This is a genomic window from Mycolicibacterium pyrenivorans, from assembly GCF_025821625.1.
GTDB lineage: Bacteria > Actinomycetota > Actinomycetes > Mycobacteriales > Mycobacteriaceae > Mycobacterium > Mycobacterium pyrenivorans.
Genome location: NZ_JACKSH010000050.1, coordinates 60,183 through 115,795 on the forward strand (window position 1 = coordinate 60,183; position 55,613 = coordinate 115,795).

Consider the following 55,613-nt stretch of genomic DNA (forward strand, 5'->3'; position numbering starts at 1 on the left):
GTTGCATCAGCTACGCGAACGCACCGACGGTCGGATCCGCATCGACTATCAGGAGCGCGGCCCGGAAGCCTGGCGGCTGCGCTTGACCAAACTCTAAGGGCGGCAGTGCGAATGGCCACGGCACCTCGGCCAAGGGACCAATGCCCCTACCCACAGTGCGCACCGGCGGGTTCGCTTGATCGTGTGAGCACGACAGGACCGCCAACTCGCGCACTCGGCCCGCAAGGCGGGTCCGGCACGGTCGTTGGTCTCGCCGCGGGGGTTTTCGCAGTGATCCTCGCCGTGGTGCTGGCTGTTTCGGGACACCAGGTCACTGTCGAGCACGCGGCTTCCGGCGAGACGCGCACGGTCGATATCGCGTTGGACGGGATGCGGGTGCGACCCGGCACGCTGGAGGTGCCCGCCGGCACCCGACTGGTGTTGCGGGTGACGAATCTCGAGGCGGTCCCGCATGATCTACGCCTGGACAGTGGTGAGCGGACGCCGAGCCTCGGCCGGGGCGAGACCGCGCTGATCGATGTCGGACCGGTGGACTCGGATCGTCGTGCCTGGTGCACGGTGGCGGGGCACCGCGCCGCCGGTATGACGATGACGATCCGCGTCACGGGCGCGCCCTCGCATGGCATCTCCGCTCCGGACCCGGTGCACGATGAAGCCGCCGCCGCCTCGGAACTCGATCCGGGCGCCGCGCCGTCGCCGGGATGGGTTCCTCGTGACGCCGCGCTGCCGCCGGCGTCCGGGACCGTCCACCACCTCGAATTACGTGCCGTTGAACAGGAATTGGAGATCGCTCCGGGGCGACGGGAACGCCGATGGACCTTCGCCGGCACCGCGCCCGGGCCCACACTGCGCGGGCAGGTGGGCGATCGGTTCGAGATCACCTTGATCAACGACGCGCCGATGGGCCACAGCATCGACTTCCACGCCGGTGCACTGGCACCCGACGAGCCGATGCGCACCATCGAACCGGGGGAGCGCCTCGTGTACCGGTTCACTGCGCACCGCGCGGGGGCCTGGCTCTACCACTGCAGCACCATGCCGATGTCACAACACATCGCCAACGGCATGTACGGCGCGGTGATCATCGACCCACCCGATCTTCCGCCTGTGGACCGGGAGTACTTCCTGGTCAGTGCACAGCTCTACCTCGGCGCGGCGAGCAGCGACGCACAGGTCGACAAGATCCGCACGGACCGCCCAGATGGCTGGATGTTCAACGGGATGGCCGCCCAGTACGACCACGCGCTATTGACCGCGCGCGTCGGCGAGCGGGTCAGGATCTGGGTGATCAACGCAGGCCCCGGTGGCGCCACCGCGTTTCATGTCGTCGGCGGCCAGTTCGACACCGTCTACCGCGAAGGCGCCTGGGTGTTGCGCCCGGACGACCGTGGGGGCGGCGCGCAGGTGCTGGACCTGGCACCTGCCCAGGGCGGATTCGTCGAACTGAGTTTCCCCGAACCCGGGCGGTACCCCTTCGTCGACCACGACATGGTTCACGCCGAGAACGGCGCACACGGCGTGTTCGAGGTGGGAGAGCCGCGGTGATCGACATCTGGACGGCCGTGCGCTTCCTGCACGTGCTGGGAGCCATCATCTGGGTGGGTGGCCAATTGACCGTCACGGTGGTGGTGCTGCCGATGGCACAGCGGCAACTCGTCGCGTCCGATCGCGCCAACGTCATGCGCGCTGTGGGCAAGCGGTTCGCGCTCATCACGGCCGCGGTGTTCCTTCCGGTTCAAATCGCCACCGGTGTCCTGCTGGCCGTCCACCGCGACGTCACGTGGGCGATGCTGCTGGAACCCGGCTACGGCCGGGTGCTGATGGCCAAGGTGCTGCTGTTCGCCGCGGTGATGGCTGCCTCGGTGGTGCACGGTATGGCGCAGGCCCGTCGCCGGCCCCGCGCGGCCAGGGCCGCATCGATCGCCTCGCTGGTCGGGTCGCTGGGCATCGTGCTGCTCGCCACCGCACTGGTGGGCTGAGCGGGAGTCGGCGCGACCTGGCGACGTCGAGCGACGGCGTCCACATCTCACCGAAGCGTCACAGTGACGTAATGGCGGTGATCGTCGGGGATGGGCTCCGGTGGCGAAAGTGCCGTTGTGTCAGGCTATTTGGATGTTCCCGCGTGGCCGATGGGGGCTGAACTCGCGTCCGCGTTCGTTGGGCCGCCCGACGCGCGTCCATCCATAAGGATTTGCACAATATCTCGTGTGGCGTCGCAATGAGTTTTGCCCTCCGGTGCAGTCTGATCTGCATGGGCAAACTCATCTATGGCTTCAACGTGTCGGTGGACGGGTACATCGCCGACGCACAAGGCAGCATCGACTGGTCCGATCCGAGCGAAGAGAAGAACTGCACCAGTACTGGAACGACTTCGAGCGGGAGACCGCGCTGTCGTTCTACGGGCGGCGGCTCTACGAACTGATGTCGGCGTACTGGCCGACTGCCGACAAAGCCCCGGACGCCACCCCTTTGATCGTCGACTTCGCGCACATCTGGCGCGACATGCCCCAAGGTCGTGTTCTCGCACACCCTGGAGTCCGTCGACTGGAACTCCCGCCTGGAACGCGGCGACCCGGTCGAGGTGGTGAGGAAGCTGAAAGCCGAAACCGACGGCAGGCTGGAGGTGGCCGGCGCGACGCTGGCCGCACCGATCGTGCAGGCCGGACTGGTGGATGAGTACCGGATCGTGGTCGCGCCCACCGCCGTGGGCGGTGGCACACCGTTCTTCCCGACACTGCCGTCATGGATCTCGCTGCGACTGTTGGAGAACCGCACCTTCCCGGGGGGTGCGGTCCTGCTGCGCTACGAGGCGACACACGACTGATCGACATGCACAGCCAGGTGACGTGCGGATGCACCAGCAGTTCGGCGAACTGCTACCCGGGAAACTCGACGACCCACTTTCTGAACCGGAAAGCCCTGCGCAGGAGAGTAATTCGGCTAGCCGGCGTCGTTTACGCCCATCAGTCCCACGCCACCATTTCGTCACCGTGACGTTAATCCGGCCACGTGGGCACCAGTCGGAGCGGTAGGCGGCACTCAATCGGGATCGCATATCCGGCACTGGCCAGGCGGTCACGGAACAGCCTTGGCAGGCGCTGTCAGGTCGGTCGACGGCACCGGCTGGGTGCGGGAGCCGCGCGCCGGCGAGCGGCTGACCGAAGTCGGCCAGGTCTTCCGGATGGCGATGTACCACGAGAACTACGGGGGCATGCACTACGAGGTGGCCAACCGGGTCGAGGTCTTCCAGCCGCCGCACGCGATTGCGTGGCTGCCGGGCGAAGGCGCTGATGACGCCAACCTCGACTTCGGCGGCTGGATCTGGCGCTACGACCTCGAGCCGGTCGGCGACGACCGGACGGAGGTCACGCTGACGTATGACTGGTCGGCGGTGCCGCAGGCCATTCGCGAACACATCGGGTTCCCGCCGTTCGACCCGCAGCACCTCGACAACTCGCTCAAGCACCTCGCCGGGCTGGCACAATCTCGACCGTAGGAGCCGCCGCGTAATCCGTCACTAAAGGCTTTGTAGCACAATGCAACTCGCTACCTTTGACTGGTAACGGTGCGTGCTCGACAGGTGCGAGTTGCGGGACGGGTACTCGACAATCAGTACGGCGACCGCCGACGGTCACCATCAGGTCGACAGCGGTTAGGGCCGGTAGACGTCAGCGCGGTGGTCCACTCGGACGATGAAGACGATGCGAGCAGCGTCGTCGATTCGATAGAGCACGCGGTAAGGCCCACGACGGGCACTGAACAGACCCGCCAGGTCGTCTCGGAGCGGCTTGCCGACCCGGCGTGGCTCACGGGCTAGATCGCCGAAGGCGAACTCGACAACGGCCGACAACACGCGAGGCGGAAGCGTGTTGAGCCCGCGTCGCGCTGTGGCGGTGAAACGAACCTCGAAGGCGGCGGACGGCCCTCCGAGATCGGTCACGACCGGTGCTGTTGCGGAACGCCGAACTCAGATCGGATCTCGCCTTCGCCATACGTTTTACCTGCGGCGATGTCGGCATCCGCCTCAGCGATCGCGTCGCGAATGCCGGGCTGCGACAGCCAGTACAGGGTTTCTTGCAACGATTCCCATTCTTCGAAACCGATCAGCACTGCAGCCGGCGAACCGTTTTTGGTGATCGTCACCTGGTCTTTCGTCAGCGTGACGGCATCGACGAACTCGTTGAGTTTGTCCTTGAGCTTCGAGATGGGCAAGATCTGCATGAGACCAGTGTAGGCCGTAATTTCAGCCGATGCTAGGCCTAAATTTAGGCCTAGTTAACTGGTAACGGTGCGTGTTCAAGAGGTGCGACTTCCTTCGTAGCCCGCCTTGAGGGGGAGTGGTTCTGCTCAGGTTTAGATTTGCCAACAACGGCACCCGCCCTCGTCAACCTGGAGCTACTTGCAGGGTGCCACCGCCACTGCGTGTTAGGAGAGCAGTTCTTCCAGCAGTTCAACGGATTGGAGCTGTTGGCAGACTTCGGTCGCCCGTTGGGTGCCGGCCAGGCCGATGTGCAGTGGCTGCCACTTCGAGGCCATGTCCGCGGTCGATGTCGCCGCGGCCCATGAGTAGACCGCGAATAGCCGGTATTGCTGCCAGGCGTCGTCTTCGGTGAGTGTGACGCCGGCCTCGCAGAGGAGTCTGCAGTAACGGCGCAGCCACTCGCGTTCGTTGGCTGTTCGCACCTGGAGGGACGCGGTGGGAGCTTCGGGTGACGTCCGAGGCGTAGACTCTTCGACGGCGCGGATCCGCATGGCGACGATCCTCGCCCGCTGCCCGATGGCACGGCCGGGTACGGAAAACGAGATCTGATAGTCGAAAACAACTGTGTCGCAGCAATTTCCATGATCCGCCTACCTGGCGGCAAATCGTCACTGTGACGTATTGAGGGGAATCCGACGGGAAGCGGGACCGAGGTTACACGCGGCCGAGGTGCGAGTCTTTTCATCCGATGCAACTCGCCGTAGTTAAAATACCGATAAGCCACATTATGTCAACTAGAGTGCGCGCTATTGCACTGTTGCCCAACGGCTTTCATCTCTGGCATCCATCCAGCTTGAGGCCATCGACGGCCGCTGATCAGTGGTCCGGGTGCGTTACCGCACGTAGGTCCAGCTGGGGTATCCCGGAGAAGTCACCTGGGTTGCACGTGTACAACGGCACACCGTGCGCGACGGCACTGGCCGCAATGAGCGCGTCGTAGGCCCGTGCGGCCGGTTTGCGGCCCGAAGTACGCAAGGCGGCAGCGACACCCCCAAACGCCCGCGCACTCTCGGCGCCGAACGGAAGGACCTCGAAATCTGCCTCGGCCTGTTGCAGGTGTTGCTGACGCGCGCTACGTTCCGCATCCGTTCGGGCGACATTCGGCCCCACAGACAACTCAGCCAGGGTTATCGCGCTTATCACGGACTCGTTCGGCAGTTCGTCCGGATCCAACAGGCGGCCGAGCAGAATCACTGTAGACGTGTCGAGCATGCCTCTTGACTGGTCGACCGATGCGGTCACAGTGATGGGTCCATCACGCTGTCCACATCCGAACGCAACGTCTCCACATCCACGCGCGGCAGGTTTCGGCGACGGCGAATGAGTTCAGTCGGACTGACACTGCGACGTGGCAGCGGGTTCAGTTCTGCCACCGCCGCGCCATCGCGCGTCACCACAATCCGCTCGCCCCGCTCCACTCTGCGCAGCACTTCCCCACCGTGGTTGCGGAGGTCGCGGACGGTCACTACCTCGGTCATGCATAAATCGTATCACCGGTGAGACACACCCCGCACGGGCTAACAGCAAACTTCTTCGAGGCGTTGTCGTCCACATGCAACCACCGACCCGATACCGAATAGCTCGCAACTACCCAGATGGCGCAGCGCCGCCACGGTGGGGCTGACCCTGAATTACTCCTCAGGAATACGGCAGGATCGAATATGGCGGGCTACCTGTAGAGTACGGCGTATTCGTCACTCGCCCAAGCGATTTCACACTACGCAGTGGTCGTACTTGCATGTCAGTCGAGGTCGAACGCGTGCCGAATCGCCGTTGTCAGCATTTCCTCTTGATCGGGGAGGAAGAACCCGATCTGGCGCCCCAGTGCCGCAACCGGGATTGTGACGATGTTGTCGACGCTGACGACGGAATCTTTCTCGAGTCCGTTACGTACACCTACGGGAACTTCAGTCGACAGGCCGCGAACTGTTCCGGTTATCGGCGCGACGGTGACTCTGGTTAGGTGGGGCCGCACAAGTTCCCGGGTCAGGATTAGAACCGGACGCCCCTTATCAAGTTGGGCGGCGTGAATTGGTCTCAATCGATATCCAGTTCGAAGGCAGCGGCTTGAGCAGCGAGCGCGTCAAAGTCATGATCTGCTGTGGTCCGCTCGGCGAGAATCGCCGCATCGCGGGCAGCGATCAGCCGGCGTCGCTCACGTTCGAGTGCTTTGAGGACAAACGATGCGCGGCTCTCGACGTGCCGTTGGTCCACTTCCCCGTCAATGAAATCGACCACCTCGTCCGGTAGCCGAACGGCAATCTGCTTGCTCATGACGTCATGGTACCGATGTGGGATGCGAAGTGCTACCGCAACGTGCCGACGGTGTCGATGACTAAGCGAACAAACTTCAGACGGATCGTCGCGAAGACGCGTCATCCAATGACGCGGAAGCGACCCCTTCAATCACGCCTCCCTTTGCCGCATCTCGACTGATGCACTGTCACGAAATCCGGAGGAATACGACCGGATCGAATATGGCGGGTTACCAGTAGGCCATTGCGTATTGCTCTGTGGCGCAGCATATTCGAAGAGTTGCTGCTGCCCCGCCCTGCTCAGATAGTGCCCCGTTCCAGAACCCATTGGTGCCGGAACGGCAGTACCTCTGCAGCGATCTCAAAGTCGGCGTCATAGTGGATCAGCGTCACGTCATGGGCATCGGCAATGGCGGCGATCAGGAGGTCGGCCATACCGACAGCACGGTGGCGGCCGGTGCTGGCCAACTGCCGTTGGGCGCCGAGTGCCGTCTGCCAATGTTCGTCATCGGTTGGCAGGTATTCGTAGGCCAAACGGCGGTCTGACCAGAGTTGTTCATAGTCCGCAGGATTGCGGGCGCTGTATAGCGCCTCGGCGTCGAGTTGAGCTGTGGTGGCGACCAATCCGGCCTCAACTAGTGGTGAGAGCCTGGCGGCAACCTCAGGGTGCGTCATCCGTGCTGCTGCACTGGTATCGATAAGGTGCCGAGCGATCAGCGCCACACTTCACCACGTTGATCGGGATCCGCCATCTCCCCTAGACCGCCGGCCTGTAACCAGGCGACCTGGCGTGCGCGAGCAGATGATGCTGCCGCTTGCTGCAATGCGATCCGTACCGTGTCCGACACGCCGGATGTCTTGAGTTCTTTCTGTGCGGCAGCCAGCAGGTCGTCGTCGAGATCGATCAAGCGCTTAGTCATTTCACCTGGCCTCCAACTGTATATACCAAATGCCGACTCAGTATATACCCCCGTTTGGGTGGGTGCGGGACGCATGTGAACCCCGGAGCGGAATATGCATAAATCGAATACGAAGGGTCACCAGTAAACCACTGCTTAGTCCTCTGCCGCCCCAACGGCTCTCGCCCTGTTCAAGCTGGCGGTTTCCACGACGCGACCCGAGCTTGTCGATCGCGCATCGAGTTTTGCGACAACTACACGCGACGAAGTCTTAGTCTCTCCCGACGAAGACGACACGGTGGGCCGCGACAGCACACACGGGAACGGGCGCGTGCCAGGCGGTCATCGCACACCAGGACACGCATCCGACGCTATGGAGAAAGAGGTGCCGGAAATGAGCCCCACCGCCGAATTCGACTTCGTCATCGTGGGAGCAGGCAGTGCGGGCTGCCTGCTCGCAAATCGGCTCAGCGCCAACCCTGATCACCGTGTGCTCTTGATTGAGGCAGGCGGCAAAGACAACTATTTCTGGATCAAGGTGCCGGTGGGCTATTTGTACACAATTGCCAACCCACGCACCGACTGGTGCTTCACGACCGAGGCTGACCCAGGTCTGGCCGGCCGCAGCATCCACTACGCGCGCGGCCGCGTAATCGGCGGCAGCTCGTCAATCAACGCGATGATCCATATGCGCGGACAGGCCAGCGATTACGAGCTGTGGGCGCAAGCCACCGGTGACGATCGCTGGCTTTGGGGCGGCCCGGACGGCGCCGGTGAGACTCTGTCAATCTACAAAGAGTTGGAAGACTATTTCGGCGGAGCCGACGAGTGGCACGGCGCCGGTGGCGAAATCACTGTCGAGCGACCGCGGGTTCGCTGGAAGATCTTGGACGCCTGGCAGGCCGCCGCCGCCCAGGTGGGCATCTCCCCGATCGACGAATTCAACCGCGGCGACAACGCCGGCAGTGCGTACTTTCATGTCAACCAACGGCGCGGCCGTCGCTGGTCGATGGCCGATGCTTTTTTGCATCCCGTCGCCCACCGACCAAATCTCACCATCTACACCCACACCCAGGCCTTGAAGCTGCTGATGGACGACCAGGTCCACAAAGATCAACGTCGTGGTGCCTGGACCTCGGCTCAGCACCGCGCCACCGGCGTGCGGCTGCTCAAAGACGGCCACATCATCGACGTCCAGGCCCTCCGGGAGGTGATCCTGAGCGCCGGAGCGATTGGGTCGCCGCAACTCATGCAGGCCTCGGGTCTGGGCCCGGCCGGGCTGCTCACCCAGCATCACGTGCCGGTGGCCGTCGATCTGCCGGGCGTTGGCGAGAACCTCCAGGACCACCTGCAGCTGCGAACGGTCTACCGGGTGCGGGGCGCCCGGACCGTCAACACGCTGTACCGCAACTGGATCACCCGTGCAGGCATGGGACTTCAGTACCTGGTGATGCGCTCAGGCCCCATGACCATGCCGCCCTCCACGCTGGGCGCGTTCGCCAAGAGCAGCCCCACGCTGGCCAGTCCCGATCTGGAGTGGCATGTGCAGCCCTTGTCGTTGGCCAAGTTCGGCGAACCACTGCACCGCTTCGGAGCGATCACCCCCTCGGTCTGCAATCTGCGACCCAGCTCGCGGGGTCACGTGCGCATCGCCGGCGCAGATCCGTTGGCCTACCCGAAGATCGCGTGCAATTACCTGTCCACTGACGCCGATCGTCAAGCCGCCGTGCGCGGCCTCCGGATGACCCGGCAGATCATGGCGGCGCCGGCCCTGGTCCGCTACTGCCCAGAAGAATTGCTTCCCGGCCCGCAACTGGTGAGCGACGAAGACCTGCAGCAGGCGGCCCGTGAACTCGGTACAACCATCTTTCATCCGGTGGGTACCTGCGCGATGGGAGCCTTCGACACCCGCGGTCTTCCGCGGTCGGCCGCCACGGTGCTAGACACCAACTGTCGCGTATACCGCGTCGCCGGCCTCCGAGTGGCTGACGCTTCGGCGATGCCCACCATTACTTCCGGGAACACCAACGCGCCAGTCATGCTCATCGCAGAGCGTGCAGCGCGGGCGATCCTGGGAATGAGTCGGTCAATTCCGAGACGTGCCGGTTCGGAATAAACTCCGCGCCCGGTGAACTTGGCTCAGGAGTCTTCCCTTCCCCGACTCAGGAGCATCCATGACCCGTCCCGTCCGCGTCGCCGTGCAGATCCAGCCCGGCGGCACGCCCGATTACCGCACATGGCGCGAAGCGGTCCTGGCCGCCGACGACCTCGGCGTCGACGTGATCTTCGGCTACGACCACTTCCACCGCCCCGCGATGAAGGGCATCGTCGACGGCAAGCCCGTCATGTTCGACGAGCAGCCCGACGTCGCCAACTTCGAGGGGTGGACCGCGCTCGCGTCGTGGGGCGAGATCACCTCACACGCCGAGATCGGGCTCCTCGTCACCGGCGTCGGCTACCGCAACGCGGACCTGCTCGCCGACATGGCGCGCACCGTCGACCACATCAGCGGCGGCCGGCTCATCCTCGGCCTCGGCGCGGGCTGGTACGAAAAGGACTACACCACCTACGGTTACGACTTCGGGACCTTCGGCTCCCGCTTCGACCTGTTCGACGACAGCCTGATCCGCATCGAGAACCGGCTCGCTGCACTTATCCCCCCGCCCGTGCGGAAGCTACCGATCCTCATCGGCGGCACGGGGCCCAAGCGCTCGCTGCCCGCCGTTGCCCGGCACGCCGACATCTGGCACGCGTTCCAGGATCTCGACGCGTTCCGCAGGTCCAGCGACCGCGTCGATGAGTTGGCAGCGACGTTCGGCCGCAACGGCGCTGAAATCGAACGCTCGACGCTGTGGGAGAACGCCGACAGTGCCGATGCCTTCCGCGAGGCGGGGGTCACGTTGTTCCAGACCGAACTCACCGCCGACAACGGTTACGACCTCACGTCTGTCAAGCAGGTGCTCACCTGGCGGGACAACGGGTGACCACGATCAAGCCGGTGGAGCGAGAGACCGCCACCGCCCCGGCCGCTGGTTCTGGAGCTCGCACGGGACCGTTTATGCAGTAATCGAATATGCAGGGTTACCAGCAAAGCGCGCGGTTTGCGCTGCTGTCCAATGGTTTTCAGCTACCGGGCAAGGCCAAGGAATGCCATCATTGCCCTCTCGACCTCGACGACTTGCTCAGCTGTCAGCCTTCCAACCCGGGCGCGGACGTTCGACCTTCTGACGGTTGTGAGCTTGTCGATCATCACGTCACTGTCGTGGTCGAGTCCTGAAAGCCGGTCGTTTCCGCCGGTTATGCGAATTCGCATCAGCGGAGCATCCAACAGCGCGCTGGTCATCGGAGCAACAGTCACTGAATTGGTGGCATCAAAGAGGTCATCTTGAACGATCACTGCCGGACGCGGCTTCGCCGCGTAGCCGCCCCCAGCTACGGTCCAGATCTCCCCTCGGTTCACTCCTCGTCCCACGGTGTCGAGATCGCCTCAACGAAGTCTTGGTCGTCGCCGCTCTCGTCCGCTCGTGCGACCAACGAAGCCTGGCGATGCGCCTCGGCCGCAAAAGTCTCGGTTCGCACGTCAGGCACCCAGACCTGTAGCGGCCGGAGGCCCCGCTCCCGCATCCGCCGTCGGTACTCGCCGACCCTTTCTCTCACTGCCATGCAACAATGTTACATGTAACGCCTGTTCTGAGGTGCTGGATGATTAGAGCTGGCGAGCCAGCAAACAGGCGCCTCACCTGTGGCTTTCGCTCGACGGATCCGCCTGACCTTCCTGACCATCACGATCAGCCCCGATTCGCGGCACTGCCGCCAGTTGATCCCGCCACCCGAAAGGACTCCAGATGGCCGAGTTGCCACCGCCTCTGCCGACCACCCGTCCGTGAACCATCGCCCGCTATCTCCTTGCAGCGGCAATGATTTTCGCCGGATTCAGTCACCTCTTCTGGGCCCGCGAGGAGTTTCAGGCCCAGGTACCGCAGTGGGTGCCGATGGACGCCGACGGCGTGGTGATGGCCTCCGGCGGAGTCGAGATCACCCTGGGTATCGGGTTGGCGCTGCTGGCGACGCGACCGGGTCCTCGTCGGCTGCCTCCTTGGCGGTGTTCTTCGTGCTGATCTTCCCGGGGCAATCTGGCGCAATACGTCAACCACGTCGACGCCTTCAACCTGAACAGCGATACCAGCCGGTTTGTGCGTCTACTGTTTCAGCCGATGCTGATCGCGTGGGCCCTGTGGTCGACCGCAATCCCGAAGAACAAGCGCTGACACTGGTGCCGGTCAGGCCGAAGTCGCTGACGCAAGTCGCGCGAGCGTATCGATCAGCTGTTCCTTGGTCACCAGCGGAAACTTCACCTTCTCGAGCAGCTTCTTGTCGGTGACCTTCGACCAGTCATAGGTGTGGCGCACCAACGTCTCATCGGGCCCTTGAGATTCCAACTCCCACAGCCACTCCCAGCCGGGAGGCTCAGTGCCCGCAGGCGCTGTCCTCCAGGCCAGCAGCTTGTCTTTGGCGTAACCCGAGACGTGGTTATCGGTCTTGTACTCGCCGCCCATGTGACTGCCCTGCATGTTCATCGTGAACACCTGGCCGACTTCTTGTATCCGATCGGCGTGGTCCACACTGCGGACAAACCCGGAGCCATCGAGCTCCTGATGCCGCTGGGGGTTCGAGAGGATGTCGAAAACCACATCGACGGGCGCCGCGATGGTGCGTTCTACAGTGACCTTTGTGTTGTCGACCTTTGCGTTGTCGCTCATACCTCCACAGTGCCCAACAACGGCGCATTGCTAAACCAGGGTGGACGTGTAACCCCAGGGTCACGTCGCAATTTCGCCAGCGCCGCGGACACCGCAGTGCCACCGTCGAAGCATGGCAGACACATCATTGAAGGACACGACCTCTCTTCTCGCGGCGATGTACGCGGCGGAGGCTCGATATCATTCTTCCTCGAGATGAGCCGGACGTGGGAGTCGTTCGAGATGTTGGAGCAGCGTTTCCTGGCCACCGGCGAGACCACAGTTGTGCTGACCAACGTGCGGGCTCGCGCGCGGCTCACCGCACCTGCCGTTCCCATCCATCTGCCACGTGGCAGTCGCCGGCAACGGCTTTCGGTGGGTACCCACCGTTTGGGATCACTGACCCTTGCAGGGTACGGCCGAACCGGACGACTAGTGGCGGATGCTCCCCCGCTGCCCGTTTACGACTGACCGAGCTGCTCGACGACGTCATTCGGCCTTCGCGGTGAGAGCATCCGTGTCGGTGAGATCGATTCCCGCATAGTGAATGGCGATGAGTCCCTGGCGCTCAAAGTCTTTCAGAATCTTGTTCAGGGAGGGGCGCTGAACGCCGAGCATCGCGGCGAGCGTGCGCTGCGCCAGCGGCACGGAGCCGTCGAGTGATTCGTCGAGCAGCAACTGGGCGACCTGGGCCGACAGGGGCCTGCCGAGCATGGCGACCAGTCTTTCCTGGCCGGCGGAAACACGTTGTGCGACAGACGACAGCCACCGCCGGGCGATGTTGGGGCGAGTTGCCAGCAGGTTTTCGAAGGCGGGACGGTCCAGATACAGGCAGGTGCAGTCGCCGAGAGCCCGCGCGGTGTAGGCCATGGGCATCGCCAGGAGCAGCGGAATGTCGCCGTCGACGTCACCGGTGCGCAGCACATCGACGACCACTCGCCTGCGCCCGGAACCCACCGCGAGTTCGATGCGCCCCTGCCGGACGATCCAGACCCCCGTCGACTGATCGCCGGCGGCGAAGAGCACCTCCCCGGAGGCGAACTGTCTCGCTGCCAGGGTCCCGGCGAGTGCGCTGACGTCGTCGCGAAGCAGGGGTGCGGCAGGGCCGCGGCCGACGCATCGGGCGACCCAGGCGGCGTGACGAATCTGGAGATCGCGGGGGCTCTCCCCTCCGGCGATCGCGCGCATGGCATGTCGGATAGGGCCGTTGCGGTCGGGCATGGACTCCCCCTTCGGTCGTGAGGTCGATCCTGTCACCGTGCTGACATTCCTCAGTGATCAGTGTCAGCGTGCTGACATTGATCGCCTAGGGAGACGGCGCCGCGGGTTCTCTGCGGAGTTGGAACAGTGGGTCCAATCTTCAGGAGGAGATCAAGATGGCTACAGCATCCAGAGAATCGGCAAATGCGAGGCTCGGCGCAGGAGTTGGCGGTCGGGGGGTTGTCACCTCGGCGGTGTGGGGAGCTGCCGCCGGCGTTGGCGCGTCGCTGGTTATGGCGATGTATGCGATGGTCGCGGCGTTGACCTATCAGCACACGGGTTTCTTCACCCCGCTCTACCACATCGCGGCGACGCTGGCGCCGGGCGACGCGATGATGGAGTCGATGCAGTCCGCCATGGCCGGCAACTCGTTCACCTTCGTGTTCGGTCCTGCCGCTCTCGGTGCGTTCATTCACATGATGGTGGGCGCGGCCTATGGTGCGATGTTCGGTGTGGTTGCGCGGCTCCTGCGTTGCCACGGAGCGGTGCTGGTGGCGGCGGCCGTGGCGTGGGGGCTCGTGGTGTTCGCCATCAGCTCCTGGGTGGGTCTGCCGGTGGCGGCGTCACTGTTGGGCGGCGGCGATCCGATCCGCGACATGGCCGCGATGGTCGGCTACCAGACCTTCATCGCCGAGCACCTGCTGTACGGCGCTGTGTTGGGACTGCTGCTCGCGGCACCACAACGCAACCGCCGCTGATTGTTCCTGCGGGGTCGAACGCTCCGCAGCACAGTGCCGGCCGCACTGGCGGTCGGCACTGTGTTGCGCTTCGCCATTAACTCTGCTGATGTCACTCCGCAAAGAAGGTCATCTCGATGACAGATCTGTTCGAATCGTGTGGCGATGTGCTTCGCTGAGAGCATGACAACTGTCGATGTGGGAACCGTCATCTCTCCACGCCAACTGCACGCGATCGACGGCGCCGAGGTATCGCTGCCCGACGCCGACCGAATGGTGCACCTTCAGTTCCGCCGATTCGCCGGGTGTCCGATCTGCCACCTGCATCTGCGTTCGATCGTCGCGCACCGCGACCAGATCTCTGCGGCAGGCATCGTGGAAGTGGTGGTGTTCCACTCGTCAGCCGACGCATTGCGCAAATACCAATCCGAACTGCCCTTCGCCGTGATCGGCGATCCGCAGCGCAACCTCTACCGGGAGTTCGGCGTGGAATCCTCGGTGACGTCGGTCGCCCATCCCCGCGCTTGGCTCGCGGCGGCGCGTGGCGCCAGGAGTCAACGGTCGATCACGTCGGGTTTGGGGCGCGGGGAAGATCATTTCGGTCGGCCCGCCGATTTTCTCATCGGCTCAGACGGCCGGGTGCTGGCCCGCAAATATGGGACGCACGCCGACGACCAGTGGTCGGTGGACGAAATCGTCTCTCTCGGAAAACAATTCAGTGGTGAGGGAACTGCACCGCAGAAGTAGTTTCCCGCCCGCGGCCGGAAGTGCCGTCACAGGACCAGATGGTCCCGTGTCAGCGCGATTCGCGTCCGAGCATTCGTGACCACCAGGGCCGACGACCGCTGTCGGCGCTTCCGCCAAGTATTTCCGTTGCCTGCGAACCGAACTCGGTCGCGACGGCGTTCACGACGTCTCGCACACTGGGGTTGACCAGCGCCGTCGTCCCGACGAACACCGTGGGAACCGTTTCGTCACCGCCGGTGACGGCACGCACCCGTTCGGCAGCGCCGGGGTCGTCCCAGATGTTGATCTCCGTCGTCGCGATCCCGCGCCGTCGCAGTCCTCGGCGCAGACGGCTGCAGAACGGACACCCCGGGCGCCACAACACCTCGACGCCATCGACATGGCCCGCATCACTCATTCCGTCATTCTCCCTCACCGACATGCAGAAAACTCAGCGTTCGACGTCTGCCGTGCGCCGACGGCGAACGATCCGGCGCCATCCGAAAACCCCAGCGGCGCCGATGATCACAACGAGAACCCCCATGATCGGTAGAATGCCGGCAGAGCCCACGGCAGACGACATCACCTGCTGGATTCGCGCGGCAGCCTCGATGAGCGGGTCGGAGGCGTCGGCGCCGCCGATCACTCGGAGCTCGTAAACGCCGTAGTACGCGACGTAGGCGCCGGCTGCGACCAGCAGAACACCGCCGATTCGTGTCAGATAGCCTGTCGCGCCTCGGAGCCAGGTCGTGACCGGCGCGGCCGCCAACGCGATCGCGGTCGCCAGCACTCCCACCAGCAACGCCATGCCCGCGGCGTAGGCCAGGTAGGCGATGAGGCCTTCCACTACCGAGCCGGTCCGAAAGGTCGAGCCGGTGACCGCGAGGAACGGGCCGATCGTGCAGGACAACGAGGCAACCGCGTAGGCCATCCCGTAGCCGAACATCGAGCCCAGCCGTGCCGTCGGCGCGCCGCTTCGTGACTTCGGGAGGAGCAGGGTCACCTCTCGGCCGCTCAGCATCCAGGCGCCGAGCAGGAGCAGGGCGGCCCCGATCACGACGGTGAAGACGGGCAGATACTGCTGGATCACCGCGGTGAAGGGCGCCAGGATCAGCGCAAAGGATCCGAAGACGACAAGGAATCCGGCCGCCATCATCGCTGTGGCGGCAAGTGCGCGACCCACCGCGGCGACGCGGCTGACAGACGCGCTGCCCTCGCCGGCGACCACCAGCGCGAGATAGCCTGGGAGCAGCGCGAAACCGCACGGATTCAGCGCCGCGACCAGCCCGGCAGCCATCGCGAAAGCGATAGTTCCACTGTCCATCAGGCGCCGAGGAGGGTGGCGACCCTGGTGCTCAGCGCAGGTTCGGACAACGAGCCGCGGACGACGTCCACGGCTCCGTCTGCCGTGACGAACGCGAACGCCGGCTGCGCCGTGATACCGAAGCGCTGCCATACCGCGCCGTCGACATCGGCGAGGTTCGTGAAGAAGTCGATGTCGTATTTGTCGGCGAACTCCCGCATCGCCGGCTCCTGGTCCAGAGCTGCCACCCCGACGAACGTTGTTTCGGGATTGGCCCGCGCGACGGTGGCGACGTCGGGTGCCTCTCGCTGGCAGGTGGGGCACCACGGCGCCCAGAACCAGAACACGGCGGGCTTTCCGGCCAGCGTCTGTCCGGAGAATTCCTGCCCGTCGATGGTCTTGGCAGTGAAGTTCAATTCCGCCGGGACCGCCGCGGCGCTCACCGGCGCCGACTGGTCAGCGGAGGTCGCACTCGATGTTGCCGAAGCGGAGTCGCCGCCGGTTCCGCCGCAGCCTGCAACCAACCCGACCGCGGCGCCCAGCACCGCCAGCGCGTACCTGATCTGCACCTGCAAGCCCCTCATGTCTCGTGTGGATGCGGTAACACAACCAGTATCGCCTCAAGGACGGCCCGATCTTTGTCATCGAAATGACAGTTTCACTTCCGAGGCGAGTACGGCTTGACTGCCAACTCACGGTTCACATTCGAGTCGGCGCCTCGGCCAGCACGCGTTCGACCTCGTCGGCGGCGGCGACTGATCCGCCGGCGGCGTCGATCTCCCCACGCATCCACGCCAGCCGGTCACGCACCTTCGGGTCCACAGCGACGCCGTCGACGGCGGTCCACAGCTCGTCGGCGCCCGCGGCGGCATCCAGGGTCCGGCCGAGATGAACCGCGGGTGGAGCGGGTTCCTCGAAATCCGGGGCGCGTAGTACGTGATCGTGTGGCCTCGTCGGACCAGTTCGGCGGCGATGCCGACCGTACCGCAGTACCTTCAGAACAGCTCCGGTGTCGTCGGTGGCACGTCATCGAGAAATGCCCTGACCAACGGCACCAGCACCTCCGACTCCCCCGAGATGCCGACGTGCGACATCGCCGGCAGCACCACCAGGCGGGCGGGTGGAGCCTCCTGCAACACTCCCGTTGCCGCTGCCTGTTCATCGCCGCCGCCGCGCAGCCTGAACATCTCCAACGCATGTTCGACTTTCACGCCGTCCGCGTCACCGACGATGATCATCGTCTTCGCGGAGATCGAACGCATCTCGTCGGCGCTGACCTGCTGGTCGTCGATATTCAGCTTCTTCATCTTCTCGAGGTGGGCCTCGAACGCCGCGACGTCGGGTGTGTGCGCCTTGAACGCCGTCTCGACCGGCGTCCCGGCGAATGCGTCGGCGGTGATCCCGCCGATGGCGTCGAACACCGACGGGTACCAACCGTCCTTGCGGAAGGTCGCCGACATCGAGACCAACTTGCTCACCAGCGAGTCGTGGCGGATCGCGAGCTGCAGTGCGACCCCGCCGCCTTGCGAGTAGCCCATCACGTCGGCGTGCTCCACCCCCAACGCGCCGAGCAACGCTGCGGCATCGTCAGCGAACTGCTCGTAGGACATCTCCCGCGCCGTATCCGCGGTACGGCCGTGTCCTTGTTGATCGAAAACGATCACGGCGCGCTCACACGCGAAGGCGTCCGCCCATGTCGTCATCGAGTCGGCGCCCATGAACGCACCGGGGATCAACAGCAGCGGAGGCTCGGACCCGCGCAGCTCGCCGTACACCTCGTAGTAGAGGTCGAGGCCGTTGATCGGCAGGTAACCGCTGCTCGATGAATGTGTGCCCATCAGATCTCCCCTTTGCGGTCGCGGTGCACCCGTCCGTTCTGAAAGACCTCCTGTGCGGAAGAAACTCATCGCCCGGAAGGGGCTGTGCAGGGCGGCTGTAGCGTGACTGCGGTGAACTCCTCTGGTGTCTACTCCTCCATCTCGCTTGTGGCGTGTGCCGCGGCGACGGTCCTGACGCTCTCCGCATGCGGCAGCGATGCGGATACTGCGTCGACGACCACGCCGTCGGTGGCCGAAGCGGCCTCGTCCTCCGTCACCGAAACGGCGACCGTCGCCGCCGGCGGCTGTCCGACGGCGGCGCCTGCGGAGGTTGGCACACCCGAGCGGACACTTCCTGGAGCCAGTGGCAGCGTCGCGGTCAGCGGATCCACCGACGCGACGGCGCCGTACATCAAGGTCAACGCACCGTTCACTGTGACGGACACCCAGGTGCACACGCTGCAGGCAGGTGACGGGCCGGTCGTCGCAGACACGGCGACGGTGTCGGTCTGCTACATGGGCGTGAACGGACGTGACGGGACGGTGTTCGACAGCAGCTACGACCAGGGCGTCCCGGTTGAATTCCCGCTCGACGGCGTCGTGCCCGGCTTCAAGAAGGCCATCGCCGGGCAGACGGTCGGATCCACGGTCGCTGTCGCGATGACTTCTGCCGACGGTTACCCCGACGGTCAACCCGGTGCCGGAATCCTGCCGGGTGACACGCTGATCTTCGCGATCAAGATCCTCGACGCCTCGAGTTGAGCTCGGGCGGTCTGGGCCGTCGGCCGTCTGCGCCTGGCTTGTGCGTCGTTGCTCGCAGCCAGATGTTTGGGTGACCGCGGGGGCCTCGGCAGCGCCGGAGCAGTGATCTCGATCATCTGACAGCTGCGTCAGGCTATGTGTCAGAGTTGCCAGAATGATGCGCCACTGGTCGTACAGTGGTCGAAAGGCGACTGCAGGTAGGTGAGACTCGTGGACGAGAGGCCTGAGTCCCTGGCCGGCGGCTTCTTGATCGATGCGGACAACCTTGAGCAGATCGAGGAACAGATCGGCGCCGCGTTCGGAGCGATCCGCATCAACAGTTCGACGTCCAGCTCGACTACCCGCACCCGCGTCTGGCGCAGCCATCTCGGTGTGCTCAGCATCGACGACGCCGAGTACAGCTACGACATGAGCTACGAGATGGAAGCACCCGACGACATTCTGTTGTGCCGCGTGCATTCGGGGGTTCTCGAGGAGACCGACGCCCGTCAGCCCCACAGCCATGGAACGGGAGCGGTGGTGGCGTTCGGCGCCGTCGCCGAGCGGCCCATCGCGGGCCGGGTGCAGAAGGCGCGCTACCACATCCTCAACGTTCCCCGCGGGGTCCTGACGCAGGTCGCCGGCGATCACCCCGACGGTGAGCCCGTTCGTCTGACGGGCTCAACACCGTTGTCCCCGACGGCGAATCGCTATCTGGTCGATGTCGTCGACCATATCCGCCATGGGCTGCTGAGCAACCCGTACGCCGCCCAGGAACCCCTCGCCGCCAGCGGCGTCACCCGCTATCTGGCGTCCAGCATGCTGGCGGCGTTCCCCCACACGGTGGGCGATCGAGCGAGGCGGGTCGGCGATGTCGACAACCACGACGCCCTTCGCCGGGCGACGGCGTTCATCGACGACAATGCCCATAAGGACATTTCGCCTGCGGACATCGCCTACGCGGCGCGCGTCCCGACCCGCGTGCTGGAAGAGATGTTCCGCAGGCACCGGGGTTGTTCAGCCACGCAGCATCTTCAGCAGGTCCGTCTGGCCTGCGTCTACCACGACCTCGCGTCGGCGGCTCCCGCCGCGAGCACGGTGGCCGACATCGCTCACAAATGGGGATTCTGGAACCTGGCGCGGTTCCGCGTCGCGTATCGCCGCAATTTCGGGGTGACCCCCGAAAGCACACTGAATACGTAGGCGGGACTGCCGGTTTCAATCCGTGATCGCCCGTCGCGCGAATTCGGGTCATATCGACACTGTGTCGGTCCGCTGCAATCGGCAGACGCGATCGGCAACCATCACTTCAAATGCAGGGGTGAGTGCAGAGCACGCCCGCCCGGCCGTCTGCCTTCACCTGGCGCACCTTCGGAATGTGTGTCGTCCTCGGATGCGCCACCGCGGCCATCACGCTGCTGTTCATGGCTTCGCTGGACCGTCTTGCGCTCGGCACCGCCACCGCACTGGAGTTCCTGGGTCCCCTCGCCGTCGCGGTGGTTCACGGCAAAGGGCGCCACCGGTTGTTGTGGCCCGGGCTCGCCGCGATCGGCGTGGTGCTTCTGAGCCAACCGTTCAGCGGCGGGATCGATCCGAAAGGCGCCTTCCTGGCGGTTTCGGCCGGTGTCTGCTGGGCGATCTACATCCTGCTCACTCAGCGGGTCGGCGATGAGGTCGCCGGTGTCAACGGCCTCGCGATATCGATGCCGATCGCCGGGGTGGTGTCCTCGCTCTTCGTGAGCACCTCGGTGTTCGAGCGGATGACCCCTCAGCTGCTGCTGATCGGTCTCGGGATGGCGATCCTGCTGCCTGTGGTGCCATATGTGTTGGAGCTCTTGGCATTACGCAGGTTGACCACGGCTGCGTTCGGCACGCTGATGAGCCTGGAGCCCGCGTTCGCCTTGCTCGTCGGGTTCCTGCTGCTCGATCAGGCGCCGGGGGTGGCGGGCATCCTGGGCATCGGCGCGGTGGTGGCGGCCGGAATCGGGGCGGCGCGTGGCGGCGGCCGGGAGATGGCCGTACCGCTGGAAGTGGGCTGAAGGCGCTACACCGGAGCCGGCGACGGTGGCGCCGACCCGCCCCTGCTTCCCCGCGCGGCCATCAACTCGACGATCTTGTCGCAGTCGGTCAATGGCGCGAGAGTTTCCGCACGGCCCAGGCCTGAAACCCGGCCGGTTCACCCGACCAGAACGGGTATCCGGCACCCATGACGGTCATCGGATTCCACTGTTCGCACGAGCAGATCGACCCCGCGCAACTGTTGAAGGACGTCCAGCACGCGGAGCAGGCCGGCTTCACCGCCGGAATGTCCTCGGACCACTTCAGCCCCTGGAGCGAGCGGCAGAACGAATCAGGCTTCGCCTGGGCGTTTCTCGGCGCGGCCCTTGCCACCACGAAGCTGCCGTTCGGCGTCGTCAACGCCCCCGGTCAGCGTTACCACCCCGCGATCGTCGCCCAGGCGATTGCGACGCTGGCGCAGATGTTCCCCGGCCGGTTCTGGGCCGCACTCGGATCCGGGGAAGCGTCCAACGAACGGATCACCGGCGAGGTGTGGCCGCGCAAGGAGATCCGCGACCAGCGCCTTGTCGAATGCGTCGAGGTGATCCGGCGGTTGCTCCGCGGCGAAGAGGTCAGCCACGACGGCCTGATCCAGGTCAACCGCGCCAGACTGTGGACGTTGCCCGCCACCGTGCCCGATCTGGTCGGCCCCGCCGTCACCCCGGGCACCGCCGCGCGGCACGCCGCATGGGCGGACGCGCTCATCACCGTCAATCAGCCCGCCGTGACGCTGCAGAAGGTGCTGGATGCCTACCGTAACGCCGGCGGCCGCGGCCCCGCCCGCCTTCAGATCCACCTGAGTTGGGCGCCGACGGAGGGTGAGGCGCTGGCCATCGCCCACGACCAGTGGCGCAACAACATCTTCACTCCCCCGGTGCCCTGGGACCTCGAGACCGTCGAAGCCTTCGACGTCGTCGGGCAGTCCGTCACCCCCGAACAGGTCGCAAAATCCGTGCGAGTGTCCAGCGATCTCAGCCGTCATGCCGCCTGGCTCAACGAATACATCGAGCAGGGCTGGGACGAGTTGTACCTGCACTTCGTCGGTCAACGGCAAGCCGGGTTCATCGACGCGTTCGGTCAACACGTGCTGCCGCAGTTGTCGCCCACCGCCCCGGCGGTGACCGCATGAGGAAGATCGAGAGCGGCGACATGTGGTGGAAGAACGCGGTCCTCTACTGCGTCGACATCGAGACGTTCTACGACTGGAACGGCGACGGCACCGGCGACATGCGCGGAATGACCGAACGCATCGAATACCTTTCCGACCTCGGCATCACCTGCCTATGGCTGATGCCGTTCTACCCCACCGCCCGCAAAGACGACGGCTACGACATCACCGACTTCTTCGGCGTGGACCCACGACTGGGTAATCTCGGCGATTTCGTCGAACTGGTCAGGACCGCCCGATCCAACGGAATGCGGGTGATCGTCGACTTCGTGATGAACCACACCTCCGACGCGCACCCGTGGTTCAAGTCGGCCCGCCGCAGCAAGGACGACTCCTACCGCGACTATTACGTGTGGAATCCCACCGAACCCGAAGGCACCGGCAAGGACGTCGTGTTCCCCGATGAGGAGGACAGCCTCTGGGAGCTCGACCCCAAGACCGGCGAGTACTACCTGCACCACTTCTACAAGCACCAGCCCGACCTGAACATCGCCAATCCCGAAGTGCAGGAAGAAATCTCACGCACCCTCGGATTCTGGCTGCAGCTCGGCGTGTCGGGGTTCCGTGTCGACGCGGTGCCGTTCCTGTTCGCCGATGACGGCGCCCCTGGCGATCCCGGGGTGTTCGACCCCTACGAATACCTCGGCGACGTCCGCAACTTCGTCACGCGCCGCCTCGGTGATGCGGTGCTGCTCGGTGAGGTCAACGTGCCCTACAAGGACCAGAAGAAGTTCTTCGGCGGACCCGACGGTGACGGCCTGAACATGCAGTTCGACTTCATCGGAATGCAGAACATGTACCTGTCGCTGGCCCGCGGCGACGCCCGGCCTCTGGCGAAGGCGCTACGGCAGCGGCCCTCACTCGACATCACCAGCCAGTGGGCCAATTTCGTGCGTAACCACGACGAGTTGACGTTGGACAAGCTGGGTGATGCCGAGCGTCAGGAGGTCTTCGACGCCTTCGGGCCCGACCCCGACATGCAGTTGTACGGCCGCGGGTTGCGCAGGCGGTTGCCGTCGATGCTCGGCGGCGACGAGCGCCGCATGCGGATGGTGTACTCGCTGGCGTTCTCCCTTCCCGGCACGCCGGTGTTGTTCTACGGAGAGGAAATCGGTATGGCCGAAAACCTCGACGTTCCAGGTAGATTCGCCGTGCGCACACCGATGCAGTGGACGGGTGACACCAACGGTGGCTTCTCCTCGGCCGCAAAGCGGCGACTCCCCCGGCCGCCGCCCGACGGGTTGTTCGGCCCCGACCGCGTGAACGCCGCCGGTCAGCGCCGAGACCACGGCTCATTCTGGTGGTTCATCCGCGACCTCATCTACACGTACCGTCAGCAACCGGAGCTCGGCTGGTCGGTGGTCGAGATCCTCAAGCAGCCAAACACGGCGGTGTTGGCGCACGTGTGCCGCGAGCAATCGGGATGGGCGATGGTCGGCCTGCACAATTTCGGCGCAGACAGCTGCATCGTGTCCATCCAGCTCGACGGAGCCCCTCCCGGGTCGGTCCTGGTCGATCTCCTCGGGGATCTGTCGCACCATGAGCTCGACGACGACGGCCGGACCGAGTTGCATCTCGCGGCCTACGGCTATCGCTGGCTGCGCCTGCTGCGCCCCGGGGACACTCCGACCATCTGATGGATTACCCGCACATTTGGGTACTCGGTGTCGTCCACCCGTCACCGGCGTTGAGGATCCGATGTGAGTAAGACCAGCCAGCGCCAACTCGGCGAGTCCGACAGCCCGATCGAAGACGAGCTCGAGGAGACGTTCCGAAGGACCATCAGCGAGGGCACTCAACGCCTCCACCGCAGCTGGCACGAGATTCTGGTCACCGGGTTCTTCGGTGGTACGGAAGTCGCGATGGGAGTGCTGGCCTACCTGTCAGTGCTGCATGCCACCGGCAATCAGCTCCTGGCGGGACTGGCATTCTCGATCGGCTTCCTCGCCCTTCTGCTGGGCCGCAGCGAACTGTTCACCGAGGGATTTCTGGTGCCGGTCACCACCGTCGCCGCCAAGCGGGCCAGCCTCGGGCAGCTCTTCAAGCTCTGGGGTGGGACGCTCGCCGCCAATCTCGTGGGCGGCTGGCTGATCATGTGGCTGATCATGGCGGGCTTTCCCAAGCTGCACGCCCAGACCGTGGAATCGGCAGCTCACTTCGCGACTGCCCCGCCGTCGGTGGAGACGATTTCGCTGGGGCTACTCGGCGGGATGGTGATCACGCTGATGACCCGCATGCAGCACGGCACCGACTCGGTTCCCGGGAAGATCGCCGCGGCCGTGGCCGGAGCATTCCTGCTGGCGGGACTGCAGATGTTTCACTCCATCCTCGACTCGCTGCTGATCTTCGGTGCGTTCTTCACCGGTGACGCACCTTTCGGATATCTCGATTGGCTCGGCTGGTTCGGCTACACCGTGGTCGCCAACATCGCGGGCGGATTGATCCTGGTCACGCTGTTGCGACTGCTGCGCAGCAAGGACCGCCTGGAGGAAGAACGCGCTGACGCAGACGCCGAATGACCCGCGTCGCGCTGCCACCGCGCCGCCATTGTGAACGGTGTTGTGGTGCAACGAAAGAAGGGTTCGAAGCGATGGCAACGCTGAATCGATGGCTACGCTGAATCGATGGTAGCCCCACCTGGTTCGGTCGATTCTGCAGTCGACTCGGTTCATCCGCTTGTCCGCAAAGCGGCGGCGTGGTCGTGGCGACTGCTTGTCATAGGTGCTGCCGTGCTGGCGGTGCTCTGGGTCGTCACACAGGTTCAGATGATCGTGGTGTCTCTGTCCATCGCCGTCATCGTGACGGCGTTGCTGCTGCCGCCGGTCGACTGGCTGGACCGGCGCGGCCTGCCGCGTGGTGTCGGGGTGGCCATGGTCCTGCTGGGCGGCACGGCGGTGCTCGGCGGCGTCCTCGCCTTCGTCGTCAGTCAGTTCATCTCCGGCCTGCCTGCACTGGGCGGCGAGGTCACCAGGAGCATCGACTCGGCCCGAGACTGGCTCGTCGATGGGCCGTTGGGTGTGAGTCGCGAACAGATCGACACGTTCGGCAACTCCGCCATCGAGGCCGTCCGCGACAATCAAGAACGGTTGACCAGCGGTGCACTGTCCACCGCGACGACGGTCACCGAGATCATCACCGGCGCGTTCCTCGTCTTGTTCACGGTGATCTTTCTGCTGCACGGTGGCCGCAACATCTGGGCGTACGTGACCAGGATCGTTCCGAGCGACACGCGCCAGCGCGTGCGGGAAGCGGGCAAGCGCGGCTTCAGCTCATTGACGGGCTTCGTCCGGGCAACCTTCTTCGTCGCGATGGTCGATGCGGTCGGCATCGGTGTGGGCCTCGCCGTCATGGGTGTGCCGCTCGCGCTGCCGCTCGCCTCGCTCGTCTTTCTCGGCGCGTTCATCCCGGTGATCGGCGCGGTGCTCACCGGATTGCTCGCCGTGGTCGTGGCGCTGCTGTCCAAGGGGTTCCTCGTCGCCGTGCTGGTGCTGGCCTTGGTTCTCGCCGTACAGCAGATCGAGGGAAACGTGCTGCAGCCGTTGGTGATGGGGCGGGCGGTGCAGATCCATCCGCTGGCGGTCCTGCTGGCCATCACCGCCGGTGCGGTGCTCGCGGGCATCGTCGGTGCGCTGTTGGCGGTGCCGTTGTTGGCGTTCCTCAACAGCGCCACCCAGCGATTGCTCTCCGATGACGCCACCGAGGAACCGGGCTCCCATGGGGTTGACGAGGAACCCGCTGAACAGGGGTCCGTCACTGCGCAGCCGGACGGCGACGACGCCGGCTCGTGAGTCGGCGGACCGTCACTTCCCTCGCCGGGTCACGCCACGAGCCACAATCCCAGGGCGATGACGAATGCGGTGAGGCCGAGCGTCGTCTCCATGACCGTCCAGGTCTTGAGGGTCGTCTTGACGTCCATGCCGAAGAACCGGCTGACCAGCCAGAAACCCGAATCGTTGACATGGGACAGCACGGTCGCGCCTGCGGCGATGGCGATCACCAGCAAGCTGAGCTGGAAATTGCTCAGATCGGCGTCGATGGCGGCCGCACTGATCAGGCCGGCAGTCGTGGTCAAGGCGACGGTAGCCGAACCCTGTGCGACCCGAAGGACGGTCGAGATGAGGAAGGCCTGCACGATCAGCGACATCCCGAGCCCCGACAGCGAACCGCTCAGCGCATCACCGATGCCGCTCAGTCGCAGTACACCGCCGAACATGCCGCCTGCGCCGGTGATCAGGATGATCGAGCAGACCGGGCCGAGGGCCTTGTCGAAGATGGTGCTCACGTCGGCCATCGAATGTTCCCGCAGCCCGAGCACGAGCGTGGCCACGATCACGGTGATGAGCAGCGCCACGCTGGTGTTGCCGAGCAACATCAGATAGCGCGCCCAGGTGGCGTCCTCGGCGACCACCCCAGCGCTCATCAGGGTGTCGAGCACAGTGTTGAACGAGATCAACACGAACGGCAGCAGCAGAATGCCCAGCACTGTCGCGAATGCCGGCGCGGTCCGGGTCAGCGTGCTTGCGGTGCCCGACGCGCCGGCACCGGTGCCGTCGGGATCTGGAGTCTCGTCGCGGCCGCCGTTCATCTCGCCGAACAGGGCCACCGGTACGTCGATGTGCACTCGACGCCCGATCGCCTGGGAAACGAGATACGCGCCGACATACCACGCCAGTACGGCAATGGGAGCGCCGACGAGCAGGGTGAGGCCGATGTTCGCGCCGAAAGCTTCAGCGGCTGCCACGGGTCCGGGATGTGGCGGCACCATCGCGTGCATGGCCGCGAACGCGCCGGCGGCCGGGAAGCCGTACAGCAGAAGCGATCCGCCGAACCGCCGCGCGACCGTCATGATGATCGGCAGGAACACCACCAGGCCCGCGTCGAAGAAGATCGGAAACCCGAAGAGCAGCGCGGCCACACCGAGCGCGAACGGCGCCCGTTTCTCGCCGAACCTGTTGATCAGAGTGTCGGCAAGCACTTGGGCACCGCCGGTGAGCTCGAGCAGCCGACCGATCATGACGCCGAAGCCGACCAGTAGCGCGACCGAGCCGAGAGTGTTGGAGAAACCGAAGGAGATGGCGTCGGGCACATCTGCCACCGGAATGCCGGCAGCGAGTGCGGTCAGCACGCTCACCAGCACGAGCGCCACGAACGCATGCATCTTCACCTTGATGATGAGAAACAGCAGCACCGCGACGGCGGCGGCGGCGATCAGTAGCAGAGTGGTGGTGCCGAATGCCGGATCAATTGCTTCCACGGTGCCTCCGAACAGTCAGTGCCCGGCCAGTTCCGGACGTTTCACGATGCGCAAGTGTGTGCTTGGGCCAGCACGCCCGATCGGTCATCGGTCCTGCTCATTGACCGTGGGCGAATCGGTTGCAGCGATGTAGCTTTCGATGATCGCGTCGATGTTCTGATCGACGTCGATACTGATGCCGCGTTCGTCGGAGGCAAGGGGCTCGAGGGTGTCGAACTGCGACGCCAGCAGCGATGCGGGCATGAAGTGCCCGGGCCGGCTGGCCTGCCGCTTGCCGATGACCTCGGGCGTTCCGGAGAGGTGCAGGAATTCGACGTCGGCGCAGTGGCGGCGGAGCTGGTCGCGGTACTTGCGCTTGAGCGCAGAGCAACTCATCACCCCGCCGTCGGGGTGCCCTGCCAGCCACTCCCCGATCGCTTCGAGCCAGGGATAGCGGTCGTCGTCGTCGAGGGCTTCGCCTGACGTCATCTTGGCGAGGTTGGCCGGCGGATGAAAGTCATCGGCGTCGGCGAAGGGAACCCTGAGTCGCTGCGCCAACGCGGCGCCCACAGTCGACTTGCCCGACCCCGAAACGCCCATGACGACGATGGGTGATGCCATCCTCTTCACCTACCTCATTGTGCTTGGTATCACACATGATTGCTCAAAAATCATACGAATACAAGATCACACGAAGAAAAGCATGCTTTAAGTGGTGAACTTCGAGGTAAGACAGGATGTATCGCAGTCAGCCGAACTGCTGGATCTGGATCAGGTTGCCGCAGGTGTCGTCGAGCACCGCGGTCGTCACCGGCCCCATGGCCGTCGGCTCCTGGGTGAAGTGCACCCCGAGTTCGCGGAGTCGCTCGTATTCCTTCCGGGCGTCGGCGACGGCGAACGCGGTGAAGGGGATGCCGTCCGCCACCAGAGCCTCCTTGAACGGCTTGGCTGCGGGGTGTTCGTCGGGCTCGAGGACGAGTTCGGTGCCGTCGGGGTCCTCCGGTGAGACCACGGAGATCCACCGGTGCGCGCCCATCGGGACATCGTGTTTCGGTCGGAAGCCGAGGACATCGGTATAGAACCGCAGGGCCTTGTCCTGGTCGTCGACGAGGACGCTGGTCAGATTAATTCTCACGGTGATCCCTCCTGGGTTCCTTGAGCCACCGCTGGACGATCGGCTCCAGCGGCCTGGTGTCGATGTAGTGAAACTTGTATCGGCCCTCGCGGCGGGTCTCGATCAGGCCGGCGGCCTCGAGCACGTCGAGGTGCTGCGAGACGGCCTGCCGCGACGAGCCGAGCCCGTGTTTGGTTGCCAATCGCGCGCAGATCTCAAAAAGCGTCTGTCCGTTGCGATCTGTCAGCTCGTCGAGGATCGTGCGGCGTGTGGGGTCGGCCAAGGCCTTGAAGACGTCACCCACGGAAAAACCGTTATGCAAGTGAATGCTTGCCTGTCAAGGTGTGTCGGCGAGGCGAGGTTGCCGGTGTGCGGTCCCCTTGGCAGGCGATGATGAAGGGATGGACTCGACCCGCGTGGATCGGTGGCTGTGGGCGGTACGGCTGACGAAAACCCGGCCAGACGCCGCTGCCGCGTGCCGCGGTGGGCATGTGCGGGTCAACGATCGGCCGGCGAAGCCATCGACGATGGTCTCGCCCGGTGACGAGGTGCGTGCCCGGGTGGGTGACACCACGCGGATCGTCCAGGTGACGCGGGTGATCCACAAGCGCGTCGGTGCCGCCGACGCCGTCACCTGCTACCTCGACAGGACTCCCCCGCCGCCTCCGACGGTCGCCGTTCCGGTGGCGGCCCGGGATCGCGGCACCGGAAGGCCGACCAAACGGGACCGCCGGATTCTGGACAGGTGGCGCGCGGCCCAGCGGTGAACCGTTCGCTCGGCGAGCATCGGAGACGCCGAAATCTGACGACGATGTGACCTGGACACCGATTCGTGTAACGGCGAATCGTCACATGACGAAGTACCCGATGCGGCGTCGCTTTTTCGGCGATGGCCGCCTGCGAATGCGGCGGATGCGAAGCAGCGGCATCCGAACCGGCGGAACTCGACGCCGGGCCGCGCATATCCCGGGGAAGCACGCCCCCCGTGGCGTGCCTGAAGAGGACGGCAACAAACGAATGAAACTCATACACAATGTGCGTCGCCGACTAGTGGCGGGAGCGCTCGCGGCCTTCCTGCTGTCAGCCCTGATCACGGTCGCCGGTGGACCGGCAACCGCCGGTGCGTACTCGCGTCCGGGTCTTCCGGTCGAGACGCTGATGGTCCCGTCGGCGGCCATGGGCCGCGACATCCCGGTCAGGTTCCAGGGCGGCGGACCCAAGGCGGTGTACCTGCTCGACGGGCTGCGCGCCCGCGACGACAACAGCGGCTGGGACATCGAGACGGCGGCATTCGAGACCTACTTCGAGTCCGGCCTTTCGGTCGTCATGCCCGTCGGTGGCATGTCGAGCTTCTACACCAACTGGCAGGGTCCGGCCGTCGGGAACGGCGCCACGTACAACTACCAGTGGGAAACCTTCCTGACCTCGGAACTTCCCGCGTACCTGGCGGCCAACAAGGGCATCTCGCCGACCGGCAACGCCGTGGTGGGCCTGTCGATGTCGGGCAGTTCCGCGCTGATCCTGGCCGCCTACTATCCCGGTCAGTTCAGCTACGCGGGTTCGCTGTCGGGTTACCTCAACCTCTCTGAGGGTGTCTGGCCGGCGTTGGTCGGCTTCGCGATGCGCGACGCCGGAGGCTTCAGTGCCAGGTCGATGTGGGGTCCCGGTGGCGGTCCGGCATGGCAGCGCAACGATCCGACCGTCAACGCCGGGAGGTTGGCCGCCAACGGAACCCGGATCTGGGTGTACTGCGGCACCGGCCGACCCGGAGAGCTCGGTGGCGGCGGTGACATCCCCGGGCAGCTGCTGGAGGCGATCACGCTCGACAGCAACCGGAACTTCCAGCGGCAGTACCAGGCTGCCGGCGGCAGTAACGGGGTCTTCAACTTCCCCGCCAACGGCACGCACGGCTGGGGTTACTGGGGCTCGCAGTTGACCGCCATGAAGCCCGACATTCAGCGCTCGCTGGGCGTCTGAGTCACGGCGACGCGAGGGCCGGAGCGGGATCGTCGCGCTCCGGCCCTTCGTCGTCGGTCAGTACGTCGGAATGAACACACCGTTCATCCAGACGCCCCAGTGCTGCCAGCCTTCGTCCCAGACCTGCGGATTGCCCTGGGCCCACAGCTCAGCTCCCGATACCTCGACCCCGGTGCGAGTGGAGTGGCCCCATCCGAAGCCGGATCGCCGGCCACTAGTGCTCGGTGGGCGCCTGTCCGCGCGGCAGGGTCGCCTCGTCCTCGCACACGGCCCAGGTGTAGCGCTGCTGGTTGATGGCCTGGCTGTCGCCGAGCATGAACGCGCGGTGGTAGCGACTGGCACGGGCGATCGTCGCCAGCCACGTGGTCACGGTGCTGGCGCGGTTGCGCACTCCGGTGAGGGCGGCGATGTGGATGACTCCCCACCCCACCCAGCCGGCGAGACCCGCGAGCTTGACGGGCCCGACCTGAAGCAGCGCGTGTCCGCGGCTGATGTAGGCCGCGGAGCCGAGATCCCGGTAGCGGTACGGGCGGCGGGGTTTGCCTTCGAGTTCGCGGCGGATGCAGGCGGCGACGTGCAATCCGCCCTGCATCGCGTTCTCGGCGACGCCCGGCAGTTTGTCGCGACCGACGAGGTCGCCGATGACGAAGACCTCGGGATGTCCTGTCACGGACAGGTCGGGTTCGACCTCGATGCGGCCCGACCGGTCGCTGGTGGCGCCGAGCACCTCGGCGACGTGTCTGGCGAACGGGACGGCCTCGACGCCTGCCGTCCACAACACCGTCCGTGCCGCGTACTCCTCGTCGGGCCCGCCGGCTTTCGGTGAGATCGTCACTCCCTCCCGGCGGACGTCGGTGACGTGGACACCCAGTCGCAGCTCCACGCCGAGACGTTGCAGTGTGCTGGTGGCCTTGCTCGACAGGTCCGGCGCGAAGCTCTTCAGCACGCGATCGCCGCCGTCGAACAGCAGCACCCGGGCATCTTCGGGTTCGATGCTGTGGAACTCGTTGGCCAGGGTCCGCGTCGCCATCTCCCGGATCTGCCCGGCCAGTTCCACCCCCGTCGGCCCGCCGCCGGCCACCGCGAAGGTCAGCCAGCCGTCCCGCTCGGCCCCGGCGGGCAACGTCTCGGCGATCTCGAACGCGGTGAACAGGCGTTGGCGAATGCCCAAGGCGTCGTCGAGGGTCTTCATCCCCGGGGCCCACTGCGCGAAATGCTCCTTGCCGAAGTAGGACTGCTGCATGCCGGCCGCGATCACGAGCACGTCGTAGTCGACGGTGAACGTGGTGTCGTCGGGGCGGCGTGCGGTGACTCGGCGCAACCGCGGGTCGAGGTCGATCGCTTCGCCGAGCAGCGTCGTGACATTGCGGTGGCGGGCGAACTCCTCGCGCAGCGGACGGCTGATGTGTCCGATGCTGAGAGTGCCGGTGGCGCACTGGTAGAGCAGCGGCTGGAACAGGTGGCCCGCCGAGCGGTCCAGCACCGTCACGTCGACGTCGGCGGCGCCAAGCCGGCGCGCGCAGAACAGCCCGCCGAAGCCGCCCCCGACGATCAGCACTCTCATCCGGCGGTCGCTCATGGCCACTGACGCTAGTCGCCGCGGGGCGACCAGCGAGCGCGATCCTGACCGCTGACATCTCCACGTCTTGCAGAGAATGTGTGAGTGGAGGTGTGCAAAACGTGGATCGCCCGACGAACGGCGCGCGCCGTGGACGCCGCCACGGCCGCCGGCCGCGATCTCGGGCTACGCGTGGACGATCCGCGGGTGCTCTACGACGTGTTCTCCGTCGTCGTTCATCTCGCCCCGGCGCCCGTGGTCGTCCGCGTGCCCACCGTCCTCCCCCGCAGTTACACGGCGTCTCCCGAACGGCAGACCGCCCAGCAACGCGCGGAGATCGCGGTCACGGGATGGCTCGCCGACCGCGGCCACCCCGTGGTCGCGCCGAGCCCGCTTGTTCCCCGCGAACCCGTTACGCGTGACGGGTTCTCGATGACGATCTGGCAGTACGTCGCGGAGGCCCCGGCTGCCGACCCCGGCGTGGAGCGGCGCTTCGAGATGGTGGCACGCCTGCACCGCGCACTTCGCGACTACGACGGCAGCGACCTCGGTTTCTGGACGCCGGTGAACGACTTCATCCCCGACGGGCTGGCCGAACTCGGGGAGCGACCGGACCTCCTGAGTCACGCTGATCGTGAACGGGCGCAACGGGAATGGTCGCTCATCGCTCCCCTGCTCGCCTCCAGGGAGGCCTTCGAGGCGGCGTTCCCCGGCGCTGAGGTGCAGACGATCCACGGTGACGCGCCGTTTCACAACCTGATCTTCACGGCCGCGGGAGCGAGGTGGTCCGACTTCGAACTCGTCACGTCCGGACCAGTGGAGTCCGGCTCGCGATGGCGGGCCCCGAGGGCGCCGCGGCCTATGACAAGGCGGCGGCGCGACTGGGACTGCGACGACTCGACGAGCGAGTGCTGAGGGTCGCCGAGACGGCTGGGCTGCTGGCCGCGGTCGCGTGCCTGGCGATGGCGCCGCAGCTGCCGATGCTGGTGGAGGCCGTCGAACCGGTCGTCGAGAAGTGGCGGGCCGCAGCGTCGTTCGCGGACTGATCGATCGGTAGGAAGCCCGACGTCACCTACGCGGGTGGGTCCGCGGCCTCACGGCCGGGCGGTGAGCAATCGGGAGGCACCCGGTCCGTGCAGCGCCTCCCCATCGACCGCACGGCCGGATGCGGCGACCAACAGGTCGACGGCACGGCCCCTGACCTCGATGCCGTCGCCAATCTCGGCGCCGGTGTCTGTGGCGACCAGACGCAAGCCTGCAACCCGTTCCCGTCCGCCGTGCCAGGTTGTGGACGTCTTCGCCTGGTGGGCGAGGGCCGCGAAGACGGCGTCCGGAGGATAGCCGGCCGCGATCCCAAGTGGTCTGCGGATGTCCTCGCCGTGGACGAACGCCTCCACCAGACGCGTCGCGGGCGCGGCCGGTGGGGTCAATGTCAGGTTGATCGCGGCCTGCATCGCCGCGAGCGTCGCCTGTGGATCTGCGCGTCGCCGGCGTGCGATACCGCTGGCGTTGTCGCCGTCGAAGTCGAACCGAGACAACACCATCCGGCGGATGAAGGAAATCCGCGAAGTCATTGCCGTGTCCACCAGATGAGCGAGGACGTCGTGGACCGTCCAGTCGGCGCACAGTGACGCGATCGACCACGCATGGGGCGGCAGGTCCCGTAGGTCGCAGACCAGTCGTGCGCGTTCTGCATGTACGATCGGCCACACCGTCGAGGCCTCGAATTTCACCGGTACTCCCCTGCTCTTCGGACATGACGACATACAGACCTCGTATTCGCTCCGGATTCATCGCAGCCGACGAGCCGAACCACAGCAGAAGCAGCGCCGCTACACCCGCCGAACGGCCTCCGAGGCGCGGACGGACAACAGTTCCGACAGTTCCTCGGCGTAGGCAAGATGCGTGCGTAGCCTGGCGGCGCTGTCCGTCGCTTTCGCCCGGCACTGTTCGAGGTGTGCCGCTGCGGTCTTGCGCTGCCGGTCCGATGATGTGTCGGCGGCAAGAATCGCGAGCGAGTCCAAGAGCTTCTTCATCTCGGCGAGGGTGAAGTCAAGTGGTTTCATCCGCCGGATGACCAGCAGGCGTTCGATGTCGGCCTCGGTGTAGAGACGAAAACCCCCCGCCGAGCGGGCAGATGGGGTGACCAGTCCGACCTCGTCGTAGTGACGCACGGTGGCAATGGACAGCTCGGTCCGTGCAGCCACCTGCCCGATCTGCATCCGTGTGTCGTCACGCATCTTCTGTGTCCCCCAAAGGTACAACTGGCCGAAAGGCGGTCTTTCGCTCAGTGTTCGGTGCCGAGCTTGCCGGAGAGCCTTTCGTGCCGATCAGCCGAATCGGAGTTGAGTCCGATGATCTCGACGTGCTTGCCCCTCGACCGATACTTCGTGGTCACAGCATCCAGGGCGGCGACGGTAGAGGCGTCCCAGATGTGCGAGGCGGACATGTCGATCACGATGTTGCGGGGGTCGTCGGTGTAGTTGAACTGGTAGACGAGGTCATTGCTCGACGCGAAGAACAACTCGCCGGTCACCCGGTAGACCACGGTGTCCACGGTGCCATCGCTGTCGTCATCGGACTCGGTCACCTTCTGCACCGTCACCAGGTGTGCGACCCGCCGCGCGAACAGCACCATCGCGGTCAGCGCACCGACGATGACTCCGTAGGCGAGGTTGTGGCTGACCACGGTGACCACCACGGTCGCGAGCATGACAAGCGTTTCGCTGCGCGGCATCCGGCGCAGCGTGGCGGGGGTGATGCTGTGCCAGTCCATCGTGCTGACCGACACCATGATCATCACCGCCACCAGCGCCGCCATGGGGATCAGGCCGACGATGTCACCGAGTCCGACCACCAGGCCCAGCAGGAACAGCCCGGCGAGGAAGGTCGAGATGCGGGTCCGGGCACCCGACACCTTCACGTTGATCATGGTCTGGCCGATCATCGCGCAGCCGCCCATGCCGCCGAAGAAACCGGTGACGACGTTGGCGACACCCTGGCCCCACCCCTCGCGGGTCTTGTTGCTGTGGGTGTCGGTGATGTCATCGACGAGCTTGGCTGTGAGCAACGATTCGAGCAGTCCGACCAGCGCCATGGCCAGCGCGTACGGGAAAATGATCGACAGGGTGTCGAGGTTGAAGGGCACTTGGGGCAAGAACAGCGCGGGCAGACTCGACGGCAGTTCGCCTTCGTCGCCGACGGTGGGGATGTGCACGTCGAACGTCAGCGCGACGGCGGTCAGGAGAGCGATGGCGATGAGCGGCGCCGGGATGACCGTGGTCAGCCTCGGGAGGAACACCATGATCAGCAGACCGACGGCGACGAACGGGTACACCAGCGCAGGGACGCCGAGTAGGTGTGGCAGTTGCGACAGGAAGATCAGGATCGCAAGGGCGTTGACGAACCCCACCATCACGCTGCGTGGGATGAACCGCATCAGCCGGGCGACACCCAGCACGCTGAGCACGATCTGGAGGACACCCGCGAGGATCACCGTGGCGATGAAGTAGTCGAATCCATGATCGCGGACCAGCGGTGCGATGACCAGGGCGATCGCGCCGGTCGCCGCCGAGATCATCGCCGGTCGACCTCCGACGATCGCGATCGTCACCGCCATCGTGAACGAGGCGAACAGACCCACCCGGGGATCGACGCCGGCGATGATCGAGAACGAGATGGCCTCCGGGATCAACGCCAGCGCCACCACCAACCCGGCGAGCACCTCGGTCTTCAGGCGTCTCGGCGACCGCAGCGCGGCCACCACCGAGGTACTCGGATCGCCTGCCTCACGCACATTCGGCGCAGGCGAAATCTGTTGAGAAGACACAAAATTCCGTTCGCTGGACGGCGCGTCAGTGCGCCACGGTGGATTCAGAAGAAGGCCGGGACAGTCGCGTCGATGCTCACCAAATGGACCAGCGGCCGAGCGGTGCGATCCCAGGTTTCTGCCCCGTGGAACCCTACTCTCACCTGAGGCGAGGGTACGAATTTCGTGGGCAAGCTCACCTCACGTCGGCGGCGGGCCCTTGCGTCATGCGTTCTCGCGAACGTCCTAACCTGGACTCGTGTCCGACCGTGATCGCGTGCGCTGGGATCGGCGATACACCGAGCGCGAGGCGGTGTCCGACGATGAGGTCGGCCTACCGGCGGTGTTCCAGCCGTTCGCCGACACCTTGCCCACCGCCGGGCGCGCGCTGGATCTCGCGTGTGGTCGCGGCGGGACTGCGGTGTGGCTGGCGCGTCGCGGCCTGCAGGTCCGGGGATACGACGTGTCCCCGGTGGCGATCGCGCAGGCCCGCGCACTCGCCGACCGAGTCGATCTGTCGGCCCGCTGCCGGTTCGACGTCGCCGACCTCGACGCCGGCTTGCCTGCGGGGCCGCAGGTGGACATGTTGCTCTGCAACAGGTTTCGCGATGCGCGCCTCGACCAGCCGATCATCGAGCGTCTCTCCCTCGGCGGGCTCCTCGCGATCAGCGTGCTCAGCGAAGTCGGTGCCTCCCCTGGCCCGTTTCGTGTCAGGCGTGGCGAGTTGAGGCGGGCGTTCGGCGGCCTGGACGTGATCGCCGAACACGAGGCGGACGGCGAAGCGTGTCTGGTGGCTCGCCGCCTGGGTCAATGACTCAGCCGGCCGCCCACGCCTTGGCCTGATCCAACTCGTCCAGGCCGAACACCGCCAGTTCGCCGGGAACCATCCACGCGAACGCGTGCATGGCGTGGCCGACCCACTCCTTGTCGGAGACCACCGCGATCCGCCGGAACGCGGAGTGGTGCCGGAGCATCGTGCCGAAACCCATCTTCAGGTCTTCGAGCAGTCCGCCGGGGCCGAAACCCTCGTAGTCGTCGGTCACCACCTCGACGATCCTGATCTCCTCAGAAGCGAGCAAGCCCTCCATCGTGGACCTGAATTCACGCAGATCCTCGCCGCTCACCCGGCCGGAGACCCGAAAGCCGCTGACGCCCGCCGGCATGTCTTCCAGTACCTCGATCATGGTTTCAGCTTGGCACGCACGGTGGCCGCAGAAGCCGGAATGGCCCGCAGCGCGGCGACCGGGTCAGGGGCTCGCAGAGGGCATTGGGAAGATCGGACGGTGGACAACACCGTTCTCACCATCCCTGCACTTCTCGCGAACAGCGTTCGAGAGTTCGGCCAGCGCACCTACCTGGTGACCCCGACCGAACGGCTCACCTACGCGGACGCGGAGCGGCACTCGGGTGAGCGGGCGCGCTGGCTGCTTGCGCAGGGCATCGGCAAGGGCGCCCGTGTCGGATTGTTCTTCGCCAACGGCACGGACTGGGTGACCTGGTGGCTTGCGGTGTCGCGGATCGGCGCGATCGCCGTTCCCCTGAGCACGTTGTACCGGCCGGCCGAGATCGCCAAGGTGATTCGGCTGGCCGACGTCGGCCTGCTGATCGCCCCCGGCCGGGTGCTGAACATCGACGTCGCCGACCGGTTCGAAGCGGCCTTTCCCGAGCTTTCGGGTCAACCCGCCGGCCGCCTGATGCTGAGCAACGCGCCGTTTCTCCGCCGGATCGTGCTCACAGGTGACAGCCGACCCTCCGAGTGGTCGAGCAGCTTCGGCGACGACGAGGCCGACCGGTTGCCCTTCGAACTCCTGCAGGCGGCAGAAGCCGAGGTGTCGCCCGCCGATCTCGCGATCATGGTGCACACCTCGGGGTCCACCGCCGATCCCAAGGGGGTCCTGCACACCCACGGCACGCTGGTCCGGCAGACCTCGACATGGCCGGCGGCGATCCGAGCGATCACCGGCGCCGCGGCGGCGCCGGTGATCCTGTGCGCCATGCCGTTCTTCTGGATCGGCGGGGTGTTGGCGGCAACCGGCGCGCTGCACGACCCCGTCACACTGCTCGTCATGCCCAGGCTCGACGCCGGGATCGCACTGGACCTCGCAGAATCCGAGCGGGCCACCGGGATCGTGGGATGGCCGGCGTTCACCCAGCGGCTGCGTGCGCATCCCAGCTTCGCCGACCGGGACCTGTCGAGCGCGCCGATGTTGCGTGACGGCCCGCTGGACATCGCGATGACCGATGTCCCCGACGGCTTCCCGATCCACCGCACCATGTCCGAGACCGCGGGCGGGTTCGCCTACACCGAGATGAAGATCGTGGACGACGACGGCGTGCCGGTCGAGGACGGAACGGTCGGCGAGCTTCTCGTCCGCGGCATCGGCGTGATGGCGGGTTACAACAAACGGGAACGCAGCGAGACTTTCGATTCCGACGGGTGGTACCACAGCGGTGACCGGGTCTACCGCAGTGCCGGCGATCCCCGGCTGTTCTACGTCGGAAGAAGCAGCGAACTGATCAAGTCGTCGGGAGCCAACGTCTCGCCACTGGAGGTGGAGGCCGTGATCGGGGGTTTCGAGGACGTGGCGCAGTGCGTCGTGGTCGGCGTCGATCACGCCGAGCGCGGCGAGGAGGTGTGCGCCGTCCTGGTGCCCGCCGTCGCCGACATCGACCTGGAATCGGTGGTCCGCCGCGCTCGTGAGCAGCTGTCCTCCTACAAGGTCCCGACCCGGTGGATCACGGTCTCCGGTGAGCAGATCCCCACGCTGGCCAGCGGCAAGCTGAATCGAAAGGCGTTGCGTACCTGGGTGATCGAAGGCGCCGACCGCGCCGCACCGTCGGGGTCGGTCTGAGTCCCGTCACGGGTCTCAATTCTGGCGGGGCAGTAGCTCTTTGGTGAAGCGGTCGATGAAACCCGCACTGGCGGTGGCACCGGCCGGCCTGATCACGAACTTCGTCAGCCCGGCGGCGACGTAGTCATCGAGCTGGCGATGCAACTGGTCCCAGTCCGCCGCCACGAGCTCCGCCGGATCGAGATCGGGTCGTCGTCTGCGGATCCCGCGAATGACCGGCTCGGGCAACCTGCCCTCACCAACGGCCAGGTTGATCCCGTAGTGGTCGTCGGGGATGTGACGGCCCAGCGAGTCGGCGGCCGCGCCGATGTCGAGGCGGGCCTGCCGCGCCTCGGACGGCGTCAGGAAGCTGCCCAGCCAGCCGTCCCCGTACGCGCCGACGCGCCGAAACCCGGCGAGCGTCGCGCCGCCGAGCCAGATATCCAGCGGTGCAGCGGGTTTGGGGAGAACGTCGACGTCCCGGACGGCGAAGTACTCACCTGCGAACGTGACACCGCTGTCCCGCAGAACCGTGCGCAGCAGCTTCAGCGATTCGTCGAACACCGCTGCGCGTCGTCCGTCGGGTACCACGAACGCGTCGCGTTCGGCGGGCATCGCCGACCGCAGCCCGAAGACCGGCAGCACCCGCTTCGGCGCCAGCGCCGCCAGCGAGGCGAGTTGCTTGGCGACCAGGACCGGGTGGCGGCCCGGAGCACCGCCACCGACGTCCCCACCTTCAACCGGGTGGTCCGCGCCAGCGCGAACGTCATACCGACGAACGGGTCCACTGCCGCCGAGTAGAGGAGTTCGGAGAACCAGAGCGAGTCGATCCCGGAGGCCTCCAGCTGATCGACGATGCCGGGCAACTCCTCGGGGACGACGTCTGCTCCGAGGCCGACTCCGAACCGGACCTTCACACCGTCTCCTCGCTTCGACCGGACTATTGGCACTGCAACGCGCGTCGGGTGCCTTTTGTGCCGGGTCGGACGATCATCGGCACCGGATTGTCCGGTGGCACCCCGGTCCGCGATGACAATATGAGGCTTGTGGCGGAACACATCACCTTCCCGAGCAGCAGCGGACCCGAGCTGGCAGGTCTCATCGACCTCCCCGAGGGCGACGTCCGGGGGTGGGGCGTGTTCGCGCACGGGTTCACCCTCGGCAAGGACAGCCCGGCGGCGAGCCGCATCTGCAAGCAGCTCGCCGCAGAGGGCATCGGCATGCTGCGGTTCGACAACCTCGGCCTCGGCGGCTCCGACGGTGATTGGGGAGATGGTTCGTTCTCGCACAAGGTCGCCGACACCGTTCGTGCCGTCGAGTTCATGAACGACGCCGGTCGGGAGGTGCGCCTGCTGGTGGGGCACTCGTTCGGCGGTGCCGCGGTGATCGCCGCGGCGCACGGGTGCCCGACGGTCGCGGCGGTGGTCAGCATCGGCGCGCCGTTCCAGCCCGCCCACGTCGAGCGCATCTACGACGCCCTGGTCGACCGGATCGAGTCCGAAGGCGAAGCATCGTTGCTGATCGGCGGGAAGGCACTCACGCTGCGGCGGCACTTCATCGAGGACGTCCGTGCTGCCGATCTGCGTGAGCGGATCAAGACCCTGCGCCGCGCGTTGCTCGTCATGCATTCACCCACCGACAACACGGTCGGAATCGCGAACGCCAGCGATATCTTCCGTGCGGCGCGCCACCCCCGCAGCTTCGTCTCACTCGAGGGTGCCGATCACCTGCTCACCGGCAAGAATCAGGCGGCACGGGCGGCCCGGATCATCAGTGCCTGGGCCGACCCGTACCTGTGAGCCTGAGACCTAGGCGGCGTCGCTGCTGGAATCCGAGCCCGAGTCGCTCTTCTTCGAGCCCGAGTCGCTCTTCTTCGAATCCGAGTCGGAGTCGTCGCTCTTGGTCGTCGACGTCGAGCCGGAATCCGACTCGGCCGAGTCGCCGGTCTTGGAAGCGGGCTTCTTGAAGCCGCTGGTGAGCTTCGAGAAGCTCGTGTTGATGCTGTCCTGCACCTGCTTCACAGTCTCGCCGACGGCGCTGGGCTTGCGGTGCTTGGGGCCCGTCGTGACGGGTGCAGGCGCCTCTTCGGTCTCGGGCTCGGCGGTCACTGCAGGAGCGCTCGGTGCCTCGGTCTCGGGCTCGGCGGTCACTGCCGGAGCGCTGAGGGCCTCGGTTGCCTCCTCGGATTCGGTCACCTGGACCTCTTCCACCGCTGCTGCTTCGGGGGTGGTGTCGGTGGTGTCGGGATCCTCGAAGATCGGGCCGGGCACCGGCTCGTTGTCCGGGTTGGGAACGAACGGTGCGCAGATGGCGCACTGAGTGCCGAGCACGAACGGGTTGAACGCGGTGTTCAGCCCCCGACCCAGGCTGGTCAGGCTCGTCACCACCAGTTCGGGCGTCACCGGCTTGATCGAGGAGAAGTCCGGCGTCGCGGTCAAGCTGTCGTAGAAGCTGGTGAACGGGGTGGTGGGATCCAGTTTCACGTTCTGGCCGGACCACGGGAGTTCGTTGCCGTCCTCGTCCTTGACGTAGCACTGGCCGTCCTCGCTGCACGAGATGCCTTCCTTCACTGTCGGGAAGGTGTATCCGTCTGGCGAAAACAGGGCACCGATGTGACGAAGATCAAACATTTTGCTGAGGATCGCAGTGGGGTCATCGCATGCGCCGGGCCCGGTTCCGGTGCAGCCGGAATTCATCGGTAGCTGTGATGCGGCGATGGTGGCGACCATGTTTCCCAGCGGAACCGAAAGGGCCGGGAACGGGATCAGCAGGTTGGTCAGTGCCTGGTACCTCGGGACGTCGGCGGTGTCGGTCCCGAGGATGTTGGTGGGGCTGTACACCCACCAGCTTCCGCCGTAGTGGAGGTCGGCGCCCAGGCCCACGACGTTGCCCGCGGGCTGCGTCAACGTGATGCCTTCGTAGGTGGGCTGGAAGCTCGGGCCACCGTCGGGTTCCCCTCCCAGCTGCACGTTGCCCTCGCCCAGTGCCGTGAAGAAGTTGTACGGCGTATTCGCCAGAGCGATAAACAAGTTGGCGGGGATGTTGAACATGTTGGTGCTGTCGGCGGCCGGGGTGAACGGCGTCGCCGTGGGCAGTCCGAGAGGTCCGTCGCACAGGGCGCTCAGGTCGCCCTCCGCGCAGGTCTGGGTGGCGGCGACGAGGCCGACATCCCAGCTTGCCGTGCGTGACTCGGGCTGGGGTGTGGTGATCGGGACCGCGGATATGACGCTGGCCCCGACCAGTGCGACCCCGGCGGTCACATAGGAACGAGCGATTGTGGGCATGACGGCCCCCTCCATGTTGCTGTGCGTGACCCCGACCGCAGGAAAACGTATCCAGAATGTGACTCTCTGTCTACCTAACTCGGCCGAATTCTCATAAACGGCTAATTTGCTGACGCATACGTCAGTTAATGCCGGGAATCGCGAATCGCAAACCAAATCGCGGCTGACGACGAAATTCGCGCCGAATCGATCGGCGCGCATATCCAATCCGGATCGCGCGGCCCGGTTGGCACCGCACCTCTGCCGTCATGGCGTGACGCGTGCGAGTCCGGCGCGGTAACTGAGGGTCGGGGCCACCCCGCGGTCGGTGACCGCTCAGCTGCCGCCCTCCTCCGCCGGCAGAGGCGGAGGCAACGGCGTGGTGGGCGTCGGCTCTTCCGCGGATTCGGTGGACGCACCCGGTCGGTGGAAGTCCACCATCGGCTCGTCACGGATCACCCGCTCCCCGACGCTGATGACGAGGGCGCTCGACGTCACCATGTACTCGACGCCGTCGTTGGCGACGGTGAACGCACCGTCGGAGGAACGCGACGCGACGGCGATGAGCCTGGCGCCGTCCCGCACCCGCACACCTCGGTACTCGTAACCGCCGTCAGGGATGCTGCAGATCGCCACCCGCGAGCCGGCGGTGCTGCCGAAGACCACCACCGTGTCGGGGGCGGTGCATCGTGCGGTCGAGTCGACGTAGCCCTGGCTGTCGAACGCGGGCGCCGCGACCGCCGCGGGCGCGGCGGCGACGAGCACTGCCGCGCACGCGGTCCCGGCCAGAGCCACGCGGCGGGCCGGGGTGAAGACAGCGGGGCGTGGGAGCATGCGGTGGGAAGACATCACCTTCCACCAGAGCACGGAACGGCCGATCGTGCGAACGGCGACCGCCGATGATCACCGCATCGTTCGCGCTTCGAGACCGGACCGTAATGACTTGAGCCACCCCGGCGATGAAATTGACGATGACTCAAACATCTGCCGCGGCCCGCCGTGTTCCGGCGTTCCGATGGAAAGCGATGATCGTCGCCGCAGCGCTGGCCGTCGCGCTGCTCACCGGCGGCGGGTCCGTGGGCACCGCGCACGCCGCGCCGCCGCAGCTGGTTGCCAAGGACTTCTCCAAACCGGCGATCGTCGTCCTCGGCTACGGCCTCAAACCCGACGGCACGATGCGGCTGATCCTGCACACGCGGGTGCTCGCCGCCCTCGCCGTCGCGCAGATCTTTCCGCAGGCCCCGATCATCGTGACCGGCGGCAACCCGCGGAACGGGAACACCGAAGCCGGGCAGATGAGCAAGATGCTGCGTCTGTACGGAACCCCCCGAGAGCGGATCATCGTCGAAGACAGGGCGAACAGCACCGTGCAGAACGCCAGATTCTCGGTTCCGCTGGCCAAGGAGGCAGGTACGACGGGGATCATCCTGGTGACCTCGTCGTCGCATCAGGACCGCGCGGACGGCAATTTCGCCGATGCCGGGGGAAACGTTCTCGCGACCGTGAGCTTCCCGGACCAGAATCCGTCGATCAACATCGAACAGTTCGTCCGGGACGTGATCAGCCCGTTCGTCGCCATCAGCTGATGGGTTAGCGTCCGGGTGTGGACGCTGCACTGCAGTCGCGGCCGCACCGCTGGGGGCTGGGCGCCTTCCTGCTCGCCGAAGTGGTGTACCTGCTGACGTCGCTGGCCCTGGCGGTCCTCTTCGGTGGCCAACAGGTGGTCTCGGTGTCGACCGTGGTTCTGGTCGTCGCGTTGCCGACGTTGCTCGCCGCCGCCGTGGCGATCCTCGCGTCGAAAGTGCGGGGAAACGGTCCGCGTACCGACTTGAGGCTGCAGTGGTCCTGGCGCAGCGCAGGTTTGGGCGTCCTCTTCGGGCTCGGTGGGCTGTTCGTCACGCTTCCCGCGGCGGCGCTGTGGCTTTCGGTCGTCGGCGAGGAGGCGAACTCGGCGGCAGGCGCCGTGTTCGGCGGAGTGCGCGGGACGTGGGCGTGGGCTGTCGTCGTTTTTGTTGTCATCGTGTTCGTCGCCCCCGTCTGCGAGGAGATCGTCTACCGCGGCCTGCTGTGGGACGCCGTGGACCGGCGCTGGGGGCGCCGGGTGGCGCTTCTGGTCACCACCGTGGTGTTCGCGATCGCCCACCTAGAGTTGACTCGGATCCCGCTCCTGCTGGTGGTGGCGCTGCCGATCGGCTTGGCGCGCTTCTTCGTCGGCGACCTGACGGCGAGCATCCTCGCCCACCAGGTCACCAACCTGCTGCCCGGGTTGGTGTTGATGCTCACCGTCGCCGGAGCGATACCGCCGGCCTGAGCGATCAGTGGAACGCGCCACCGAGATAGTGGGTCCGGCACGCGTATCGGGCGAGCTTGCCGCTGGTGGTTCGCGGGATCGAGCCGGCAGGCACGATGCGGACATCGAGGACCCGTACCCCGTGGCGTTCGGTGAGGGCTTTCTTGATCGTCTCGATCGCCGAGGCGAGGTCGACACGTGCAGTGCCGGCAGCCCTTTCGGCGATCACCACGACACCGCCGCCGGTCTCCCCGTCCACCGCGAAGGCCGCGGCGTAGCCACGCCGGATGACCGGGGATGCCTCGGCGGCTGTGGTCTCGAGGTCCTGCGGATAGTGGCTGTCACCGTCCACGGCCAGCAGATCCGCGATGCGTCCGGTGACGAAGAGTTCGCCGTCGAGATAGAAACCGAGATCCCCTGTTCGCAGCCAGGTCCCGGTGTCAGCGCCGGTGGCGTGGCTTCCGCTGGGCAGGGTCGCGCGCAGACGTGCGCCGAAGGTGCGCTCGGTGTCCGCCGGTCTGCCCCAGTAGCCCCTGCCGATGTTGTCGCCGTGCAACCAGATTTCACCGACCTGCCCGTCGGGTTGCTCGGTGGCGCTGTCCGGATCGACGATCGCGCACCACTGGCTACGGGCGATGTGGCCGCACGGCACCTGTGCGGTCGCCCCGGGGTCGCGCTCGTCGACCGCGACGGCGTGGCCGGCGGCCAGTCGCTGCCGATCGAGGTACACCACCCGCGCCTCGTCGGCGGGTTCGATCGTCGAGACGAACAAGGTCGCTTCGGCCAGACCGTAGGACGGCTTGAACGCGGTGCGCGGCAGGCCGAACGGCGTGAATGCGTCGTTGAATGCCTCGATCGCATCGATGCTGACCGGCTCGGAGCCGATGATCATCACCGCATTGCGTAGGTCGATGCCGGAATCCCCGTCGGGAACCCCACGCTGAGCGGCCCACTGGTAGGCGAAGTTCGGCGCGGCGGTCACCACGCGGCCGATCCGCGATCCCGCGGACAGTGCCTCGATCCAGCGCAACGGCCTGCGCACGAATGCCGTGGGTGACATCAGGGTGGAGTGGCCGCCGTAGACCGCGGGAAAGCCGATCATCGACAGACCCATGTCGTGGTAGAGGGGTAACCAGCTGACCCCGTGGGTGTTTCGGTCGAGCAGGTCGATCGACAGGATCATCTGCAGGAGGTTGGTGCCCACGGCACGGTGGGTGATCTCGACACCCACCGGCGGCCGCGTCGCACCACCGGTGTACTGCAGATGGGAGACGTCGTCGACGTCGATGGTCGTCGGCTGGAAGCCACCGGCGGCGGAGTCGGGAATCTCGTCGATCACGATGACGACGGGCCGGCTCATCTCGGCGGTCCTGTTGTCCAGGAAGTCTTCGACACCGTCGCGCACTGCGGCGGTCGTCAGGACGGCAGTGGGGTGCGAGTCCCGCAGTGCGGTGTCGAGGCGTTCGGCGTGGCCCGGCAGCTCCGGTGCGAACAACGGCACCGCGATGGCCCCGGCCTTGATCGCACCGTAGAAGCCGGCGACGTACTCGAGGCCCTGGGGCGCCAGGATCGCGACCCGGTCACCGCGGGACGCCACGCGCTGCACGTGGGCCCCGACCGCCCGCATGCGCACGCCGAGTTCGTTCCATGTCACTTCCACCGCCTCGTCGCCGGCGGGCCGGGAGAAGTCGAGGTAGCGGTAGGCGACCGAGTCGCCGACGTTGGCGATGTTGCGCTCGGTCAGCGAGACCAGGTTGACGCCGGGGGGCAGCACGATACCGCCGTCGGCGTCGAGGCAGTCCTCGATCTGCAACAGGCCTTCGCCGACCGCGACCGCCCGTCCCGCACCGCCGTTCATGCCTGCAGTCTAGGCATCGTGACCTCGGTACCGGCCCGCCTCTGCCGCTGCCGGTGGATACGGTCGCCGCGTCCGGAGCCTGAATCGGTTTGTGCGGCAGGAATTTCGGCAACCCGGGCCAACCGACCTCAGGCGATGATGCGCACCAGGTACGGGGTCATGCCGTTGGTGCGGACGGGCGAGACGGCCACACCGGAGTCGGTGGTCTCCACCATCTGCCCGTTGCCGATGAACAGCGCCACGCTCTGAGTTCCGTCCGGGCCGTAGAAGATCAGGTCGCCCGGCAGGGCGAGCGCCGGTGCGACCTTCTGGCCCACCTTGTACTGCTCGCCCGAGGACCGCGGCAGCTTCACGCCCGCGCCGGCGTAGGCGTACACCATCAAGCCTGATGCGTCGAAGCCGACGACCTCGATCCGTCGAGGCTCGGGGGCGGGGATTCCGGTGCCCGGGGTGACGGTGGGCAGGTTCAGCCCGGGTGTCAGGCCGAGCGCGGCGGCATCGGTGCCCGCCTGGTCGGGCTGGGCCGCCACCTCTGGCTCGGGTACGGCGACGGTTCCCTTGCTCGGACCCGATGCGCCGCCGCCGCCGTACGCGAACGGAACTCCGCGCTGCGAGAGCGCGCGGGAGATCACCAGCTCCACGGCCTTCTGGTTGGTCGCCGATCGCGTGATGTCGGCGGCCGCGAGACCCGGCGTCGCCACCAGGAGACCGAGACCGATCACGAAGACAAGGACGCGTCGCATCGCACTTCCACCGCTTTCCGGATTCCAGCACCCCGTTGGTACTGACTTGGCACTGACTCAGTGAGTAACAGCAGTCACTATGACCACTTCTACACCACCTGAAGCGGCGTTTTGGCGTCAGCGCAGGACGCTGCACCAAGGAGATGCGGGACTGGAATCGAACGGTGATCTATGCCGGCGCGTCGCCGTTTAGGGTGTGCGCCGGCTCACGCCTTGACCGCGGCGAGCGCCGCGTCATAGTCGGGCTCCTGCCCGATCTCGGGCACCAGCTCGGAGTATGCGACGTTGCCGTCGGCCCCGATCACCACCACGGCGCGGCCCAGCAGCCCGGCCATCGGTCCGTCGACGATCGTGATGCCGTAGTCGTCGCCGAAGCTGTCCCGGAACGCCGACGCCGAGGTCACGTTCTCGATGCCCTCGGCACCGCAGAAGCGCTTCTGCGCGAACGGCAGATCCTTGGAGACGCACAGCACCGAGATGCCCTCCGCTGCCGCGCGCTCGTTGAACGTCCGCACGCTCGCGGCGCACACGGGCGTGTCCACCGAGGGGAAGATGTTCAGCAGCAGCGGCTTGTCGCGGAATTGGTCGGCGCTCACCTGGCCGAGATCGGTGCCCGTGAGCGTGAAGCCGGGCGCCGGCGACCCGATCGCGGGCAGTTCTCCGACGGTGTTGATCGCGTTTCCGCGCAAGGTTATCTGTGCCATGGGCACAGTCTGCCAAGCGCGACCCGCGACGTCGCGCGGGGGTCAGCTGGGCGCTGCTGCGGTGTTGCCGTACATACGAGCGATGTCCGGCGAATCCAGCCATCCCGAATACGTCGGCCGCTGCGGCCAGCCCTCGGGTGAGTCCTGCCACAGCTCCTGCCTGCCCCACGGCAGGATGTCGATGAGCGGGAACGTATGGCTGAGCTGCTCGGTCCCCCGACCGTTGGTGTGCCAGGTGCGGTAGACGGTGGCACCGTCACGCAGGAACACATTGACGCCGAAGCCGGTGTTGGGCGCCGCATCGACATCGGTGGCAAACGGGCTCTCCGAGGACGAGTACCACTCCATGGCATTGCCGACCTTGTCGCGGTAGGCCAGTGCTTCCTCGATCGGGCCCGAGGTGACGATGACGAACCGGGCGTCGTAGTTGTCCAGGAAGTCCAGCCGGGTGAACTGCGAGGTGTAACCGGTGCAGCCGCCGCACTGCCACTCGGCACCGTCGGTCCACATGTGGTTATAGACGATCAGCTGAGAGCGACCCTCGAAGACATCCGCGAGCCGGACCGCACCGTCGGCGCCGATCAACGTGTATTCGGGCAGCTCCACCATCGGCAGCCGTCGGCGCTCGGCGGCGATGGCGTCCAGTTCGCGGGTGGCGGCCTTCTCCCGCTGCCGCAGCTTGTCGAGTTCCCCGCGCCAGGTCGCGGCGTCCACCACGGGGGGAAATGCGGTCGTGTCGGTCATGTCAAACACCCTCCGGCAGGTCGGTCGATATGTCACCGGTATTGACTGCACCGGTACCGACAACTCATCGCTGAAAGGATGATCGGCATGACCCAGACGAACAGCACGTTTCCGCGCATCGGCTCCGCCGATCCAGATTCATGGTCCCGCCGGCTGTGGTCGGACATCGGCCCGACGTTCGCTGCGATCACCGAGCACCCGTTCGTCACGGGGCTCACCGACGGCAGCCTCGACGCGGAGGCGTTCGCCCACTACGTCGCCCAGGACGTCCACTACCTGCGCGCCTACGCACGCGCGCTCGCGGTCGTCGGCGCCAGGGCGCCCGCACTCGCGGACACCGCGATGTTCGCCAGGCACGCCGCGGAGGTGTTCGACGTCGAACTCGCGCTGCACGGCGAGTTGCTGCCCGCACTCGGGTTGAGCCCGGAGGCCGTCGACGCCGCCCCGGTGGCGCCGACCACCCAGGCCTACAACAGCTACCTGCTGGCCACCGTCTACAGCGGTGGCTTCGCCGACGGTCTGGCCGCCGTCCTGCCCTGCTACTGGATCTACGCCGAGGTCGGGGCCCGGCTGTTGGAGCGGGGCTCGAGCGACCCGCGCTACCAGCGTTGGATCGACAGTTACGGCGGCGAGGATTTCGCGGCGACCGTCACCGAGGTCCTGAACCTGGCCGACCGGACCGGACCTCTTCTGAAACCGGCCGAGGAGGCGATCGCGCGAGCGCACTTCGTCACCACGTCGCGATACGAGTGGATGTTCTTCGACGCCGCCCACCGGCGCGAAGCCTGGCCGGTCTGATCCCTCCGCGACAGCCCGGCAGCCGGGCCGCGTAATGGCTATGCTTGCGGCTTTCCTCTGAGCGAGGAGATGCAGCCGAGGAGGCCGAGGAGAACGATGCCCAGCGAAGCCGCCGCGACGCCTCCCGGCAGGTCGTCGGGCGGACACATCAGGCTGACGTCCCACAGCGGGGGCACCGGCGCTCCGCCCATCCACTGGGGCGCACCCACCGCGGCGCTGCGCGGACCCGTCGTCGGCACCACCGCTACGCGCGCCCACCGCAACGTCATCGGGACACACAGCGGCGCATACGGTGTCTACCGGGCGCTCGCCGTCGCCGCAGGCGCGTTGTCCCGCGACCACCGCGCCGATCTGACGAACACCTCGCCGACCGATGTCATCGGCCCTCACCCGCAGTGGCGCGACCCCGCCACCATCGTCAGCCTGGACCCGTGGGGGGCGATGGTCGCCGACGTCTTCGCCGACGAACTCGCCGCGGGCCTGGACATCCGCCCGACCATCGCGGTGACGAAGGCGCAGGTGATCCTCCCCGAGGTCAGCGACGCCATCGTCAAAGGCCGCCTCAGCCCCGACGGCCGGGTACTGCTGACCACCGGCGCCGCCCAGGTCACGAAGGCCGCGATCGAGCCGGTGTGGCACCTGCCCGGCGTCGCCCGGCGCTTCGGATGCAGCGAAACCGACTTGCGCCGAGCGCTTTTCGAGGAGACGGGCGGCATGTATCCGGAGCTGGTGACGCGCTCGGACCTCGAGGTGTTCCTGCCGCCCATCGGCGGGCAGACCATCTACATCTTCGGCGATCCCCGTGGTCTCGCCGATCCGGCCGTCGAGCTGACCGCCCGCGTCCACGACGAGTGCAACGGCTCGGACGTCTTCGGTTCGGACATCTGCACCTGCCGTCCCTACCTGACCCACGCGATCGAGGAATGCATCCTCGGCGCACAACGCGGCGGGGTCGGCCTGGTCGCGTACTCGCGCAAGGAGGGTCGCGCGCTCGGTGAGGTGACGAAGTTCCTCGTCTACAACGCGCGCAAGCGCCAGGTCGGCGGTGACACCGCCGACCAGTACTTCGCCCGCACCGAGTGCGTGGCAGGCGTTCAGGACATGCGGTTCCAGGAACTCATGCCCGACGTCCTGCACTGGCTGGGCATCACCAAGATCCACCGCCTCGTGTCCATGAGCAACATGAAGTACGACGCGATCACCGGCTCGGGCATCGAGGTCGGAGAGCGGGTCTCGATTCCCGACGAACTGATCCCGGCCGACGCGCAGGTCGAGATGGACGCCAAGACGGCGGCCGGCTACTACTCCCCCGGCGCAGCTCCCGACGCCGAGGAGCTCAAGAAGGTCAAGGGCCGGGAGCTGCATCCATGAGCTCGAATGCCGGTTCCGTCGGTGCCGGTGTGGATCAGCTCGCCGTCGACCCCGCTGACCCCGCCGGCGCCGTCGCGCTGCTGCGCACCACCGGCGCGGTGCGCGCGCGCTGCGCGCAGCTCCTCGAACGTGCCCGCGCCGGCGGATCGCGCTGGTTCACCGTGCACGACGACGGGCTGCGCGCCGCTGCCGCCGACGTCGCCGACCTCACCCGCGCCCGCTACCCGGACCTGGCGGTGCCCTACCACAGCAGGTGGCGCCATTTCGAGGCCGGCGGGGTCGACCGCCGCGCCGACCTCGAGACCCTGCTGGGCACCGCGGACGCGCCGGAGCGGGCGCGGGCGATGATCGACCTGACCGTCATCAGCGTTCTCCTCGACGCGGGAGCCGGCGCCGAGTGGGGCTTCCTCGAGGATCGCGACGGCGCCACCACGCGGTTCACCCGATCGGAGGGCCTGGCCGTCGCCAGCTGGCACGGGTTCGTCTCCGGAGCGTTCTCCAGCGACCCGTCCCGGCCACTGCAGGTCGACGCCGCGGCGCTGCGCACGCTGACCGAGGACCGCTTGGCCGGGGTGCTGCAGGCCACGCCGGACAACCCGCTGGTGGGCCTGGCCGGGCGCGTGCAGCTGCTGCGCAGGCTCGGCGACGCGCTGGCCGCGCAACCCGAGGTGTTCGGTGCGCGGGGAAGAGCGGGCGGGCTGTTCGATGCGCTCGCCGGCCCCGCGGGTTCGGTTGACGCCCACGACATCCTGGTGCGACTGCTGACCTCCCTGGCCCCGATCTGGCCGTCTGAGAACACCATCGGCACCCACCGCCTGGGTGACTGCTGGCACCACGATGCGGTGTCGGGGCCCGGCCTGACCGCGGGATGGCTGCCGCTGCACAAACTCTCCCAGTGGTTGACGTACTCCCTGATCGAGCCGTTCGTGTGGGCCGGGGTGGCGGTGACCGGACTCGACGCCCTCACCGGGTTGCCCGAGTACCGCAACGGCGGACTCCTGCTGGACACCGCGGCGCTGCGCCTGCGCGATCCCGGGTGCGCCACCCGAACCTGGAACCCCGCCGACGAGTTGGTGGTCGAGTGGCGCGGGCTGACCGTGGCGCTGCTCGACGAGATGGCACCGCTGGTGCGCGCCCGCCTGGGGGTCGACGCCGACCGGATGCCGCTGGCCTGCGTACTGGAGGGCGGCACCTGGGCCGCCGGTCGGGCGTCCGCGCAGCACCTGCGCGACGGTCTGCCACCATTGGCCGTCGCCAGTGACGGCACGGTTTTCTAACGGACTGGCCAGGAGGAGACATGGGCACCGGAACAGGCGGAGTGCACCTCATCGAGCACCCGCTGATTCAGCACAAGATCACCTTGATGCGTCGAAAAGACGTGTCGACCAATGGCTTTCGCCGGTTGGTTCATGAGGTATCGGTGCTCATGGCCTACGAGGTGCTGCGCGAGATCGCGACGCACGAGGTCGAGATCGAGACACCGCTGGAACGCACCACGGGTCAGGTGATCGACGGCAAGAAGCTGGTGTTCGTGTCGATCCTGCGGGCCGGCACCGGCATCCTCGACGGCATGCTCGAGGTGGTCCCGTCAGCCCGAGTCGGCCACATCGGCCTGTACCGCGATCCGAAAACACTTGTGGCCGTGGAGTACTACTTCAAGATGCCGGGTGAGCTGCGCGAGCGGGACGTGGTCGTGGTCGACCCGATGCTGGCCACCGGGCATTCCGCGGTGGCCGCGGTGGACCGGCTGGCCGAGCACGACCCGAAGTCGATCAAGTTCGTGTGCCTGCTGACCTGCCCCGAAGGCATCGCTGCGATGACCGATGCCCATCCCGACGTGCCGATCTTCACCGCGGCGATCGATCGGTGCCTCGACGAGCACGGCTATATCCTGCCCGGTCTCGGCGACGCCGGTGATCGCATCTTCGGCACCAAGTGATCTCCTGTCTGGTGGCCGAGTCGAAGTAGCCCCACCCAGCCACCCCGCGCCGTAGGGTGGGTTATGGCCATCATCGAAGCTGACCTCCAGCCCCAGACGCCGTTCGAGCGGGATGTCGCCGAAACCCAGCGCTACTTCGACAGTCCCCGCTTCGAGGGGATCACCCGCCTCTACACCGCCCGGCAGGTGGCCGAGCAACGGGGCACGATCCCCGCGGACTACCCCGTCGCCCGAGCGGCCGCGACCGAGTTCTACCCGCACCTTCGCGAGTTGTTCTCGCGCGGCAAGAGCATCACCACGTTCGGGCCCTACTCCCCCGGCCAGGCCGTGGTGATGAAACGGATGGGCATCGAGGGCGTCTACCTCGGCGGCTGGGCCACGTCGGCGAAAGGTTCGATCAGCGAGGATCCGGGACCCGACCTCGCGAGTTACCCGCTCAGCCAGGTGCCCGAGGAGGCCGCGGGCCTGGTGCGCGCGCTGCTGACCGCCGACCGCAACCAGCAGTACCTGCGGCAGCGGATGACCGAAGATCAGCGCAAGGCGACGCCGGCCTACGACTATCGGCCGTTCATCATCGCCGACGCCGACACAGGCCACGGCGGTGATCCTCATGTGCGCAACCTGATCCGACGCTTCGTCGAGGCGGGTGTGCCCGGGTACCACATCGAGGACCAACGTCCCGGCACCAAGAAGTGCGGCCATCAGGGCGGCAAGGTGCTGGTGCCCTCGGACGAGCAGATCAAGCGGCTCAACACCGCCCGGTTCCAGCTCGACGTCATGCGGGTCCCCGGGATCATCGTCGCGCGCACCGACGCCGAGGCGGCGAATCTGATCGACAGCCGGGCCGACGAACGCGACCAGCCGTTCCTGCTCGGTGCCACGAATCTGAAGATCCCGTCCTACAAGTCGTGCTTCCTGGCGATGATGCGGCGCTTCTACGACAAGGGGATGACCGAGATCAACGGCCATCTGCTCTACGCGTTGCCGGACGGCGAATACGCGACCGCCGAGGCCTGGCTGGAGCGGGTGGGCCTGCTGTCCCTGATCGACGAGACGGTCGCCTCCTGGCAGGACGGTGCGGAGTCGTCCGTCGACGCCGTGTTCGACACGGTGGAGTCACGCTTCGTCGACGCCTGGCAGGACGAGGCCGGGCTGAACACCTACGGCGACGCGGTGGCGGACCTTCTCGAGTTCCGTGACCGGGAGGGTGAACCGTCGGACATGAGCGTCGCGGAGTGGCGCGAGTTCGCCGAACGGGCGCCGCTATACACGGCCAGGGAGAAGGCCAGGCAGTTGGGGGCCGACGTGGCGTGGGACTGCGAGCGGGTGAAGACGCCCGAGGGTTACTACCAGGTGCGCGGCGGCATCCCGTACGCGATCGCCAAGTCGCTGGCCGCCGCCCCGTTCGCCGACATCCTCTGGATGGAGACCAAGACGGCCGACCTGGCCGACGCCAAGCAGTTCGCCGACGCCATCCACGCCGTCTACCCCGACCAGATGCTCGCCTACAACCTGTCGCCGTCGTTCAACTGGGACACCACCGGCATGACCGACGAGGAGATGCGCGCGTTCCCGGAGGAACTCGGAAAGATGGGGTTCGTCTTCAACTTCATCACCTACGGCGGCCATCAGGTCGACGGTGTGGCCTCCGAGGAGTTCGCCACCTCCCTCCGCCAGGAGGGCATGCTGGCGCTGGCACGGCTGCAGCGCAAGATGCGGCTCGTCGAATCTCCTTACCGCACACCGCAAACCCTCGTCGGAGGGCCGCGAAGCGACGCCGCGCTGGCCGCATCCTCGGGCCGCACTGCGACCACGAAGTCGATGGGCAAGGGCTCGACCCAGCATCAGCACCTGGTGCAGACCGAGGTGCCCAAGAAGCTGCTGGAGGAATGGCTGGCGCTGTGGAGCGAGCACAATCAGCTGTCCGAGAAGCTCACCGTGCAGCTGCGGCCCAGGCGCGCCGGCTCGGACGTGCTCGACCTGGGGATCTACGGTGACGGCGACGAGCCGCTGGCCAACGTGGTGGTCGACCCGATCAAGGATCGGCACGGACGCAGCATCCTGACGGTGCGCGACCAGAACACCTTCGCCGAGCACCTGCGCCAGAAGCGGCTGATGGATGTCATCCATCTCTGGCTGATCCACCGGTTCAAGGCCGAGATCGTCTACTACGTCACCCCGACCGAGGACAACATCTATCAGACCGAGAAGATGAAGTCGCACGGCATCTTCAGCGACGTCTACCAAGAGGTGGGCGAGATCATCGTCGCCGATGTGAACAAGGCGCGGATCGAGGAACTGCTCGCCCCCGACCGGCAGGCACTGCGCAGGCTGATCAGCAAGCAGGACTGACCGACGTTTCGCCGGAATTGCATTCCAGCAGAATAAGTTCGAGTGACTGCCTGCTGGAATGCAATTCCGGCGGGGTGGGGGTCAGGAGGCGGCGGCGGCGCGGCGCAGTAGCTCGCGCCAGCGGCCGACCGTGGCCGGGTCGGTGACGGTGTAGCGGGCCACCCGGACGGGGTCCGGCGCCGCGGGCGTGGGGGCCGCGGGCAGGTAGCCGTCGGCGGGCACCAGCGAGCGGGCCTCGGCGACGACATCGCCGTCGGCCGGTGACACCGCCGCGGGACCGCAGGCGAACGGCAGGTCGGGCAGCACCGCGGCGAGGGCGACGTCGCCGGCCATGCCGATGCTCGTGAGCCCGGCGAGGTTCACCACACACGGCAACCCGAGCGCCTCCGCGCGGCGAAGCGCGCGGCGCACTCCCCCAAGCGGTCCGCAGCGCAGCACCGCGATGTCGGCGGCATCAGAGGTCGACCCCGTTGCGCTCAACAGCACCGCGTCCACGGCGATCGGGACGTCAACGCCGCGCCTGACGGCGGCGGCGATCTCGACGCTGCGGCATTTCAGTTCCACCATCTCGAGTCCGCCTGCGGCCCTGTCGAGCCGGGTGATCGCCGCGATCGCCTCGTCGGCCTCGGTCGCCTCAACCACACAGCGCACCGAGCCGCCCAACCCCTGCGCGTCGCGCACCGCGGACACCCGGTCGGCGTCCGCGCCGCCTGAGTCGTGCCTCGCGCCGACGGCGACCCGGGCACAGCCGCTGCGTCCCGCGGTGACCAGTCGGCGCGCGATGGCCGGATCGACCTCGGGGATCGCGACGGCGACCGGGACGCGGCCCCGGATCGCATCGGGCCACCCGACGGTGCTGGGTTCCATCGCCGCGGTCAGCCAGCGGGCTGCCAGTGCGTCGTCGCTGTCCGCGGGCGGGCTGAACTCGCCCCAACCCTGCGGCCCCTCCACCAGGACGCCCTCGCGCACGCCTCCGGCAGCCGGGATGGCGAACACGGGAGCGTCGTCGAAGTCGATGAGTGTTCTCACTGATCGACAAAGCTATCCGGTGCCGGGGCGGGTCGGTGGAGCGCCATGCCGATCGCCGGGCCACGCCGCTGCGATGACGCCCCGGTTACCCTGTACG

63 protein-coding genes and 3 pseudogenes (1 of these 66 only partly in view) are annotated in these 55,613 nt (G+C 66.5%); 31 read left to right on the top strand and 35 right to left on the bottom strand.

All coding sequences use genetic code 11. The features are described from left to right. The 5 genes and pseudogenes from H7I57_RS07120 to H7I57_RS07140 all read left to right on the top strand — a co-directional run. A protein-coding gene (locus H7I57_RS07120) for a DUF2249 domain-containing protein (RefSeq protein WP_264022674.1) crosses the window boundary here: on the top strand, positions 1-97 show its 3' end. The gene continues 665 nt to the left of window position 1, outside the view; only the last 97 of its 762 coding nucleotides appear in the window; the start codon falls outside the window, past its left edge; it ends in the stop codon at positions 95-97. Positions 98-183: 86 nt separating this feature from the next. Further along, positions 184-1,545, top strand: a complete 1,362-nt coding sequence (locus H7I57_RS07125; protein ID WP_264022675.1) for a multicopper oxidase domain-containing protein — start codon at positions 184-186, stop codon at positions 1,543-1,545. After that, positions 1,542-1,979 carry a hypothetical protein gene (locus tag H7I57_RS07130; protein WP_264022676.1) on the top strand — a complete coding sequence of 146 codons (438 nt, stop codon included), beginning with the start codon at positions 1,542-1,544 and terminating at the stop codon, positions 1,977-1,979. The genes H7I57_RS07125 and H7I57_RS07130 overlap by 4 nt, the downstream gene beginning before the upstream one ends. 272 nt (positions 1,980-2,251) lie before the next feature. Continuing rightward, a pseudogene (locus H7I57_RS07135) lies at positions 2,252-2,824 on the top strand (dihydrofolate reductase family protein). Between the two features lie 264 nt (positions 2,825-3,088). Further along, positions 3,089-3,496 carry an SRPBCC family protein gene (locus H7I57_RS07140; protein ID WP_264022677.1) on the top strand — a complete coding sequence of 136 codons (408 nt, stop codon included), beginning with the start codon at positions 3,089-3,091 and terminating at the stop codon, positions 3,494-3,496. 156 nt (positions 3,497-3,652) lie between these two features. On the opposite strand, the gene H7I57_RS07145 is transcribed toward H7I57_RS07140, so the two are convergent. From H7I57_RS07145 to H7I57_RS07185, 9 genes are all read right to left on the bottom strand, one after another. After that, positions 3,653-3,940: a type II toxin-antitoxin system RelE family toxin gene (locus H7I57_RS07145; RefSeq protein ID WP_264022678.1), complete on the bottom strand. Its 288-nt coding sequence runs from the start codon at positions 3,938-3,940 to the stop codon at positions 3,653-3,655. Continuing rightward, positions 3,937-4,221: a type II toxin-antitoxin system Phd/YefM family antitoxin gene (locus H7I57_RS07150; RefSeq protein WP_264022680.1), complete on the bottom strand. Its 285-nt coding sequence runs from the start codon at positions 4,219-4,221 to the stop codon at positions 3,937-3,939. Before H7I57_RS07150 ends, H7I57_RS07145 begins: the two co-directional genes overlap by 4 nt. Before the next feature lie 204 nt (positions 4,222-4,425). Then, a complete protein-coding gene (locus H7I57_RS07155) occupies positions 4,426-4,752 on the bottom strand; it encodes a hypothetical protein (protein WP_264022681.1) in 327 nt (108 codons plus the stop codon). A 325-nt stretch (positions 4,753-5,077) separates the two neighbouring features. Continuing rightward, positions 5,078-5,503, bottom strand: coding sequence for a type II toxin-antitoxin system VapC family toxin (locus tag H7I57_RS07160; RefSeq protein WP_264022682.1), 426 nt, complete (start codon positions 5,501-5,503; stop codon positions 5,078-5,080). Next, positions 5,500-5,739: a type II toxin-antitoxin system Phd/YefM family antitoxin gene (locus H7I57_RS07165; RefSeq protein ID WP_264022683.1), complete on the bottom strand. Its 240-nt coding sequence runs from the start codon at positions 5,737-5,739 to the stop codon at positions 5,500-5,502. Before H7I57_RS07165 ends, H7I57_RS07160 begins: the two co-directional genes overlap by 4 nt. Positions 5,740-6,002: 263 nt before the next feature. Further along, complete coding sequence (locus H7I57_RS07170; RefSeq protein WP_264022684.1) at positions 6,003-6,302, bottom strand: type II toxin-antitoxin system PemK/MazF family toxin; 300 nt, start codon at positions 6,300-6,302, stop codon at positions 6,003-6,005. Next, positions 6,299-6,535: a YlcI/YnfO family protein gene (locus tag H7I57_RS07175; RefSeq protein WP_264022685.1), complete on the bottom strand. Its 237-nt coding sequence runs from the start codon at positions 6,533-6,535 to the stop codon at positions 6,299-6,301. The genes H7I57_RS07170 and H7I57_RS07175 overlap by 4 nt, the downstream gene beginning before the upstream one ends. 281 nt (positions 6,536-6,816) lie before the next feature. After that, on the bottom strand, positions 6,817-7,239 hold the full coding sequence (locus H7I57_RS07180) for a PIN domain-containing protein (RefSeq protein ID WP_264022686.1): 423 nt from the start codon (positions 7,237-7,239) through the stop codon (positions 6,817-6,819). Then, a complete protein-coding gene (locus H7I57_RS07185) occupies positions 7,230-7,424 on the bottom strand; it encodes a DUF2191 domain-containing protein (RefSeq protein ID WP_308204322.1) in 195 nt (64 codons plus the stop codon). The genes H7I57_RS07180 and H7I57_RS07185 overlap by 10 nt, the downstream gene beginning before the upstream one ends. A 385-nt stretch (positions 7,425-7,809) precedes the next feature. On the opposite strand from H7I57_RS07185, the gene H7I57_RS07190 reads away from it, so the two are divergent. Together H7I57_RS07190 and H7I57_RS07195 are read left to right on the top strand one after the other, a co-directional pair. After that, complete coding sequence (locus H7I57_RS07190; protein ID WP_264022688.1) at positions 7,810-9,531, top strand: GMC family oxidoreductase; 1,722 nt, start codon at positions 7,810-7,812, stop codon at positions 9,529-9,531. 58 nt (positions 9,532-9,589) lie between these two features. After that, positions 9,590-10,399 carry an LLM class F420-dependent oxidoreductase gene (locus H7I57_RS07195; protein ID WP_264022689.1) on the top strand — a complete coding sequence of 270 codons (810 nt, stop codon included), beginning with the start codon at positions 9,590-9,592 and terminating at the stop codon, positions 10,397-10,399. A 143-nt stretch (positions 10,400-10,542) separates the two neighbouring features. Here H7I57_RS07195 and H7I57_RS07200 read toward each other — a convergent pair whose 3' ends face one another. Both H7I57_RS07200 and H7I57_RS07205 read right to left on the bottom strand, forming a co-directional pair. After that, positions 10,543-10,875, bottom strand: coding sequence for a type II toxin-antitoxin system PemK/MazF family toxin (locus tag H7I57_RS07200; RefSeq protein ID WP_264022691.1), 333 nt, complete (start codon positions 10,873-10,875; stop codon positions 10,543-10,545). Continuing rightward, positions 10,872-11,078 (bottom strand): antitoxin MazE-like protein, encoded by a 207-nt coding sequence (locus H7I57_RS07205; RefSeq protein WP_264022692.1) that lies wholly within the window; start codon positions 11,076-11,078, stop codon positions 10,872-10,874. Before H7I57_RS07205 ends, H7I57_RS07200 begins: the two co-directional genes overlap by 4 nt. Positions 11,079-11,305: 227 nt before the next feature. Between H7I57_RS07205 and H7I57_RS34045 the strand changes: the two are divergent. Then, positions 11,306-11,683, top strand: a pseudogene (locus tag H7I57_RS34045) (DoxX family protein). Positions 11,684-11,695: 12 nt separating this feature from the next. On the opposite strand, the gene H7I57_RS07215 reads toward H7I57_RS34045, so the two are convergent. Together H7I57_RS07215 and H7I57_RS07220 are read right to left on the bottom strand one after the other, a co-directional pair. Next, positions 11,696-12,175 carry an SRPBCC family protein gene (locus tag H7I57_RS07215; protein WP_264022694.1) on the bottom strand — a complete coding sequence of 160 codons (480 nt, stop codon included), beginning with the start codon at positions 12,173-12,175 and terminating at the stop codon, positions 11,696-11,698. A gap of 468 nt (positions 12,176-12,643) precedes the next feature. Beyond that, the gene (locus H7I57_RS07220; protein ID WP_264022695.1) at positions 12,644-13,375 is read right to left on the bottom strand and encodes a Crp/Fnr family transcriptional regulator; all 732 of its coding nucleotides are present in this window, start codon (positions 13,373-13,375) and stop codon (positions 12,644-12,646) included. 278 nt (positions 13,376-13,653) lie between these two features. Here H7I57_RS07220 and H7I57_RS07225 point away from each other — a divergent pair, with 278 nt between their 5' ends. Together H7I57_RS07225 and H7I57_RS07230 are read left to right on the top strand one after the other, a co-directional pair. After that, a complete protein-coding gene (locus H7I57_RS07225) occupies positions 13,654-14,112 on the top strand; it encodes a hypothetical protein (RefSeq protein WP_264022696.1) in 459 nt (152 codons plus the stop codon). Between the two features lie 162 nt (positions 14,113-14,274). After that, on the top strand, positions 14,275-14,838 hold the full coding sequence (locus tag H7I57_RS07230; RefSeq protein WP_264022698.1) for a peroxiredoxin-like family protein: 564 nt from the start codon (positions 14,275-14,277) through the stop codon (positions 14,836-14,838). Between the two features lie 49 nt (positions 14,839-14,887). On the opposite strand, the gene H7I57_RS07235 is transcribed toward H7I57_RS07230, so the two are convergent. The 5 genes from H7I57_RS07235 to H7I57_RS07255 form a co-directional block, all read right to left on the bottom strand. Next, positions 14,888-15,235, bottom strand: a complete 348-nt coding sequence (locus H7I57_RS07235) for a glutaredoxin domain-containing protein (protein ID WP_264022699.1) — start codon at positions 15,233-15,235, stop codon at positions 14,888-14,890. A gap of 33 nt (positions 15,236-15,268) precedes the next feature. Beyond that, on the bottom strand, positions 15,269-16,144 hold the full coding sequence (locus tag H7I57_RS07240; protein ID WP_264022792.1) for a cytochrome c biogenesis CcdA family protein: 876 nt from the start codon (positions 16,142-16,144) through the stop codon (positions 15,269-15,271). Beyond that, on the bottom strand, positions 16,141-16,704 hold the full coding sequence (locus tag H7I57_RS07245; protein WP_264022700.1) for a protein disulfide oxidoreductase: 564 nt from the start codon (positions 16,702-16,704) through the stop codon (positions 16,141-16,143). Before H7I57_RS07245 ends, H7I57_RS07240 begins: the two co-directional genes overlap by 4 nt. Positions 16,705-16,819: 115 nt before the next feature. Beyond that, entirely contained in the window at positions 16,820-16,942 is a 123-nt protein-coding gene (locus H7I57_RS07250; protein ID WP_264022701.1) for a hypothetical protein, read from the bottom strand. Positions 16,943-17,115: 173 nt separating this feature from the next. Further along, complete coding sequence (locus H7I57_RS07255) at positions 17,116-17,958, bottom strand: alpha/beta fold hydrolase (RefSeq protein WP_264022702.1); 843 nt, start codon at positions 17,956-17,958, stop codon at positions 17,116-17,118. Positions 17,959-18,069: 111 nt separating this feature from the next. On the opposite strand from H7I57_RS07255, the gene H7I57_RS07260 reads away from it, so the two are divergent. The 7 genes from H7I57_RS07260 (at position 18,070) to H7I57_RS07290 (ending at position 25,692) form a co-directional block, all read left to right on the top strand. Further along, a complete protein-coding gene (locus tag H7I57_RS07260) occupies positions 18,070-18,699 on the top strand; it encodes an FKBP-type peptidyl-prolyl cis-trans isomerase (RefSeq protein ID WP_372510139.1) in 630 nt (209 codons plus the stop codon). A gap of 210 nt (positions 18,700-18,909) precedes the next feature. Further along, a complete protein-coding gene (locus H7I57_RS07265) occupies positions 18,910-19,881 on the top strand; it encodes an AraC family transcriptional regulator (protein WP_264022704.1) in 972 nt (323 codons plus the stop codon). Between the two features lie 173 nt (positions 19,882-20,054). Continuing rightward, complete coding sequence (locus H7I57_RS07270) at positions 20,055-20,717, top strand: EamA family transporter (protein ID WP_264022793.1); 663 nt, start codon at positions 20,055-20,057, stop codon at positions 20,715-20,717. 167 nt (positions 20,718-20,884) lie between these two features. Next, positions 20,885-21,865: a TIGR03885 family FMN-dependent LLM class oxidoreductase gene (locus H7I57_RS07275; protein ID WP_264022706.1), complete on the top strand. Its 981-nt coding sequence runs from the start codon at positions 20,885-20,887 to the stop codon at positions 21,863-21,865. Next, positions 21,862-23,541: an alpha-amylase family protein gene (locus H7I57_RS07280; RefSeq protein WP_264022707.1), complete on the top strand. Its 1,680-nt coding sequence runs from the start codon at positions 21,862-21,864 to the stop codon at positions 23,539-23,541. Before H7I57_RS07275 ends, H7I57_RS07280 begins: the two co-directional genes overlap by 4 nt. 63 nt (positions 23,542-23,604) lie before the next feature. Continuing rightward, entirely contained in the window at positions 23,605-24,423 is an 819-nt protein-coding gene (locus H7I57_RS07285; RefSeq protein ID WP_264022708.1) for a formate/nitrite transporter family protein, read from the top strand. A 105-nt stretch (positions 24,424-24,528) separates the two neighbouring features. Continuing rightward, positions 24,529-25,692 carry an AI-2E family transporter gene (locus H7I57_RS07290; protein WP_264022709.1) on the top strand — a complete coding sequence of 388 codons (1,164 nt, stop codon included), beginning with the start codon at positions 24,529-24,531 and terminating at the stop codon, positions 25,690-25,692. Between the two features lie 29 nt (positions 25,693-25,721). On the opposite strand, the gene H7I57_RS07295 is transcribed toward H7I57_RS07290, so the two are convergent. The 4 genes from H7I57_RS07295 to H7I57_RS07310 all read right to left on the bottom strand — a co-directional run bounded on the left by H7I57_RS07295 (position 25,722) and on the right by H7I57_RS07310 (position 28,555). Then, entirely contained in the window at positions 25,722-27,158 is a 1,437-nt protein-coding gene (locus H7I57_RS07295; RefSeq protein ID WP_264022710.1) for a GntP family permease, read from the bottom strand. Between the two features lie 84 nt (positions 27,159-27,242). Next, on the bottom strand, positions 27,243-27,758 hold the full coding sequence (locus H7I57_RS07300) for a gluconokinase (protein WP_264022711.1): 516 nt from the start codon (positions 27,756-27,758) through the stop codon (positions 27,243-27,245). Between the two features lie 127 nt (positions 27,759-27,885). Continuing rightward, on the bottom strand, positions 27,886-28,272 hold the full coding sequence (locus tag H7I57_RS07305; protein WP_264022712.1) for a VOC family protein: 387 nt from the start codon (positions 28,270-28,272) through the stop codon (positions 27,886-27,888). Continuing rightward, complete coding sequence (locus tag H7I57_RS07310; protein WP_264022713.1) at positions 28,262-28,555, bottom strand: ArsR/SmtB family transcription factor; 294 nt, start codon at positions 28,553-28,555, stop codon at positions 28,262-28,264. The genes H7I57_RS07305 and H7I57_RS07310 overlap by 11 nt, the downstream gene beginning before the upstream one ends. A gap of 97 nt (positions 28,556-28,652) precedes the next feature. Between H7I57_RS07310 and H7I57_RS07315 the strand changes: the two genes are divergently transcribed. Next, complete coding sequence (locus H7I57_RS07315) at positions 28,653-29,018, top strand: Hsp15 family ribosome-associated heat shock protein (RefSeq protein WP_264022715.1); 366 nt, start codon at positions 28,653-28,655, stop codon at positions 29,016-29,018. A 250-nt stretch (positions 29,019-29,268) separates the two neighbouring features. Then, on the top strand, positions 29,269-30,228 hold the full coding sequence (locus H7I57_RS07320; RefSeq protein ID WP_264022716.1) for an esterase family protein: 960 nt from the start codon (positions 29,269-29,271) through the stop codon (positions 30,226-30,228). 214 nt (positions 30,229-30,442) lie between these two features. Here the strand turns inward: H7I57_RS07320 and H7I57_RS07325 are convergent, their stop codons facing one another. Next, a complete protein-coding gene (locus H7I57_RS07325) occupies positions 30,443-31,807 on the bottom strand; it encodes an NAD(P)/FAD-dependent oxidoreductase (RefSeq protein WP_308204323.1) in 1,365 nt (454 codons plus the stop codon). Between the two features lie 84 nt (positions 31,808-31,891). On the opposite strand from H7I57_RS07325, the gene H7I57_RS07330 reads away from it, so the two are divergent. Next, positions 31,892-32,701, top strand: coding sequence for an aminoglycoside phosphotransferase/kinase family protein (locus tag H7I57_RS07330; RefSeq protein WP_308204324.1), 810 nt, complete (start codon positions 31,892-31,894; stop codon positions 32,699-32,701). Further along, positions 32,695-32,832 (top strand): hypothetical protein, encoded by a 138-nt coding sequence (locus tag H7I57_RS33445; RefSeq protein ID WP_308204325.1) that lies wholly within the window; start codon positions 32,695-32,697, stop codon positions 32,830-32,832. Before H7I57_RS07330 ends, H7I57_RS33445 begins: the two co-directional genes overlap by 7 nt. Positions 32,833-32,880: 48 nt before the next feature. Here the strand turns inward: H7I57_RS33445 and H7I57_RS07335 are convergent, their stop codons facing one another. The 3 genes from H7I57_RS07335 to H7I57_RS07345 form a co-directional block, all read right to left on the bottom strand. Continuing rightward, complete coding sequence (locus H7I57_RS07335) at positions 32,881-33,519, bottom strand: maleylpyruvate isomerase family mycothiol-dependent enzyme (RefSeq protein ID WP_264022717.1); 639 nt, start codon at positions 33,517-33,519, stop codon at positions 32,881-32,883. Positions 33,520-33,618: 99 nt separating this feature from the next. Continuing rightward, on the bottom strand, positions 33,619-34,008 hold the full coding sequence (locus tag H7I57_RS07340; RefSeq protein ID WP_372510145.1) for a MerR family transcriptional regulator: 390 nt from the start codon (positions 34,006-34,008) through the stop codon (positions 33,619-33,621). A 65-nt stretch (positions 34,009-34,073) separates the two neighbouring features. After that, positions 34,074-35,615: a SulP family inorganic anion transporter gene (locus tag H7I57_RS07345; protein ID WP_264022719.1), complete on the bottom strand. Its 1,542-nt coding sequence runs from the start codon at positions 35,613-35,615 to the stop codon at positions 34,074-34,076. Between the two features lie 238 nt (positions 35,616-35,853). Here H7I57_RS07345 and H7I57_RS07350 point away from each other — a divergent pair, with 238 nt between their 5' ends. Next, positions 35,854-36,408, top strand: coding sequence for a class I SAM-dependent methyltransferase (locus H7I57_RS07350; RefSeq protein ID WP_264022720.1), 555 nt, complete (start codon positions 35,854-35,856; stop codon positions 36,406-36,408). 1 nt (position 36,409) lies between these two features. On the opposite strand, the gene H7I57_RS07355 is transcribed toward H7I57_RS07350, so the two are convergent. Beyond that, entirely contained in the window at positions 36,410-36,778 is a 369-nt protein-coding gene (locus tag H7I57_RS07355; protein WP_264022721.1) for a SpoIIAA family protein, read from the bottom strand. 99 nt (positions 36,779-36,877) lie between these two features. Here H7I57_RS07355 and H7I57_RS07360 point away from each other — a divergent pair, with 99 nt between their 5' ends. Beyond that, positions 36,878-38,446, top strand: a complete 1,569-nt coding sequence (locus tag H7I57_RS07360; RefSeq protein ID WP_264022722.1) for a class I adenylate-forming enzyme family protein — start codon at positions 36,878-36,880, stop codon at positions 38,444-38,446. 15 nt (positions 38,447-38,461) lie between these two features. Here the strand turns inward: H7I57_RS07360 and H7I57_RS07365 are convergent. Next, a pseudogene (locus tag H7I57_RS07365) lies at positions 38,462-39,342 on the bottom strand (TIGR03854 family LLM class F420-dependent oxidoreductase). Between the two features lie 129 nt (positions 39,343-39,471). On the opposite strand from H7I57_RS07365, the gene H7I57_RS07370 reads away from it, so the two are divergent. Beyond that, a complete protein-coding gene (locus tag H7I57_RS07370; RefSeq protein ID WP_264022723.1) occupies positions 39,472-40,224 on the top strand; it encodes an alpha/beta hydrolase family protein in 753 nt (250 codons plus the stop codon). A 9-nt stretch (positions 40,225-40,233) separates the two neighbouring features. On the opposite strand, the gene H7I57_RS07375 is transcribed toward H7I57_RS07370, so the two are convergent. After that, entirely contained in the window at positions 40,234-41,709 is a 1,476-nt protein-coding gene (locus H7I57_RS07375; protein ID WP_264022724.1) for a hypothetical protein, read from the bottom strand. 315 nt (positions 41,710-42,024) lie between these two features. Next, on the bottom strand, positions 42,025-42,537 hold the full coding sequence (locus H7I57_RS07380; RefSeq protein WP_264022725.1) for a hypothetical protein: 513 nt from the start codon (positions 42,535-42,537) through the stop codon (positions 42,025-42,027). Between the two features lie 122 nt (positions 42,538-42,659). Here H7I57_RS07380 and H7I57_RS07385 point away from each other — a divergent pair, with 122 nt between their 5' ends. Further along, complete coding sequence (locus H7I57_RS07385) at positions 42,660-43,274, top strand: YdcF family protein (RefSeq protein WP_372510140.1); 615 nt, start codon at positions 42,660-42,662, stop codon at positions 43,272-43,274. 17 nt (positions 43,275-43,291) lie between these two features. Then, positions 43,292-43,999 carry a CPBP family intramembrane glutamic endopeptidase gene (locus H7I57_RS07390; RefSeq protein WP_264022726.1) on the top strand — a complete coding sequence of 236 codons (708 nt, stop codon included), beginning with the start codon at positions 43,292-43,294 and terminating at the stop codon, positions 43,997-43,999. Between the two features lie 4 nt (positions 44,000-44,003). Here H7I57_RS07390 and H7I57_RS07395 read toward each other — a convergent pair whose 3' ends face one another. The 4 genes from H7I57_RS07395 to H7I57_RS07410 form a co-directional block, all read right to left on the bottom strand. Further along, complete coding sequence (locus H7I57_RS07395; protein WP_264022727.1) at positions 44,004-45,836, bottom strand: fatty acyl-AMP ligase; 1,833 nt, start codon at positions 45,834-45,836, stop codon at positions 44,004-44,006. A 128-nt stretch (positions 45,837-45,964) separates the two neighbouring features. Further along, the gene (gene ripD, locus H7I57_RS07400; RefSeq protein ID WP_264022728.1) at positions 45,965-46,579 is read right to left on the bottom strand and encodes an NlpC/P60 family peptidoglycan-binding protein RipD; all 615 of its coding nucleotides are present in this window, start codon (positions 46,577-46,579) and stop codon (positions 45,965-45,967) included. Positions 46,580-46,785: 206 nt separating this feature from the next. Further along, a complete protein-coding gene (gene tpx, locus H7I57_RS07405) occupies positions 46,786-47,283 on the bottom strand; it encodes a thiol peroxidase (protein WP_264022729.1) in 498 nt (165 codons plus the stop codon). A gap of 42 nt (positions 47,284-47,325) precedes the next feature. Continuing rightward, the gene (locus H7I57_RS07410; protein WP_264022730.1) at positions 47,326-48,027 is read right to left on the bottom strand and encodes a DUF899 family protein; all 702 of its coding nucleotides are present in this window, start codon (positions 48,025-48,027) and stop codon (positions 47,326-47,328) included. Between the two features lie 87 nt (positions 48,028-48,114). On the opposite strand from H7I57_RS07410, the gene tenA reads away from it, so the two are divergent. From tenA to aceA, 5 genes are all read left to right on the top strand, one after another. Continuing rightward, positions 48,115-48,825 carry a thiaminase II gene (gene tenA, locus H7I57_RS07415; RefSeq protein ID WP_264022731.1) on the top strand — a complete coding sequence of 237 codons (711 nt, stop codon included), beginning with the start codon at positions 48,115-48,117 and terminating at the stop codon, positions 48,823-48,825. 96 nt (positions 48,826-48,921) lie between these two features. Beyond that, complete coding sequence (locus H7I57_RS07420) at positions 48,922-50,196, top strand: GTP cyclohydrolase II (protein WP_264022732.1); 1,275 nt, start codon at positions 48,922-48,924, stop codon at positions 50,194-50,196. Then, the gene (locus H7I57_RS07425) at positions 50,193-51,473 is read left to right on the top strand and encodes a URC4/urg3 family protein (RefSeq protein WP_264022733.1); all 1,281 of its coding nucleotides are present in this window, start codon (positions 50,193-50,195) and stop codon (positions 51,471-51,473) included. The genes H7I57_RS07420 and H7I57_RS07425 overlap by 4 nt, the downstream gene beginning before the upstream one ends. A gap of 20 nt (positions 51,474-51,493) precedes the next feature. Continuing rightward, a complete protein-coding gene (gene upp, locus H7I57_RS07430) occupies positions 51,494-52,135 on the top strand; it encodes a uracil phosphoribosyltransferase (protein WP_264022734.1) in 642 nt (213 codons plus the stop codon). Between the two features lie 63 nt (positions 52,136-52,198). Next, complete coding sequence (aceA, locus tag H7I57_RS07435) at positions 52,199-54,487, top strand: isocitrate lyase ICL2 (RefSeq protein ID WP_264022735.1); 2,289 nt, start codon at positions 52,199-52,201, stop codon at positions 54,485-54,487. 81 nt (positions 54,488-54,568) lie between these two features. On the opposite strand, the gene H7I57_RS07440 is transcribed toward aceA, so the two are convergent. Continuing rightward, the gene (locus H7I57_RS07440) at positions 54,569-55,516 is read right to left on the bottom strand and encodes an enolase C-terminal domain-like protein (RefSeq protein ID WP_264022736.1); all 948 of its coding nucleotides are present in this window, start codon (positions 55,514-55,516) and stop codon (positions 54,569-54,571) included. Positions 55,517-55,613 lie beyond the last annotated feature (97 nt).

Coding starts and splice junctions, on each gene's coding strand:
- H7I57_RS07165 (WP_264022683.1), bottom strand. CDS start 5,739: ATGACCGAGGTAGTGACCGTCCGCGACCTCCGCAACCACGGTGGGGAA.
- H7I57_RS07340 (WP_372510145.1), bottom strand. CDS start 34,008: ATGCAGATCGGGCAGGTGGCTGCACGGACCGAGCTGTCCATTGCCACC.
- H7I57_RS07275 (WP_264022706.1), top strand. CDS start 20,885: ATGACGGTCATCGGATTCCACTGTTCGCACGAGCAGATCGACCCCGCG.
- H7I57_RS07320 (WP_264022716.1), top strand. CDS start 29,269: ATGAAACTCATACACAATGTGCGTCGCCGACTAGTGGCGGGAGCGCTC.
- H7I57_RS07325 (WP_308204323.1), bottom strand. CDS start 31,807: ATGAGCGACCGCCGGATGAGAGTGCTGATCGTCGGGGGCGGCTTCGGC.
- H7I57_RS07255 (WP_264022702.1), bottom strand. CDS start 17,958: ATGGGCACACATTCATCGAGCAGCGGTTACCTGCCGATCAACGGCCTC.
- H7I57_RS07230 (WP_264022698.1), top strand. CDS start 14,275: ATGACAACTGTCGATGTGGGAACCGTCATCTCTCCACGCCAACTGCAC.
- H7I57_RS07315 (WP_264022715.1), top strand. CDS start 28,653: ATGGACTCGACCCGCGTGGATCGGTGGCTGTGGGCGGTACGGCTGACG.
- H7I57_RS07205 (WP_264022692.1), bottom strand. CDS start 11,078: ATGGCAGTGAGAGAAAGGGTCGGCGAGTACCGACGGCGGATGCGGGAG.
- H7I57_RS07175 (WP_264022685.1), bottom strand. CDS start 6,535: ATGAGCAAGCAGATTGCCGTTCGGCTACCGGACGAGGTGGTCGATTTC.
- aceA (WP_264022735.1), top strand. CDS start 52,199: ATGGCCATCATCGAAGCTGACCTCCAGCCCCAGACGCCGTTCGAGCGG.
- H7I57_RS07425 (WP_264022733.1), top strand. CDS start 50,193: ATGAGCTCGAATGCCGGTTCCGTCGGTGCCGGTGTGGATCAGCTCGCC.
- H7I57_RS07385 (WP_372510140.1), top strand. CDS start 42,660: ATGACTCAAACATCTGCCGCGGCCCGCCGTGTTCCGGCGTTCCGATGG.
- H7I57_RS07375 (WP_264022724.1), bottom strand. CDS start 41,709: ATGCCCACAATCGCTCGTTCCTATGTGACCGCCGGGGTCGCACTGGTC.
- H7I57_RS07195 (WP_264022689.1), top strand. CDS start 9,590: ATGACCCGTCCCGTCCGCGTCGCCGTGCAGATCCAGCCCGGCGGCACG.
- H7I57_RS07150 (WP_264022680.1), bottom strand. CDS start 4,221: ATGCAGATCTTGCCCATCTCGAAGCTCAAGGACAAACTCAACGAGTTC.
- H7I57_RS07215 (WP_264022694.1), bottom strand. CDS start 12,175: ATGAGCGACAACGCAAAGGTCGACAACACAAAGGTCACTGTAGAACGC.
- H7I57_RS07410 (WP_264022730.1), bottom strand. CDS start 48,027: ATGACCGACACGACCGCATTTCCCCCCGTGGTGGACGCCGCGACCTGG.
- H7I57_RS07395 (WP_264022727.1), bottom strand. CDS start 45,836: ATGAACGGCGGTGCGGGACGGGCGGTCGCGGTCGGCGAAGGCCTGTTG.
- H7I57_RS07155 (WP_264022681.1), bottom strand. CDS start 4,752: ATGCGGATCCGCGCCGTCGAAGAGTCTACGCCTCGGACGTCACCCGAA.
- upp (WP_264022734.1), top strand. CDS start 51,494: ATGGGCACCGGAACAGGCGGAGTGCACCTCATCGAGCACCCGCTGATT.
- H7I57_RS07270 (WP_264022793.1), top strand. CDS start 20,055: ATGTGTGTCGTCCTCGGATGCGCCACCGCGGCCATCACGCTGCTGTTC.
- H7I57_RS07235 (WP_264022699.1), bottom strand. CDS start 15,235: ATGAGTGATGCGGGCCATGTCGATGGCGTCGAGGTGTTGTGGCGCCCG.
- H7I57_RS07220 (WP_264022695.1), bottom strand. CDS start 13,375: ATGCCCGACCGCAACGGCCCTATCCGACATGCCATGCGCGCGATCGCC.
- ripD (WP_264022728.1), bottom strand. CDS start 46,579: ATGCGACGCGTCCTTGTCTTCGTGATCGGTCTCGGTCTCCTGGTGGCG.
- H7I57_RS07190 (WP_264022688.1), top strand. CDS start 7,810: ATGAGCCCCACCGCCGAATTCGACTTCGTCATCGTGGGAGCAGGCAGT.
- H7I57_RS07280 (WP_264022707.1), top strand. CDS start 21,862: ATGAGGAAGATCGAGAGCGGCGACATGTGGTGGAAGAACGCGGTCCTC.
- H7I57_RS07380 (WP_264022725.1), bottom strand. CDS start 42,537: ATGTCTTCCCACCGCATGCTCCCACGCCCCGCTGTCTTCACCCCGGCC.
- H7I57_RS07290 (WP_264022709.1), top strand. CDS start 24,529: ATGGTAGCCCCACCTGGTTCGGTCGATTCTGCAGTCGACTCGGTTCAT.
- H7I57_RS07355 (WP_264022721.1), bottom strand. CDS start 36,778: ATGATCGAGGTACTGGAAGACATGCCGGCGGGCGTCAGCGGCTTTCGG.
- tpx (WP_264022729.1), bottom strand. CDS start 47,283: ATGGCACAGATAACCTTGCGCGGAAACGCGATCAACACCGTCGGAGAA.
- tenA (WP_264022731.1), top strand. CDS start 48,115: ATGACCCAGACGAACAGCACGTTTCCGCGCATCGGCTCCGCCGATCCA.
- H7I57_RS07245 (WP_264022700.1), bottom strand. CDS start 16,704: ATGAGGGGCTTGCAGGTGCAGATCAGGTACGCGCTGGCGGTGCTGGGC.
- H7I57_RS07225 (WP_264022696.1), top strand. CDS start 13,654: ATGTATGCGATGGTCGCGGCGTTGACCTATCAGCACACGGGTTTCTTC.
- H7I57_RS07420 (WP_264022732.1), top strand. CDS start 48,922: ATGCCCAGCGAAGCCGCCGCGACGCCTCCCGGCAGGTCGTCGGGCGGA.
- H7I57_RS07300 (WP_264022711.1), bottom strand. CDS start 27,758: ATGGCATCACCCATCGTCGTCATGGGCGTTTCGGGGTCGGGCAAGTCG.